At 37.8% G+C, this 57,671-nt stretch carries 55 protein-coding genes, 2 pseudogenes, 1 riboswitch and 1 other annotated feature (2 of these 59 only partly in view); of the genes and pseudogenes, 48 read left to right on the top strand and 9 right to left on the bottom strand.

Features of this window, described 5'->3' with window-relative positions; all coding sequences use genetic code 11:
• The 10 genes from QE429_RS21835 to QE429_RS21790 all read left to right on the top strand — a co-directional run.
• Window positions 1-321: the 3' portion of a PadR family transcriptional regulator gene (locus tag QE429_RS21835; protein ID WP_307290019.1), read on the top strand. 204 nt of this gene lie to the left of the window's left edge; 321 of the gene's 525 nt are visible here — the last part of the coding sequence; its start codon lies off the left edge, out of view; it ends in the stop codon at window positions 319-321.
• Between the two features lie 5 nt (window positions 322-326).
• A complete protein-coding gene (locus tag QE429_RS21830) occupies window positions 327-2,057 on the top strand; it encodes a DHA2 family efflux MFS transporter permease subunit (protein ID WP_307290017.1) in 1,731 nt (576 codons plus the stop codon).
• 149 nt (window positions 2,058-2,206) lie between these two features.
• Window positions 2,207-2,292, top strand: a riboswitch (cyclic di-GMP riboswitch).
• A 67-nt stretch (window positions 2,293-2,359) separates the two neighbouring features.
• Window positions 2,360-3,052 carry a hypothetical protein gene (locus QE429_RS21825; protein ID WP_307290015.1) on the top strand — a complete coding sequence of 231 codons (693 nt, stop codon included), beginning with the start codon at window positions 2,360-2,362 and terminating at the stop codon, window positions 3,050-3,052.
• 18 nt (window positions 3,053-3,070) lie between these two features.
• Window positions 3,071-4,003: an HD-GYP domain-containing protein gene (locus QE429_RS21820; RefSeq protein WP_307290013.1), complete on the top strand. Its 933-nt coding sequence runs from the start codon at window positions 3,071-3,073 to the stop codon at window positions 4,001-4,003.
• Window positions 4,004-4,042: 39 nt separating this feature from the next.
• On the top strand, window positions 4,043-4,381 hold the full coding sequence (locus QE429_RS21815; protein WP_307290012.1) for a YrdB family protein: 339 nt from the start codon (window positions 4,043-4,045) through the stop codon (window positions 4,379-4,381).
• Between the two features lie 176 nt (window positions 4,382-4,557).
• Window positions 4,558-5,547 (top strand): SIS domain-containing protein, encoded by a 990-nt coding sequence (locus QE429_RS21810; RefSeq protein WP_307290010.1) that lies wholly within the window; start codon window positions 4,558-4,560, stop codon window positions 5,545-5,547.
• 69 nt (window positions 5,548-5,616) lie between these two features.
• The gene (locus QE429_RS21805) at window positions 5,617-6,909 is read left to right on the top strand and encodes an ABC transporter substrate-binding protein (RefSeq protein ID WP_307290008.1); all 1,293 of its coding nucleotides are present in this window, start codon (window positions 5,617-5,619) and stop codon (window positions 6,907-6,909) included.
• 71 nt (window positions 6,910-6,980) lie between these two features.
• Window positions 6,981-7,862: a carbohydrate ABC transporter permease gene (locus QE429_RS21800; protein ID WP_307290007.1), complete on the top strand. Its 882-nt coding sequence runs from the start codon at window positions 6,981-6,983 to the stop codon at window positions 7,860-7,862.
• A 1-nt stretch (window position 7,863) separates the two neighbouring features.
• Window positions 7,864-8,748, top strand: a complete 885-nt coding sequence (locus QE429_RS21795) for a carbohydrate ABC transporter permease (protein ID WP_373463219.1) — start codon at window positions 7,864-7,866, stop codon at window positions 8,746-8,748.
• 16 nt (window positions 8,749-8,764) lie between these two features.
• Window positions 8,765-9,586: a PfkB family carbohydrate kinase gene (locus QE429_RS21790; RefSeq protein WP_307290917.1), complete on the top strand. Its 822-nt coding sequence runs from the start codon at window positions 8,765-8,767 to the stop codon at window positions 9,584-9,586.
• Between the two features lie 295 nt (window positions 9,587-9,881).
• Here the strand turns inward: QE429_RS21790 and QE429_RS21785 are convergent, their stop codons facing one another.
• Entirely contained in the window at window positions 9,882-10,610 is a 729-nt protein-coding gene (locus QE429_RS21785; RefSeq protein ID WP_307290006.1) for a GntR family transcriptional regulator, read from the bottom strand.
• Between the two features lie 211 nt (window positions 10,611-10,821).
• Between QE429_RS21785 and QE429_RS21780 the strand changes: the two genes are divergently transcribed.
• The 6 genes from QE429_RS21780 to QE429_RS21755 all read left to right on the top strand — a co-directional run bounded on the left by QE429_RS21780 (window position 10,822) and on the right by QE429_RS21755 (window position 17,479).
• Complete coding sequence (locus QE429_RS21780; protein ID WP_307290005.1) at window positions 10,822-11,583, top strand: threonine/serine exporter family protein; 762 nt, start codon at window positions 10,822-10,824, stop codon at window positions 11,581-11,583.
• 18 nt (window positions 11,584-11,601) lie between these two features.
• A complete protein-coding gene (locus QE429_RS21775; RefSeq protein WP_307290916.1) occupies window positions 11,602-12,042 on the top strand; it encodes a threonine/serine exporter family protein in 441 nt (146 codons plus the stop codon).
• A 199-nt stretch (window positions 12,043-12,241) separates the two neighbouring features.
• Window positions 12,242-13,066, top strand: coding sequence for a C39 family peptidase (locus QE429_RS21770; protein WP_307290004.1), 825 nt, complete (start codon window positions 12,242-12,244; stop codon window positions 13,064-13,066).
• A 245-nt stretch (window positions 13,067-13,311) separates the two neighbouring features.
• Complete coding sequence (locus tag QE429_RS21765; protein ID WP_307290003.1) at window positions 13,312-14,253, top strand: HD-GYP domain-containing protein; 942 nt, start codon at window positions 13,312-13,314, stop codon at window positions 14,251-14,253.
• A 655-nt stretch (window positions 14,254-14,908) separates the two neighbouring features.
• Window positions 14,909-16,423 carry an amidase family protein gene (locus QE429_RS21760; RefSeq protein WP_307290002.1) on the top strand — a complete coding sequence of 505 codons (1,515 nt, stop codon included), beginning with the start codon at window positions 14,909-14,911 and terminating at the stop codon, window positions 16,421-16,423.
• A 27-nt stretch (window positions 16,424-16,450) separates the two neighbouring features.
• Window positions 16,451-17,479 carry a potassium channel family protein gene (locus QE429_RS21755; RefSeq protein ID WP_307290001.1) on the top strand — a complete coding sequence of 343 codons (1,029 nt, stop codon included), beginning with the start codon at window positions 16,451-16,453 and terminating at the stop codon, window positions 17,477-17,479.
• 28 nt (window positions 17,480-17,507) lie between these two features.
• Here the strand turns inward: QE429_RS21755 and QE429_RS21750 are convergent, their stop codons facing one another.
• Genes QE429_RS21750 through QE429_RS21740 form a run of 3 tightly spaced genes read right to left on the bottom strand, consistent with a single transcriptional unit; the run spans window position 17,508 to window position 19,440 of the window.
• Window positions 17,508-17,894 (bottom strand): DUF350 domain-containing protein, encoded by a 387-nt coding sequence (locus tag QE429_RS21750; protein ID WP_307290000.1) that lies wholly within the window; start codon window positions 17,892-17,894, stop codon window positions 17,508-17,510.
• A 12-nt stretch (window positions 17,895-17,906) separates the two neighbouring features.
• A complete protein-coding gene (locus QE429_RS21745) occupies window positions 17,907-19,127 on the bottom strand; it encodes a glutathionylspermidine synthase family protein (protein WP_307289998.1) in 1,221 nt (406 codons plus the stop codon).
• Window position 19,128: 1 nt separating this feature from the next.
• Complete coding sequence (locus QE429_RS21740; protein ID WP_307289997.1) at window positions 19,129-19,440, bottom strand: hypothetical protein; 312 nt, start codon at window positions 19,438-19,440, stop codon at window positions 19,129-19,131.
• A 97-nt stretch (window positions 19,441-19,537) separates the two neighbouring features.
• Between QE429_RS21740 and QE429_RS21735 the strand changes: the two genes are divergently transcribed.
• From QE429_RS21735 to QE429_RS21635, 21 genes and pseudogenes are all read left to right on the top strand, one after another.
• Window positions 19,538-19,987 carry a hypothetical protein gene (locus tag QE429_RS21735; protein ID WP_307289996.1) on the top strand — a complete coding sequence of 150 codons (450 nt, stop codon included), beginning with the start codon at window positions 19,538-19,540 and terminating at the stop codon, window positions 19,985-19,987.
• Window positions 19,988-20,078: 91 nt separating this feature from the next.
• Entirely contained in the window at window positions 20,079-21,362 is a 1,284-nt protein-coding gene (locus QE429_RS21730; RefSeq protein WP_307289995.1) for an ATP-binding protein, read from the top strand.
• A gap of 81 nt (window positions 21,363-21,443) precedes the next feature.
• Window positions 21,444-23,219, top strand: a complete 1,776-nt coding sequence (locus QE429_RS21725; protein WP_307289994.1) for a sensor histidine kinase — start codon at window positions 21,444-21,446, stop codon at window positions 23,217-23,219.
• Window positions 23,197-23,937, top strand: a complete 741-nt coding sequence (locus tag QE429_RS21720) for a LytR/AlgR family response regulator transcription factor (protein WP_307290915.1) — start codon at window positions 23,197-23,199, stop codon at window positions 23,935-23,937. Before QE429_RS21725 ends, QE429_RS21720 begins: the two co-directional genes overlap by 23 nt.
• A gap of 119 nt (window positions 23,938-24,056) precedes the next feature.
• Entirely contained in the window at window positions 24,057-25,850 is a 1,794-nt protein-coding gene (gene cstA / locus QE429_RS21715) for a carbon starvation protein CstA (protein ID WP_307289993.1), read from the top strand.
• 907 nt (window positions 25,851-26,757) lie between these two features.
• Window positions 26,758-28,174 (top strand): annotated as a pseudogene (gene bcaP, locus QE429_RS21710) (branched-chain amino acid transporter BcaP).
• A 177-nt stretch (window positions 28,175-28,351) separates the two neighbouring features.
• Window positions 28,352-29,599: an ATP-binding protein gene (locus tag QE429_RS21705; RefSeq protein WP_307289992.1), complete on the top strand. Its 1,248-nt coding sequence runs from the start codon at window positions 28,352-28,354 to the stop codon at window positions 29,597-29,599.
• A gap of 182 nt (window positions 29,600-29,781) precedes the next feature.
• Window positions 29,782-31,014, top strand: coding sequence for an ATP-binding protein (locus tag QE429_RS21700; RefSeq protein ID WP_307289991.1), 1,233 nt, complete (start codon window positions 29,782-29,784; stop codon window positions 31,012-31,014).
• A gap of 208 nt (window positions 31,015-31,222) precedes the next feature.
• Window positions 31,223-32,425 carry an HD-GYP domain-containing protein gene (locus tag QE429_RS21695; protein ID WP_307289990.1) on the top strand — a complete coding sequence of 401 codons (1,203 nt, stop codon included), beginning with the start codon at window positions 31,223-31,225 and terminating at the stop codon, window positions 32,423-32,425.
• Between the two features lie 142 nt (window positions 32,426-32,567).
• Complete coding sequence (locus QE429_RS21690) at window positions 32,568-33,755, top strand: hypothetical protein (RefSeq protein ID WP_307289989.1); 1,188 nt, start codon at window positions 32,568-32,570, stop codon at window positions 33,753-33,755.
• A gap of 154 nt (window positions 33,756-33,909) precedes the next feature.
• On the top strand, window positions 33,910-34,992 hold the full coding sequence (locus QE429_RS21685) for a hypothetical protein (protein WP_307289988.1): 1,083 nt from the start codon (window positions 33,910-33,912) through the stop codon (window positions 34,990-34,992).
• A complete protein-coding gene (locus QE429_RS21680) occupies window positions 34,979-37,147 on the top strand; it encodes a molybdopterin oxidoreductase family protein (protein WP_307289986.1) in 2,169 nt (722 codons plus the stop codon). Before QE429_RS21685 ends, QE429_RS21680 begins: the two co-directional genes overlap by 14 nt.
• Window positions 37,148-37,708 carry a 4Fe-4S dicluster domain-containing protein gene (locus tag QE429_RS21675; RefSeq protein WP_007086371.1) on the top strand — a complete coding sequence of 187 codons (561 nt, stop codon included), beginning with the start codon at window positions 37,148-37,150 and terminating at the stop codon, window positions 37,706-37,708.
• Between the two features lie 11 nt (window positions 37,709-37,719).
• Window positions 37,720-38,244 carry a Rieske 2Fe-2S domain-containing protein gene (locus tag QE429_RS21670; RefSeq protein ID WP_307289985.1) on the top strand — a complete coding sequence of 175 codons (525 nt, stop codon included), beginning with the start codon at window positions 37,720-37,722 and terminating at the stop codon, window positions 38,242-38,244.
• Window positions 38,234-38,425 (top strand): hypothetical protein, encoded by a 192-nt coding sequence (locus QE429_RS21665; RefSeq protein WP_307289984.1) that lies wholly within the window; start codon window positions 38,234-38,236, stop codon window positions 38,423-38,425. The genes QE429_RS21670 and QE429_RS21665 overlap by 11 nt, the downstream gene beginning before the upstream one ends.
• Window positions 38,418-38,729: a hypothetical protein gene (locus tag QE429_RS21660; protein WP_307289983.1), complete on the top strand. Its 312-nt coding sequence runs from the start codon at window positions 38,418-38,420 to the stop codon at window positions 38,727-38,729. The genes QE429_RS21665 and QE429_RS21660 overlap by 8 nt, the downstream gene beginning before the upstream one ends.
• Entirely contained in the window at window positions 38,716-38,997 is a 282-nt protein-coding gene (locus QE429_RS21655) for a hypothetical protein (protein WP_307289982.1), read from the top strand. Before QE429_RS21660 ends, QE429_RS21655 begins: the two co-directional genes overlap by 14 nt.
• A gap of 234 nt (window positions 38,998-39,231) precedes the next feature.
• Window positions 39,232-39,900: a sensor histidine kinase gene (locus tag QE429_RS21650; protein WP_307289981.1), complete on the top strand. Its 669-nt coding sequence runs from the start codon at window positions 39,232-39,234 to the stop codon at window positions 39,898-39,900.
• Window positions 39,901-39,913: 13 nt separating this feature from the next.
• A complete protein-coding gene (locus QE429_RS21645) occupies window positions 39,914-40,567 on the top strand; it encodes a response regulator (RefSeq protein WP_307289980.1) in 654 nt (217 codons plus the stop codon).
• 15 nt (window positions 40,568-40,582) lie between these two features.
• Window positions 40,583-41,035, top strand: coding sequence for a GAF domain-containing protein (locus tag QE429_RS21640; protein ID WP_307289979.1), 453 nt, complete (start codon window positions 40,583-40,585; stop codon window positions 41,033-41,035).
• A 27-nt stretch (window positions 41,036-41,062) separates the two neighbouring features.
• A complete protein-coding gene (locus QE429_RS21635) occupies window positions 41,063-42,103 on the top strand; it encodes a PAS domain-containing sensor histidine kinase (RefSeq protein WP_373463277.1) in 1,041 nt (346 codons plus the stop codon).
• Window positions 42,104-42,400: 297 nt separating this feature from the next.
• Here QE429_RS21635 and QE429_RS21630 read toward each other — a convergent pair whose 3' ends face one another.
• Window positions 42,401-44,056 (bottom strand): glutamine--tRNA ligase/YqeY domain fusion protein, encoded by a 1,656-nt coding sequence (locus QE429_RS21630; protein ID WP_307289977.1) that lies wholly within the window; start codon window positions 44,054-44,056, stop codon window positions 42,401-42,403.
• Between the two features lie 192 nt (window positions 44,057-44,248).
• Between QE429_RS21630 and QE429_RS21625 the strand changes: the two genes are divergently transcribed.
• Window positions 44,249-45,235, top strand: coding sequence for a Gfo/Idh/MocA family protein (locus QE429_RS21625; RefSeq protein ID WP_307289976.1), 987 nt, complete (start codon window positions 44,249-44,251; stop codon window positions 45,233-45,235).
• Window positions 45,236-45,271: 36 nt separating this feature from the next.
• Here QE429_RS21625 and brnQ read toward each other — a convergent pair whose 3' ends face one another.
• On the bottom strand, window positions 45,272-46,612 hold the full coding sequence (gene brnQ, locus QE429_RS21620; RefSeq protein ID WP_307289975.1) for a branched-chain amino acid transport system II carrier protein: 1,341 nt from the start codon (window positions 46,610-46,612) through the stop codon (window positions 45,272-45,274).
• 215 nt (window positions 46,613-46,827) lie between these two features.
• Window positions 46,828-47,078: a binding site (T-box leader), on the bottom strand.
• Window positions 47,079-47,327: 249 nt separating this feature from the next.
• Between brnQ and QE429_RS21615 the strand changes: the two genes are divergently transcribed.
• The 4 genes from QE429_RS21615 to kynB all read left to right on the top strand — a co-directional run bounded on the left by QE429_RS21615 (window position 47,328) and on the right by kynB (window position 51,633).
• Window positions 47,328-48,344, top strand: coding sequence for a 4Fe-4S binding protein (locus tag QE429_RS21615; protein WP_307289974.1), 1,017 nt, complete (start codon window positions 47,328-47,330; stop codon window positions 48,342-48,344).
• A 146-nt stretch (window positions 48,345-48,490) separates the two neighbouring features.
• Window positions 48,491-48,856: an SCP2 sterol-binding domain-containing protein gene (locus tag QE429_RS21610; RefSeq protein WP_307289973.1), complete on the top strand. Its 366-nt coding sequence runs from the start codon at window positions 48,491-48,493 to the stop codon at window positions 48,854-48,856.
• 70 nt (window positions 48,857-48,926) lie between these two features.
• Window positions 48,927-50,885, top strand: coding sequence for a WG repeat-containing protein (locus QE429_RS21605; protein WP_307289972.1), 1,959 nt, complete (start codon window positions 48,927-48,929; stop codon window positions 50,883-50,885).
• 127 nt (window positions 50,886-51,012) lie between these two features.
• Window positions 51,013-51,633 carry an arylformamidase gene (gene kynB, locus QE429_RS21600; RefSeq protein ID WP_307289971.1) on the top strand — a complete coding sequence of 207 codons (621 nt, stop codon included), beginning with the start codon at window positions 51,013-51,015 and terminating at the stop codon, window positions 51,631-51,633.
• Window positions 51,634-51,856: 223 nt separating this feature from the next.
• Here the strand turns inward: kynB and QE429_RS21595 are convergent, their stop codons facing one another.
• A complete protein-coding gene (locus QE429_RS21595; protein WP_307289970.1) occupies window positions 51,857-52,951 on the bottom strand; it encodes a copper resistance D family protein in 1,095 nt (364 codons plus the stop codon).
• 1 nt (window position 52,952) lies between these two features.
• Window positions 52,953-53,561, bottom strand: a complete 609-nt coding sequence (locus tag QE429_RS21590) for a copper resistance CopC family protein (protein ID WP_307289968.1) — start codon at window positions 53,559-53,561, stop codon at window positions 52,953-52,955.
• 188 nt (window positions 53,562-53,749) lie between these two features.
• Between QE429_RS21590 and QE429_RS21585 the strand changes: the two genes are divergently transcribed.
• The gene (locus QE429_RS21585) at window positions 53,750-53,998 is read left to right on the top strand and encodes an amino acid decarboxylase (RefSeq protein WP_307289967.1); all 249 of its coding nucleotides are present in this window, start codon (window positions 53,750-53,752) and stop codon (window positions 53,996-53,998) included.
• On the opposite strand, the gene QE429_RS21580 is transcribed toward QE429_RS21585, so the two are convergent.
• Window positions 53,995-54,696 (bottom strand): Crp/Fnr family transcriptional regulator, encoded by a 702-nt coding sequence (locus tag QE429_RS21580; protein WP_307289966.1) that lies wholly within the window; start codon window positions 54,694-54,696, stop codon window positions 53,995-53,997. The two genes, QE429_RS21585 and QE429_RS21580, sit on opposite strands and share 4 nt — an antisense overlap.
• A 158-nt stretch (window positions 54,697-54,854) precedes the next feature.
• Here QE429_RS21580 and QE429_RS21575 point away from each other — a divergent pair, with 158 nt between their 5' ends.
• From QE429_RS21575 to QE429_RS21555, 5 genes and pseudogenes are all read left to right on the top strand, one after another.
• Window positions 54,855-55,313, top strand: a complete 459-nt coding sequence (locus tag QE429_RS21575; RefSeq protein WP_307289965.1) for a flavodoxin — start codon at window positions 54,855-54,857, stop codon at window positions 55,311-55,313.
• A 3-nt stretch (window positions 55,314-55,316) separates the two neighbouring features.
• The gene (locus QE429_RS21570) at window positions 55,317-55,526 is read left to right on the top strand and encodes a heavy-metal-associated domain-containing protein (RefSeq protein WP_307289964.1); all 210 of its coding nucleotides are present in this window, start codon (window positions 55,317-55,319) and stop codon (window positions 55,524-55,526) included.
• Window positions 55,527-55,658: 132 nt separating this feature from the next.
• Window positions 55,659-56,507, top strand: coding sequence for an MBL fold metallo-hydrolase (locus QE429_RS21565; protein WP_373463218.1), 849 nt, complete (start codon window positions 55,659-55,661; stop codon window positions 56,505-56,507).
• Between the two features lie 144 nt (window positions 56,508-56,651).
• Window positions 56,652-56,951, top strand: coding sequence for a DUF5658 family protein (locus tag QE429_RS21560; RefSeq protein ID WP_307289963.1), 300 nt, complete (start codon window positions 56,652-56,654; stop codon window positions 56,949-56,951).
• Window positions 56,952-57,055: 104 nt separating this feature from the next.
• Window positions 57,056-57,671 (top strand): annotated as a pseudogene (locus QE429_RS21555) (DEAD/DEAH box helicase); it runs 531 nt beyond the window's last position.

Raw genomic sequence — 57,671 nt, 5'->3', positions numbered from 1 at the left:
TTTGTGATTACGGAAAGTGGAAAGAAACAATTTCAAACGTATCTAAACAGCCCAATCAACCCCACTGTGACAAGATCCGATATCTTAATCCGAATCTTTTTCGGGCGGTTTACCACAAAAGAAAAGGTAATGGAATGGTTGTTGGAGGAAAGAGGAAAAAACCAAGCGATGTATGATAATTTGACTAGAATTGCTAATTTGCACCCAAACATGGAACCGAATAAAAGATTCACCTTAGAGTTTGGGATCCGTCAAGCAGAAATGATTCTAGGAATGATAGATGAGGAACTAAAAAAAATGAATGAAGCTAAAGGGGAGTAACCTTAATGAAGGGTACAGGTGGAATGAAGGTCGTTTTGCTGATGTGTTTGGGGATATTTGTTTGTATGCTGGATTCAACAATCATGAATATTACACTTCCTGCAATCCAGGATAATCTGCATACCTCGTTGGAAACAAGCTCGTGGATGTTAAATGTATACACTATGACAATAGCCGTCCTAGCTATTCCTATGGCAAGGTTCGCTGAAATGTTTGGTAGAAATAAGTTTTTTATTTTTGGGATATTTGTTTTTGGATTAGGTTCTGCGCTTTGCGGTCTAGCCACAACTGGAGATTCTTTAATCGCAGCACGGTTTATTCAAAGCTTTGGAGCGGCCATTTTAATCCCCTGTAGCATGGTTATCGGTATTGCGGCCATGCCGTTGGAAAAAAGAACGCTCCCATTAACCTTACTTGGTGCTACACAAGGGCTAGCCACCGCACTTGGGCCGACAGTTGGAGGCATTATCACCGAAAAGCTTAGCTGGCATTGGGTATTTTATGTGAATGTACCTATCTGTCTGCTGGCCATGATCAGTGCTTTTTTCATACTAACACTGAAAAATGAAAGTCGTGTAAAGTCAAAAATTGACTGGTTGGGCTTACTCTTTTCTATTGCTGCAATCTTTCCACTAAACCTAGTGCTAATTAAAGGAAATACATGGGGCTGGGATAGTATGCAAGCAATGGTTTGCTATATTATTACGATTATTTCTATTGTTCTTTTTATCATGGCAGAGAAAAAGTCTAAATCGCCCATGGTTAACCTAATTCTTTTTAAAGACCGGTTATTTACGGGATCGGTTGTAACAGTGACAGCAGGTTTTATTTTCCTCATCGGTGTAATGGTCCTACTACCTCAGTTTTTAACTAACTTCCAACATAAGACAGAGCTTCAAGCCGCATTACTAGTTACACCAGTATCTGCCGCCATCTTCGTATTTTCCAACTTTGCAGGTTTGTTAACGAAAAAAATAGGATTTACGATTCCAGTAATACTTGGGTTTGGGATCATGGGAATTGCTTACTACTTGCTACACAACTTAAGTATTCATAGTACTTCTAGTCAGGTTATTTTGTTGTGCAGTTTGCTTGGGTTCGGATTTAGCTTTGTTATTTCTTCAGCCACGATTGCAAGTACATCCTCATTTGAAGGGGAGATGCTAACAGCTTCCCAAAGTGTGTTTTCTATGCTTAGACAGGTTGGTGTCGTTTTAGCAGTAGCAATCTTTGTTGCAGGCTTGACCAATAATATTCAACATAAGAAACAGAATGTTGTTCATTTTGCGGCTCAAAGGCTTGAAAAATTAGATTTGCCACAATCAGCAAAAGAACAAATCTTTAGTGAAACAAAAAAATCAATTAAAAAAGAAAAGCAAAACCTTAAAGCAAATCAGGAAGAAATCTCTACTACAGAACGTCAACAGCTGATTGATGGGAATGTAGAAAAAGTGCTTTCCACATTGCCAGAAGATCAGAGAGTTTTAGCAAAAGAAATGGTGTATAAACAAGTGGAAAAACAGGTAGATGAGGAAATTACTCACAATAAGAAATTAATAAAGACATATGGAAGTCAGGTGAGTGCCTATGCTCATAAAACAATTGCATCCAGTTTTGCTGATCTTTATAAAACAAGTATCCCGTTTGTACTAATTTGTTGTTTAACAGGATTTATTTTTAGAGAAAAAAGGAGAAAGAATGTATTTTCCAATGTTCAATTCCAAGCAAACGAATAAGTTGGAAGTCCAAAACACCTGCGTTGTAGAAATGACGCAGGTTTTGTGTTTAAATGTCGAAATAAATGGAATAGTATTTTTTTTCAGTAAAATATGGTGTTTTTTGTGGTAATATATACCTCCAACAATTATAATGACTGTGAGTACATTTTCCTAAAAGGCAACCTATTTGAAAAGATAAGGACGCAAAGCTACAGGGGCTAAAGTTTGATTGCTATGCCAGCCAGCTGCATATGTTTTTTTTAGTCCTCTTCTATCTAACTCCATGACAGCCACTAGGAATAAAAAATGGAGGGAAAAACATGTTGAAAAAAGTATTTGCCATTTCTCTATCAGTCCTTTTAATGTCATCATTTGGGACAAGCGTATTTGCTGCAGAGCCTACTCCAGCAGATTATGAGAAGGTTATTGCTTCTATTGAAAAAACTAACCAAGATATTGAAGCTAAAATTGCAAAAGCAGTTCAAGATGCTGATGGGCTGGAGGCTCAGTACATAAGAGATATTCAAAAGTTAGAGGAAGGCGACACTGTTGTTAAATTAAAAGATCAAAAAAACAAATTACAACAGGACTTAGTAAAAACCAATGATATAAACAAAGTAGAAAAAATAAGAAGTGAGCTTTCTGATCTAAATAGTAAAATAGAGGAAGAAACAGCTAGAATTAATGAGAGGATGTCAGCTATAAAAGCAAAAGTTGATAGTTTAGTGCAGTCTTCTTTAGAAAAAGGATATGATAAGGAAAAACTTGATAAAAAAATAGAAAAGCTTAATGAACAAATAAATAGAAAATTAGAGAAACATAATGAAAGAACTGAGAAATTTTCAAATGATTTGGATAAATTAATTACAGATTTATATAATGTTACATTAAAAATGTCTACGGACGCAATCAATAAGGCAGCAGAAAAGGGCATCCAAGCAGAACCTTACTGGACACTTGTGGAGCTAGGAGGAAAGTGGGTTTGGATTGACCCGATTCGTGTTTGCCATTAAGAGTCTGGGGGTTTTAACATGAATGGTCTTCACCTTGGGGAGAACGGGAAATATTTAGAAAAAGTAATAGATTCAACATCTGAGTTTAGTTTAATAGCAAAAGGTGACGGCTCAGAAGTTATCTTACAAACAATAAAAGAAGGGAAAACCTTTTATGTTTTTCCAGGTGAAGAACCAGAAACAATGGAATTCTTCTTTATAGTTAATGGAGAATGTGTCTATGAAGAAATGGATACTAAAATTTATTTAAAATCTGGTGATTATTTTTATATACATCACCTTGAAGATGCTACTTATTTTAAAGCATTAACAGATATGAAGTTAATTTGGTTCACTACTCAGCCTGCTTTTCACTTTATAAGCGAGAGTATTAATGAGTTAACAAAAATTGTTAAGCAAGTAGAAGAAAAAGACCAATATACCTATCAACATAGTGCTAGGGTGCAGACATATTCTGTGAGAATTGCCAAACAGTTACAACTTTCGAAAGAAAAGCTAGAAAATCTTTATTTTGCATCCCTCTTTCATGATGTGGGAAAAATTCATGTTCCTGAAGAAATTTTGAATAAACCTGGAAAACTTTCTAATGAAGAATTTGAAATCCTAAAGAAACACTCTTGGGATGGGTGCGAGATGGTTAAATCAACCTATTATGGTCATATTGGAGATATTATTTTACAGCATCATGAGAGGTTAGATGGATCCGGATATCCATCAGGTCTTAGTGGTGAAGAAATTCTATTAGAAGCCCAAATCATAGGGGTAGCAGATACCTATGATGCAATGACTTCGGACCGTGTATATAGAAAAGGTCTGGATCCTAAAATAGCAATAGCTGAACTTAAAAGATTAGCGGGTTCTCATTATCGAAGTGAAATTGTGGAGGCATTTGAAAAAGTATTAATTATAGACGGAAAACTAAAGGTAGAAGACCTAAAACAAGTCCCTTAGTACCATGGGACTTGTTTTTATTTTAAAGGAGTGGTGAGGATGGAAGTTTTAAAAGCAATAAATCTAGGCATTAGATTTACATTGGAAATAGTAGTACTTATCATTCTTGGCTATTGGGGGTTCCATGTGAGCCAGAGTACAGTTATAAACATAGTATTAGGTATTGGAGCTCCAATGATAGCCGCTGTTATTTGGGGGATGTTTGGAGCCCCTAAAGCACCTTACACATTATCTAGCATGCCTTTTTTAATGTTGGAGATAGTCATATTTGGCCTTCCAGTCATTATTTTGTTCTTTTTAAATAAACACACACTAGGCTTTTGTTATGGACTCATAGCAGCATTTAATCTGTTATTCATGAAAATCTGGAATCAATAGTTTCTTGGTGCACCTGTCCTTAGATTAGCAGGTGTATTTTTTTTGTCGCAAATTGTCGTCTTATTTTTCTGAAAATTCAATTGACTAGGTGAAATAAATATAGTAATTTATATATAACAATATATAACGTTATATAAAGTTGTATGTTGTATATAGTGAACAGGGAGGCAATAAAAATGACGACAGAATTAGTAATTGATTTAAAAAATCAAGTGCAACAGGCTTTAGCAGAGGTTGAAAAAAGAAATATCTCGAATGTATACTTCGTAGCTTGTGGTGGTTCCTCGGCTCTTATGTATCCAAGCAAATATGTAATTGATCGTGAGGCAAAAACCCTTGATGCCCATCTGTTTAGTTCAAATGAATTTATCCATCGGAATCATTCTAAACTGGGAAGTAATTCTCTAGTTATTTTATGCTCACATTCTGGGACAACACCTGAAACCGTAGAAGCCGCAAAATTTGCAAGATCAAAAGGGGCATTAGCAGTTTCTTTAACAAACGTTGAAGGCTCGCCATTAGCACTAGCATCAGATGTAGTTTTAAAGTACCAATGGGGTGAAGGGGCTAATGCCTTCACAACTAATTATTCTGTGCTATATCAACTAGTATTTGGTGTGCTGAAAGTGGTTGAAAATAACGAAAAAGCTAGTATAGTAGAAGAAAGTCTTGAGAATTTACAAAATGTTTACGAAAAAGCAGCTGCACTCTATCAAAAGAATGCAGAAGATTTCGGCAAAGAGTATAAAGATGAAAAAATTATCTATACAATGGCAAGTGGAGCAAACTATGGTGTTGCTTACTCCTATGCCATTTGTATCCTTATGGAAATGCAATGGGTTCATTCACATGCTATCCACGCAGGCGAATACTTTCATGGGCCGTTTGAAATTATTGATGAAGAAACACCTTTTATTATTTTGCTTGGATTAGATGAGACAAGACCGTTAGAAGAAAGAGCACTCGCCTTCTCAAAACGATATGGTAAGAAATTAGTTGTCCTTGATGCAAAAGACTTTGATTTTACGGGTGTAGCAGAAGAAGTACAAGGATACATTGCTCCACTAGTCTTAAACTATGTTTTAAGAAAATATGCAGATCAGTTGGCAGAGGCTCGGAACCATCCATTATCAAAGAGAAGATATATGTGGACAGTTGAATACTAACCCAAATTAAATAGCTAATTTCCACTACTTTAATTATAGAAACTGATTCCTTTCTGGAGGGGAACCATAATGAAGAAGTTATTTATTTTAAGTATGATTGCTATTCTATTCCTATCCTTTTTTTCCGGATGCTCTAAGAGTTCAAGTTCATCGAATGGAAAAGAGATAGTAGAATTAAAATTCTTCCACCGCTGGCCTAATCAACCTAAGAAGCAATATTTTGAAAAAGCAGTTAAAGAGTTTGAAAAATCTCATCCAAATATAAAAATTAAAACTGAAGCGGTATTGAATGATTCATATAAAGAAAAGATTCGTGTTGTTCTAGGGTCCAGCACCCCTCCAGATGTATTTTTCTCGTGGAGTGGAGAATTTGCATATAACTTCGTACGTCAAGGACAAACACTGGATTTAACTAAGTATATTGAAGAAGATAAGGCTTGGTCTGATCAAATTATTGCCTCGCAATTCAATGCATTTACTTTAGATAACAAGACATATGGAATTCCATGGTCTACTGATGGGAAAGCTTTCTTTTACAATAAAAAGATATTTAAAGATTTAGGTATTGAGGTTCCGAAAAGTTGGTCAGAACTAATTGATGTTTCTAAAAAGATTAAGGCTGCTGGCATCACTCCAATTACATTTGGAAGCAAAGCGCCATGGACGATCTCTCATTATATTGGAACATTAAATCAATTGATGGTACCACAAGATGTGATTAACAAAGATTATGATTCTAATAATCCTGAAGGTGATTTCTCCCATCCAGGTTACGTAAAAGCATTGGAGAAATTCATGGAACTTGAGCCTTACTTTAATAAAGGAGTTAACTCTGTTGATCACGAATACTCTCGTGAACTATTTAATAGTGGAAAAGCGGCAATCGGTTTCTTCCAGCTAGCAGAAATTGGACTGATTGAACCATCTCTAAAAGAAGACCTTGGGGTGTTTAATGTACCCGGTATCGAGGGTGGAGAAGGGAATCCAAATTCGATTACTGCGGCACCTGAAGGCATCATGATCTCATCTAAAACCAAGCATCCAAAAGAAGCAATGGAATTTGTTAAATTCTTAACTTCGAAGGAAAAAGGGACAGAGCAATTAAAAGAAGTAAGTGAATACAGTGCGGTAAAGGGGACAACAACAGAGGCGAATGCATCTAAGCTTCAACAGGATGCTATTAATCTAATTGTTAACGCAGAGCAAACTTACTTATGGTTTGACACTGCTGTAGATATTAAAATTGTGGATGCCTATTTAAATGGAGCACAGCAAATGTTGGATGGAAAGAAGAGTCCAGAAGAGGTAATGAAAGATGTTCAAAAAGCAGCAAAAGAAGTGAAGGATTCTGCGAAAAAATAGGAAACCGAAAAGGTGGTTGCAACTTGACCACCTTTTTTCTAAAGATACGCCTTTAAAAAAGGGGAGTTCATATGCAAAATACAAACAAATGGTTACCATACCTATATATTGCACCTTGCTTAATCTTTTTAGCCCTTTTTGTTTATTATCCAATTGTTGAAAATCTATTTTATAGTTTCTATGAGTTTTCTGCCTTTTCAGCAGAAAAGACTTTTGTTGGTTTTGAAAATTTCCTTAATCTTTTCAAAGATGAAGTTTTTTATATAGCATTAAAAAATAATCTTTGGTATGCAGTGATCTCAATTATCTTTCAGGTGTTTGGCGGGCTCATTTTAGCCGCTATACTTGAGGATAAAATAACGAGATTCATCAGTGGCTTGTTCAGAACCGTATTCTTCCTCCCAGTTGTCATTTCAATGACTGTCATCGCGTTGCTGTTTACCTTTGTCTATAATCCGGATATCGGGATTCTAAACGGGCTATTAAAAATGCTAGGACTTGAGAATCTAGCAAGAGCCTGGTTAGGGGAATCTGAGACTGCTATTTTTGCTGTCATTGCTGTTTCTCAGTGGCAAAGTATCGGGTATATTATGATGTTATTTATTGTAGCTATTCAAAACATTCCTCAAGAATTATATGAAGCTGCAGAGATTGATGGTGCAGGTAGAATTCGGAAATTCTTTTCCATTACCGTCCCACAAGTAAAAGAAATGTTCTTTGTCACAACACTTATTACCTTAACAGGTGCATTCACTGTATTTAATGAACCGTACATTTTGACTGGTGGCGGTCCCGGGAATGCCAGTGAAGTTTTAGGGACATTACTTTACCATTCTGCTTTTGGAAAGGATCAAATGGGTTATGCTGCTGCAGTGGCAACGGTCATTTTAATCATTACCTTAATTGTTTCATTAGCCCAATTGAAAATATTTAAAACAGGAAAGGATGTTTAGGGTGGAGACAAGCAAAGTAATAGACTATCAACCATCGATTTCATTTAAATCGAAGTATAGGAAACAAAAAAAGACAGTTAAAAGCCTTCCTATTTTTACTGTACTTATTTTATATTTTGTCGTCATTGCCTATCCGCTTTTTTGGATGGTCATCAACTCGTTTAAGTCCACACCTGAAATATTCTCTAGCAGCTGGGCGATGCCAAAGAAATGGTTATTCTCCAACTATACGGAGGCATGGAATACTGGAATTTCTGGTTATTTTCTTAATAGTTTAGTAGTTACAGCAGCAACATGCTTTATCACAGTGCTAGTAAGTGCACTTGGGGCATTCAGCCTAGCCAGATTTGAATTTAAAGGGAAGAATCTGCTGTTGATTTTTTGTATGGGAGGAATGATGCTATCCCCACAAGTTAGCTTAGTTCCACTGTACAAGCTTATTCAATTATTAGGAATTCATGATACGTATTTTGCCATGATCTTTCCTTATGTTGCCTATCGCATTCCCATCACTATTCTTTTAATTAGGGCTGCTTTTCTTGAGGTACCGAAAGAATTAGAGGAATCTGCTTTTCTTGACGGGTGCAGTACGTGGACTATCTTTTTAAAAATTCTTGTTCCCTTAAATAAGCCCATTTTGCTGACTGCAGTAGTGTTGACGGCTTACTATACGTGGAATGAATTTATGTTTGCATTAATCTTTGTTGATTCTGATGCATTGAAAACAATACCTGCTGGTTTAATGCAGTTTCGGGATGCCCTGCAAACTAACTGGGGAGTCCTTATGGCTGGATTAATGATCTCTGCCTTACCGATTATTTTATTATTTATTTTTATGCAAAAGTATTTTATTCGAGGGTTATCATCCGGAAGTGTTAAAGGATAAGAAGGAGTGAGACATGATGAAAATCATTGGAATAGGAGATAGCGTGGTTGATATTTATCAAGATCGAAATGAAATGTTTCCTGGTGGAAATGCTCTAAATGTGGCGGTTTTAGCCAAACGAAACGGGGCAGAGGCTGCGGGCTTTATAGGGATTGTTGGAACCGATGTGGAAGGGGATCATATTCTTGATTCATTAAGTAAGAATGGGGTAGACAGCAGTTTAGTTAGAAGAGCAATTGGTGAAAGTGGAAAAGCCTATGTGGATCTAAATGAGGAAGGGGACAGGATCTTTATTAAATCGAATAAAGGTGGTGTTCAATCAAAGCTTAAACTGAACCTGGCAGTAGATGACTATGAATATATCAAGACATTTGATGTGGTACATACTAGTATCTATAGTCATTTAGATGATGAATTGCCGATTCTAAAACAGTACCTGCCTGTGTCATATGACTTTTCTAATCACTTTACAAATGAATTATTAGAAAAGACGTGTCCACATATTCAGTTTGCATTTATTTCGGGAAGTGATTTAACAGAGGCTGAACTAGGGGGGCTATTCAATAAAATTCATGGATTGGGAACCCCTTTTATTATTATTACAAGGGGATCCAAGGGTGTGGTTATGTCACATAATAATAAACGGTACATCCAGGGAATAGAAGAAGCAGATGTGGTGGATACATTAGGTGCCGGTGATTCATTTATAGCTGGATTCTTAACCCATCAATTTAAAGGGTTCACAATTGATGAATCGTTACAAGCAGCTGCAAAGATTGCAGCGAGAACATGCGAAGTAAATGGCGCATTTGGATTTGGAAAGCAATTAATTTGTTAAAATAAAGCCTGTGTTAAAGAACAGTGTTGATTTTTCCATCCTGTTGAATGGAGCGGAAGGCACGAAGATCCTCGAAAATGCTACCGCATTTCCTTCGTGCGGTGATAATTCGATGGAGCTTATTCAATGTCCTGTGGGAGTATGGTTCAGGGGAGACCCCGCAGGCGCTTGCGCCGAGGAGGCTCGCCGAAACACCCACGAACCGCTCGTGCCTGGAGCGGAAATCAACAGGCACGTTTAACAGAGCTAAAATAAAAAGGAATGAAGGTTGGTGTTCATCTTCATTCCTTTTTATTTAAGTTGTTATAGTTAGTGCAATTAACTGAGTTCTTGTTTTGAAGGTGGATATGTGAATGGGAATTCCAGCTTCATCATAAACCGTCTTATCGATATTAAATAAAGTTTCTCCTACTTCACAATCCAAGTATTCAGCTTCTGCTGTTGAAGCGGTTACAACTGTAATAATTTTCTTACTGGAACCTGATTTAATATTAATATGATAGATATTTTTTAAAACATCATATGTTGACTCATGTTCTGCAAAGTTTGCAAACAAATTAGGAAAGCGTTCCAGCGAATAATGAGCGATATCCAATACAAAAGGCTGTTGATCAATCGACATAATACGTACCAATTTTAAAACAGGTGAATCAACAGGTATGTGAAGTGCTTCAGCAATTGCTGGAGTAGCTTTTATTTCTTCACAGGCTAGTATCCTCTTTGATGGATTTTTGCCGAGCTGTTTACTAAAATCAGTGAATCCATCGACGGAAACCAATTCTCTGGCAATCTTAGTCCTCGTAACAAAGGTTCCTTTTCCTTGTTTTCGCTCTAAAAAACCTTCATCGGACAATTCCTGAATGGCTCTTCTTACAGTAATACGGCTAACACCATATAATTCACACAGCTCTGTTTCATTGGGTAAACGATCCCCGGCATTATAAATCCCTTGATCAATGGATTCTTTAAGGATTTGTTTTAACTGGTCATACAATGGAGTGGAACTTGAGTTATTTAATTTCATTAGTAAATCCCCTTCAGTACACAAGTCATTATATAATATTATATAACAAATTTGCTGTTAGTGTATAGAAGTAAGCGGTAAATACTTTCATATTTTTGCAATAATGGTTATTTAATCCTATATTTTATTCATTATTTAAATCATCTTTGTATAAAGTCTTGTTTTGATTTAAACTAAGTAACAAATGTAAAGATAATGTGGTGAGAATTGAATGGAGAAACAAGTTGAACAAACCTATGATATTATGGAGGTCTGCTTGCTGGCAGGAAAAATCATGCTCCAAAGCGGCGGAGAAACGTATCGAGTGGAAGATACAATGATGCGCATTGCTGCCGCCTTAGGTATTCAATCAACTCATAGCTATGTCACTCCAACTGGTATCATTTTTTCAGCTGAAGGGGCAGAACCGACCAAAACCAAGCTGATTCGGATTTCAGAGCGGTCCACTGATTTAAAAAAGGTAGCTATGGTGAATAGCATTTCAAGAAGTATCAGCAGCGGTGAAATCAATTTACAAGAAGCCTTAGCGCAATTAAAAGAAATTGATTCCCTTAATGTGACTTTCCCTTTTAAATATCAGGTAGCAGCGGCCTCATTAGCAAGCGGCTGCTTTATGATTATGTTTAATGGGGGATGGAGTGATTTTATCCCTTCCATGGTGTCAGGAGGTTTGGGCTATCTTAGCTTTGTCTACTTCCATCGCTTTGTTCCTATTAAATTTTTCTCGGAGTTCTTAGCCTCGTTTGTTATTGGTTTACTTTCTGTATTACTTGTCAGCATTGGTATTGGGGAGCAATTAGATAAAATTATCATTGGCTCCGTTATGTCATTAGTTCCTGGGCTATTAGTCACCAATGCAATCAGAGATTTAATGGCAGGACATTTAGTTTCTGGTTTATCCAAGGGAGCAGAAGCATTTCTAACAGCATTTGCCATTGGAGCAGGAATTGCTGTTGTGTTATCGTTTTTATAAAGGTGAGTGGGAATGAATATGGAAATCCTTGGTCAATTAATAACAAGTTTTATTGCCACAGGAGCTTTTGGTATCCTTTTTAATGCACCAAAAGAAACATTAATAAAATGTGGATTGATCGGAATGGGAGGTTGGCTTATTTATTATCTTCTCGAGAGATATTCAAATGATGCCATATCTGCTACATTGGCAGCCACTATTTTTATAGCCGTTCTAAGTCAGGAATTAGCTAAGTTTTACAAAACGCCAGTCATTATCTTTAGTGTTGCCGGGATCATTCCTCTAGTTCCAGGGGGATTAGCCTATGATGCCATGAGACATTTTGTAGAAAATGACTATAATGCAGCATTAGGGTCAGCGGCAAAGGTATTGATGCTTGCTGGAGCCATTGCCTTCGGATTAGTTTTTTCTGAGGTAATTAATCAAGTCATTCGAAAAATTAATCAAAGAAGGATTTGAAATAAGGTATATCTGAGGCTGACCCCGTGCTTTTGGTGCAGCCTCATTTTTCTTAAGGAGAACTTAAGGTTTATGAATTAAGATGAGTTGGAAAAGTTTTTCCTTTATCCACTTTGGATTATTTGGTATGTTTATAGTAGTATTTTACTAATCTACTAGTACCTGTCAAAGTCTAACGCAAGGAATGGTATATTCGTCTATGAAAAAATTTTTATTCATCCTTATTGTTTTAATCATATCTTTTATTGGTGCAAATACTATTTTTGCAGGGAAATTTGATTGGCCGGCTATTGTTCGATTAAAAGAAGTGGTACAAACGAAGACAACGGATGCGGAGTCTCAAAAAGAAACGAATTCACAACCAGTAAACAAAGAAGTACTAAAAGAAGATCCAGAACCAGTTAACGAAGTAAAAATAACAAATACTGAGCCAAGTACTCCAGATCATATATTACTGGATGTACCATTGCTAAACCAAATGGATGCTCCTAAGCTTTATAATGGATGTGAAGTAACCAGTCTAGCAATGATTTTAAACTATCATGGTGTAAAGGTGACAAAAAATGAATTAGCGGAAAATATTAAAACCGTTCCGTTAACCTATAACAATGGACAAAAGGGAAATCCTAATGCCGGATTTGTGGGAAATATGGCAAAGGGTCCAGGGCTCGGTGTTTACAATGGACCTGTATTAGAATTGGCGCAAAAATATGTTGGCGATCGCGCTGTGAATCTAACCAACCATTCATTTGATGAGGTCTTAGAGAAAGTGGGCCAAGGGCTCCCGGTATGGATTATTACCACCTCAACCTTTGCGCCTGTCTCTGTCTTCCAAAAGTGGGACACACCGCAAGGGAAAATTGATATTACGTTTAGTGAACACAGTGTCGCAATCACAGGTTACGATGAAACCCATATATATATCAATGACCCCTATGGAGTCAAAAATAGAAAACTTAACCGTGAAAGCTTTATAAAAGCTTGGGAACAAATGGGAAAGCAAGCGATTGTGATTGTGAAGTAGTTATATACAAAACCTCAGTCTTTGTACTGTGGTTTTTTTGTTTGTCAAAATGCTAGTTGTAATTGGGGGAAAATGGTTGTGAGAATCTTTAAAAAAATCCCTTTTACACTCTTTACCAAATTGAAAAAACCAATTATAGTAAAATAAGTAATTAAAAAATAAGTAGATTTTTGTAGTTTTTTGAATTTTATTCTTTCGTTTTTTTTACATAAATTGACCTGTTATAAAAAAGGGGAGCTTATAACATGGATTTAAGAAGAGGAATGGTATTAAAAGAGGATATCTACTCTTTAACTGGTGTTTTACTTTTAAAAAAAGGTACGGTACTAAGGGATAATCATATTAACTTGTTGAATCGACATAAGGTTCAGACAAGGGATCAATTAGACTCGAGAAGTATTATTGATAAAAAATTAGGTGAATTTAGTGAAATTGTTTATAAAAATGTTTATACATCAATCCAAGACCTTCAAACAACAATAAGTCAAAAGTCAAAACTTGATGATGACGAAATTCAGGAAATGATAGATACATTCGGGGCATTACACCAAGAGTTTGCTATAAATGAACTTGGGATAATAGAAATTATGGAAAGATTCTCTGAGGATGAATACTTACTAAAACATTCTATTAATGTGGGTTTGGTAGCAAGTAAAATAGGTGGAATACTGAACCTATCTGAAGATGATCAACATTTTTTAGCTAGTATGGGGTTATTTCATGATGTTGGAAAATTTAAAATTGACCCTGGGATTCTAAATAAACCCAGTAGGTTAACTGAGGAAGAATTTAACTTAGTAAAACAACACCCAAAGCTTGGTTATGACTTGTTATCTTCAACTTCTTTAAATCCCCTAATCTTAGAAGGTGTTCTAAAACACCATGAGCGATTAAATGGATCGGGTTACCCTTTTCAATTAAAAGAAGAAAATATTCCTTTTTTTATTCGAATCCTTTCTGTTGCAGATACATTTGATGCTATCTGTTCAAATAGAGTTTATAAAAGCTCAATGTCTATTTTCTATGCAATTGACGAACTAATAAAAGACGTAAAATTAAACCGCCTTGATGGTTCAATTGTTTTACCTTTCACCAACTTTCTGATGGAAATGATAAGAGGAAAAAGTATTACGTTGCGTAATGGAAAAGTTGGAGAGATTCTTGAATTAAATCTTGAGATATCCTAATCAACCTATAATAAAAATAGATGGTTTTAAGCCACTAGACCTATTTAAAGAAAACCTAACACTAAATCAAATTGCAAATTATTAACCTATAAATTGGACGAAGGCAGAGGAAATTAAATTCCTCTGCCTTCTTTATAGTTGATTCATGATGAATCATTATTGTAACTTGTGAATGCTAGTCTTATTCAGACAGTATTACTGTCTAGCTATCATGCGCTTTCAAGCGCTGAACTGTTCTGTTCGCAAGTAAAAACTTATATATAATCCATTGTTTTTTAAACAAATTTGCCGCGGTTATTCTTCCACCTGATGGTTTTGTACCTAAACGACGTAAGCCCTACCTCTCTTACATCCTAACGGCTCCGAAGCCGATCCAGTGTGAATAAGTCTTTATATTAAAACATAAGCAGAATGCCAGAAATAAATTCTTACATTGCGTTATCTTATAATTCCAAGTTACTCTAGTGCCTAAGCACAATTATTTATTTTACAGTAATTTACTTCTCTTGTCAAATATATTTAGGAGTTAGCTTTTTAGCCATTAAAGAAAAAGAGCCTTTTCTAAAAAAAGTAATTAAAACTATGTGGAAAAGGAATAGAGCATTTGTTAGTAGAAGTAATATATTAATAAATCGTTTGAATGGGAGTGAATTGGATGGAGGGCTTTAATTATAAAAATTATGATGGGTTAGGCATAGCTGAATTGATAAAAAACAAAGAAATACAGCCAAAGGAAGTGCTTAATGAAGCCATTCACACGATAGAAAAATTTAATCCACAGTTAAATGCTGTCATCAACAGATTTTATGATAGGGCTGAAAATGCGTTGGAGAACGTAAATCTAAATAGTAGGTTTTCTGGAGTACCGATGCTCTTGAAAGATATTACACAAGAGGTGGAAGGGGAAAAAATCACCTCAGGTTCTAGGGCTTTGCAAACCTACCGTGCAAAGGTCGATTCTGAATATGTGAAACAATTAAGGAAAACAGGTGTAATATTTGTAGGGCAAACAAATGTACCGGAGTTTGCATTAATGGGAATTACAGAGCCTCAATATTACGGACCTACTCGGAATCCGTGGAACCTTAACCATACACCAGGCGGGTCAAGTGGAGGATCGGCTGCAGCGGTGGCAAGCGGTATGGTTCCAATAGCAGGGGCAAATGATGGTGGCGGTTCTATTCGGATACCCGGGGCCTATTGTGGACTATTTGGCATCAAGCCCACTCGCGGCAGGACACCTGTTGGGCCCCATTATGCTAGACATTGGCAAGGGGCTTCAGTAGACCACATTCTTTCAAGGACGGTTAGGGATAGTGCGGCTATGCTTGATGAGATAAGCATCCATGAAAAATATGCGGCCTTTTATGCTCCCTCATTTGAAGGAAAGTATCTGCAATTATTACATGAACCGTTTGAGAGAAAATGGACAATCGGATTCACGGTAAAGTCCCCACTTGGAAATTTGGTTGAACAAGATTGTAAAGAGGCAGTCTTAAAGACAGCTAAGCTGTTAGAGTCCATGGGTCATCACGTGGTTGAAGTAGATGTACCCGTTGATGGAAGAAAAATCGCAAAAAGTTATCTAACTATGTATTTTGGTGAAGTAGCTGCAGGTTTGTCTTCCCTTGAAACTGTTCTAGGGAGAAAGCCAAGAATGAGTGATGTGGAACCGACAACATGGATGCTCGGCTTAGTGGGAAAAGCCACCTCAGCTGAAGAGTTTGTATTAAGTATTAGAGAGTGGGATAAAGCTGCCATTCAGATGGAACAGTTCCATGAACAATATGATTTGCTTCTTACTCCAACAACAGCGGCTATACCTGCGAAAATTGGTGAACTAGAGCCAAGTAAATCTGAAAAAGCAGCATTGCAGTTTGCCGGAAAGCTTTCCTTGGGAGGCTTAATGAAAAAAGCAGGGATTGTTGAACAAGTGGCAGAAAAAAATTTAGAAAGAACTCCTTTTACACAGTTAGCTAATTTAACCGGTCAGCCAGCCATGACCGTGCCTATCCATCTTACTTCCGATGGACTCCCGGTTGGTGTACAATTCATGGCAGCGAGAGGAAGAGAGGACTTCCTTTTCTCACTCGCAGGTCAGCTAGAACAAACGGAAGAATGGGTGCCTGTGCAAAGGAATTCTTTTTATATGAGAAAAGAAAACAAATAATCACCACAGTAAGAGTGGGGGAGCACCATGCTATTTTTTAGAAAGCTGTTTATAAAGGCGACTAAATACCGATATCGAACGTTACTATTGGTTACTACTTTTTTTATTTTGATTAACGCAGAAATTATGAGAATACTAGAACCGCAAACATTTGAGAATACCTTTCATGCAGTTTGGTGGATTCTCACGACTATGACAACTGTAGGGTACGGAGATGTTTCACCAACAACACAGCTAGGAAGAATTTGGGCGATGCTGATTGTTTATACAGTAGGTATCGGTCTTTTTGGTTTAGTGATTGGAGTCATTGTTGATGCTGTTTCGCAGTACAAGCGAATGAAGGAGGAAGGAAGAATGACGTTCAGAGGAGCAGGCCATTATGTCATTATTGGCTGGACCAATAAGAGTAAAACCACGATTAATGAGCTTTTTCTCGGAGACTCTAAAACAGAAATTGTTCTAATTGATGAGTTAGAGAAAACCCCCTATGAACATGAAAGATTTCTGTATATCCAAGGTAGTCCCACGGATGAGGATACGCTAAGAAGAGCAGGAATTGAAAAAGCCAAAGCCGTTCTATTATTTGCTCCTGATGGCATCAATAATGCTGACTTAGCTGATGGTAAAACGCTCTTAGTTGCTTCCTCCATAGAGCGATATGATGAAGGAACTGAAAATAACATATATACCATTGCTGAAATACTAAATGAGAAGCATGTAGGTAATTTTAAACATGTAAAGATTGATGAGTTTATTCTTTCCCATGAATCTGTATCGAATCTTATGGCGAAATCAGCGCAAACAAAAGGAACAAGCCATCTCTTTACCCAGCTATTAAGTCGGAAGGATGGGGACGGGGGAAGTGATTTATGGGAAGTGAGAGTTAAACCTGAATGGACGACTTATGGAATGGCCCATGATTTTCTTAAAGAGAAAGGTGCCCAGCTCATTGCTGACCGTAGTGACTTAAATATCCTAAAGAAATGGAATGAAGCGATTCCTAGTGAGGCTCGGCTGTTTGTTATCTGCGATAAAGAAACTTATAAGAAATTGTAATAAAAAGCGCATCCAGGGGATGCGTTTTTTAATACGTTAAACAGCCAGCAATGACGACTCCGATGGAAACGGATAAAAACATGAGGAATAAACCAACTGCCTGATTATCTTCTTCAATGCTCTGCATAACATTGAACCGTGGAGTGAGCCATTCCGCTAGGTAAAACACGATAATTTGCGCTACAATCCCAATTGCTCCCCAAATAGCCATATCTGTTAAAGAGATGGAATTAGCGGCAGTAGAATACAAAACGATGGCCAAACCGAGTAATCTTCCGCCTAGTACGTAGCTTGCTGCTTTGTTTCCTTTTGCCATTAAGGAAAATTCTTTTACCTTTGTAGTTACTTCCATTAGGAAGAGTCCTACTAATAAAAGACCAAGTGTAACGGCTAAGTATAATAAAAAATTCGCCATGTGCATCCTCCTTTATTTTTTAATACCAACTGGTAAAAAGTATGATTCGTTACCGGTGATTTTTCCTCCAGCTCTGACCCCAATACTACTTGCTTTCCCAGCAATAAGGAAGGAGCCAATTACGTAGGATAATTCCTCCATTCCTTTTTCCGTTTCCAAGGACACGGTAGGTAGGGAGGTATACGCTTGGTAAACAGGTAGTTCTTCCTGATAGGTTTGATATGCGTTCTGGGCAGTAATGTTGGATTGATCATCCCAAATTGTTACGGTGTCACCTTCTCTGCCTAGTGAAGGCTTTTTTACAAAAGATTGTTTACCTGTAAAAACATCTGCTTCAAGATATGTAGGAAGCATGTATTCTTTTATCCACTTCTGTTCTTCCTCCGTATAAAAAGCACCATTTTCAGCCAATCCCCAAATCAAGCACTGAATTGATTTGGGTTGAAGCAGGAAGGCAGAAACGGGATTGATTAGAGAGAGCTTCCCTTTATTTACAAGCTGTAATAACTCAATTCCAACTAAATCACCTGTAATCGGATCCCTGTCTTCTAGCAAATGTTCGAGAGGATAGGTTTGACGGTATAAAACATCAATAGGCTTACCGTCAGAGTCAAGAACAGCATGATCTGTGATCTGAAGAGCTGATAAGGGAACTACTTTATTTTTCACCTGACATAAATCACTTAAATAAATGGTGGTATTCCAATCCTCCAAATAGTCATCATGGGCTGTAAAGACAATATTAGGAGAGTGCTTTCCATGTGACGCATCGATCACTGCTTTAGTAATCCCAGAGGAAAGGAGACGTTCAGCGTTTTCATTCGGATTGATAAGTCCGAATTCACGGCATATCTTACCGTTTACATGAAAACATTCCACGATAAAGGTAGGAGTATCGCTGTTGAATTCGAGCAATTTGATACTGTCTTTTGTAACGGCAAAATCGAAGCGGGCGATTACTGATTCTGGAAAAAGATGCTTTGCCCTGATAAACCCTAGGCTTGATTTAGGGTAACCTAGTTCAAGTAGCTGTTCGTCTGAAAGACTGCGCAGCAGGCGGGCAGTCTTGAAAAAAACGGCACCCATACGTTCAGTTGCTTCCCTTATGAGACAGGCCTGTTGTTCAGGTACGGTCAAGACATGAAACAGACTATATTCACTCCCATAAAGATCAGCCCAGAAAGATGGGAATTGAGAATAAAAGGCTTTCCGTTTGACTGAATATGAAGACATGTTATCCTCCGAACCCACCTTTGGAACCACTGCCAAATCCACCTTTAAAACTTGAAGAAGATCGATAGGATTTATAGGATGATGATTTTAAAAGAGAAGATTTGCTACTGAAAAAACTTCCCCCGTGATAATAATGGTGATAATGACTGGAATGAGTATCGTCACATTGCCATACACCTTGATCATCATCCCATTCCCAATCCTGGCAGCTGGGGTCATCAGGTTGTGGTGGAAGATCATCTGAACAGCCAGACAAGGTTCCAGCAATAAGTGAGGAGAGAACACCAGTAATTAACCATTGAGTTTTCTTCACCTTCTCACACTCCTTAATTTGTATATAATATTATTATAGAAGGTAACGCCAGGAAAACAATGCAAAAAATAGGAGAATTAAGAAGGGGGCATGAAAGATGAGATTAGAGTACCGGCTAGACGACAAACATCGTCAATACCCTGCTCTATGGAATTATCTTCACATTTCCACAGCAGAAGCAGTCGCAAGAATGTCATGTGAATTTTTTGTTAAGGAAGGGGAAACGTATGAGGTTACAGCAACCGCTACGGACCCTGACGGTACACTAGTGTTATATGTTCAAAAGGAACAGTTCCCCAAGGATTCAATGGAAGCAATATATTCTCACATTGGCCTCGAAATTAGAGAAATTGCTTTGGCTGGTACATCCTTAATCGAAAAAAGAGAGATTTGGGAGCATGAAGAGGTGTTAACGATTCTGCATTCTGATGTCATTTATGTTGAAAGGAACGGCAAGTTTATGGAATTTGCCTTAGATTCAAGAGAAATTGATGAAGATCGAAAATGCTATGTATACTATGGAAAGTTTACAGGTGACCATAGGTAATTTATTTTAAAAATTTTTATAGAAAAAAGGAAAATTGGCGGTTTTTGTCGTATGTTAACTATATTAGATAGGTATCCATGGGGGAATAACAATGCTGGCAGAAAAGCTACTTTTGAATGTTTTGATCACTATAGCACCAGTCCTACTATCCAGTACTCTTATGGATAATAAACAGAAAAATAAATCTCCCTATTTATGCGGATTCTTACATAGTATTGCCGCTATAACCTGTATGCTTTTCTCCTATGCAAACTATGGATTTCATTGGGATCTTCGCTATGTCCCCCTTGTGTTAGCGATTCTTTATGGAGGACCTGTAGCAGGTGGTATTGTATTATCCTCCATAATTGGAACCCGCGTGATATTGGGGGGAGGTACCATGATTTTTGGACTCTCAAACTCAGTCTTAACCGCTCTCATTCCATTTCTCTTACTCAAAATCTTTTGGAGGTACTCTCCTAAACAAAGAGTTGTCCTAACCATGTTCGCGGGTGTTTGGTCTCTAACTCTCTGTTTTCTTTCGCTAAGTATCTTTCGTTATTTAGAGGGTAACTTCTTTAAACTTGATTTTAATATCCCCGATCTTATCCTTGTCGGTGCCATTCAAACATTAGCGTTGGGACTGGCTGCAAAGTTAAATGAAGGCATAATTGAAAGAAACCAAATGCAGAAGGAAATTCAACGGGCAGAAAAATTAAATACCCTCGGGGAGCTTGCTGCATCGTTTGCCCACGAGGTTCGAAATCCACTAACGGTTGTGAAGGGTTTTTTACAATTGATGCAGCGGGAAGAATCGGGGAAAAACTATCAATATCTTTCTCTCGTATTAAATGAATTAGCACGGGCTGAGTTGATTATTAATGATTATTTAAATTTCGCTAAGCCACAATTCGAAAAAGTTGAAGAGTTTTCATTGAGAGAAGTTCTAGCAGAAGTAGTGATTTTGATGGAACCACTCGCATCTAAACAAGGAGTACAGCTTGAAAGCGAATTGGAATCGAACTGCTTTTCTCTTGTTACCGATCGGAATCAATTTAAGCAGGCGTTGGTTAATTTGATAAAAAATGGAATCGAAGCAACTCCAGAGGGTGGAAAAGTCACTGTTCATTCCAATTCAAATAATTATCATGCAACGGTTAAGATTGCTGACACGGGTAAAGGAATGACGGAAGAACAAATAGCTCGGATAGGGACTTTGTTTTATACAACAAAGGATAAGGGGACGGGGCTTGGTACCTCAGTATCCTTAAAAATCATCCAAACGATGAATGGGAAAATTTCCTATCACAGTGTGCCTGGAGTCGGAACTGAAGTCACGTTGGTGCTCCCTGAAGGAAAAAAAGAACAGATGGTAATGAATGTAAATGCTAGCTAGTCTTAAAGACAGCTAGCTTATTTTTTTGATATAATAATGGTAATGGTTTTTTACTTAAAGCAGAGGATAAGGGGAAATCCTATGGTTGAATTATTACCTCTAATGCTTGAACGTGTAGGCATTTTAATCATTGTTGCTTTCGTCCTTTCGAGGATGAAGTCATTTCGTCAAATTATTCATAATGAACATGATCTTTCTGCAAAGGTAGTCATGATTATTATATTTGGAATTTTCGGTGTCATCAGCAATTATACTGGTGTCAGAATTGGACATGGGTCGATTACTTCCCAAGAGTGGCTGACAAATATGGATAGTGAAAGTGCGATTGCCAATACAAGAATCATGGGAGTTACGATGGGGGGATTATTAGGAGGACCTATTGTCGGTATTGGAGTCGGATTAATTGCAGGCTTACATCGATTAACGTTGGGTGGGTTTACGGATACAGCCTGTGCCATTTCTACCATTTCAGCCGGGGTTGTTACTGGGTTTTTAAGTAAACGCTTTAAAATTAAAGAAGGACTATCACCATGGAAAGCAGTCATTATTGGAATTACGATGGAATTTGCTCAAATGGGGGTCATTCTTTTACTAGCAAAGCCCTATGAAGAAGCATTCCATTTAGTGGAGGTCATTGCTTTGCCGATGATTGTTATTAATGGTTTTGGAACGCTTCTTTTTGTACTGATTATTCAGGAAATCCTTCAAGAACAAGAACGTACGCGTGCACTTCAAACCCACAAGGCATTATATATTGCTAATCAGACACTTCCTTTTTTCCGTCAGGGGCTGAATGTGGATTCGTGTACAAAAGCGGCAGAGATTATTTTAAAATGGACAAACGCTGATGCAATTTCAATTACAGACCAGAGTCAGGTGTTGGCACATGTTGGCGCTGCATCTGATCATCATATTCCATCAGGAAACATGGCAACGGAATTAACGAAAAAGGTTCTTGAACAAGGAAACATTACGATTGCAAGATCTGCAATGGAAATTCAATGTTTTGATACGAATTGCCCTTTAGAGGCTGCAATTGTCTTGCCACTTCAGGTTCATGAGAAAATTGTTGGTACTTTAAAGCTATATTTCACTGATTCGAGAAAGCTTGACCGCGTTGAGCAAGAGCTTGCTGAGGGTCTAGGGAAACTTTTCTCTGTTCAATTAGAAATGGCAGAGTTAGAACTTCAAACAAGATTATTAAAGGATGCTGAGATTAAAGCACTACAAGCCCAAGTGCATCCACATTTTCTTTTTAATGCAATCAATACAATTTCAAGCCTTATTCGAACGGATACAGATAAAGCTAGAAGTTTATTAATCAATCTAAGTACTTTTTTCCGCAGTAATCTTCAAGGCGCTCGGCAAATGTTAATACCACTTGAAAAAGAACTTGAGCACGTGGAGGCCTATTTAAGGATTGAACAAGCTCGGTTCCCTGATCGCTACAAAGTCGAGCTAGAAATTGATGAAGCGTTAAAAAAAATCCTTGTTCCTCCATTTACCTTACAGCCGCTTGTTGAAAACGCCATTCGTTACGCGTTTCCAAAAGCCAAACACGGGACAGTGAAGGTCAGGGCGTTTCGAGAGAAGGACGGAATGGTTCTTTTAACGGAAGACGACGGGAAGGGGATCCAGCCAGAACTACTAGAAAGACTAGGAAATCAAACGATAGATTCAGCTAAAGGTACGGGAACTGCTCTGTGGAATATAAAAAAAAGAATAGAAGAAATTTATGGACTTACGGCTTCTTTTCAAATTGAAAGTAAACTAGAATGCGGGACAAAAGTATGGATTAAACTGCCATTAACGCAGCAGAAGTGGGGTGAGGATGTTGTTAAGAGCATTTATCGTTGACGATGAGCCATTGGCTAGAGACGAGCTGGGCTATCTATTAAAACGGAGTAAGCAGGTTGAATTAGCTGGTGAAGCTGGCGGTGTGGATGAAGCGTTAGATAAAATGGATAACCTTGATATAGATGTTGTTTTTCTAGATATTCAGCTTGCAGATGAAAGTGGAATGGAAATTGCCAGTCGAATCAATAAGCTTGAATATCCTCCTCTAATTGTGTTCGCCACTGCTTATGATGAGTACGCTTTAAAGGCATTTGAATTAAATGCAGCTGATTATATCCTAAAACCGTTCGATGAAAAAAGAGTTCACCAAACGATTGAAAAACTGTTGAAGCTCTTAGGAAGCAAGGAGCCTAATATTCCAATGCCATCAAAGACGGGCTTATTATCTAATACGGAAAAACTGGCTGTAACAGTTGATGAAAAAATAATATTAGTTAATGTTAACGATATTCTTTATATCAGCACCAATGAAGGCAAAACGATTATTGTAACTGAGAAGCAAAAGTATGTGGTAAATGAGCCTTTAGTTACTTTTGAAAGAAAACTACAAAACTCTCAAATGATTCGTGTCCATCGATCCTATTTAGTCAACCTTAATTCGATTATTGAGATAGAGCCCTGGTTTAATTCGACCTATAATCTAATTATGGTAGATGGGGAGAAGGTTCCGGTTAGTAGAACTTATACAAAAGAGTTAAAACAGCTGCTTGGTTTTTAAGCGGCTGTTTTTGCATTTCAAGTCTATATTTCTACCTTTCATCTTGAAAACCCTATGTTAGCGTTTTCTTAAAGTATGATAATACCAGATGAAAGGAAATGAGATTGGAGGCTGAAATAATGAATGCGGTTTCAATTGTAATCGGTTCTATTTGTATTTTAATGATTGCTTATCGCTTATATGGTACATTCATGGCAGCTAAGGTTTTAAAGTTAGATGACTCAAAACCTACACCTGCACATGAATTAAATGATGGTAAGGACTATGTTCCTACAAATAAATGGGTAACATTTGGTCACCACTTCGCGGCGATCGCAGCTGCTGGACCTCTTGTAGGGCCTATTCTCGCTGCACAATTTGGTTATTTGCCAGGGTTACTTTGGCTATTAATCGGTGCAGTTATTGGTGGAGCGGTCCATGATGCAGTTGTTCTTTTTGCATCCATGCAGAAAAAAGGAAAATCTCTATCAGAGGTAGCAAAAGAAGAGCTCGGACCTGTGGCCGGTTTTTGTACGGGATTAGCGATGCTGTTTATTATCACAATTACTATGGCAGGGCTATCAATGGTTGTCCTGCATGCTCTTGAAAATAACCCATGGGGTACGTTCTCTGTAGGAATCACGATTCCAATTGCGATGTTTGTTGGGATTGCTTATAAGAAAACTGGTAATTTGAAATTAACTTCAACAATCGGTTTTATACTTGTCATGGTGGGCGTTTTTGTTGGTCCATCCATCCAGCATACTGTTTTAGGAGATTGGCTGACTTTAGATACGAAAACATTAGCTATTATTCTACCAATCTATGCATTCTTTGCAGCAGCACTGCCTGTTTGGTTATTGCTTGCACCTCGTGACTATTTAAGTAGTTTTATGAAAATTGGTGTATTTATTGCTTTAATCATCGGTGTTTTCATTATCAATCCAAGTATTGAAATGCCTGCATTTACAAAATTTACTTCAGGCGGCGGACCAGTTCTAGGTGGACCCGTTTGGCCATTTATTTCTATTACCATTGCTTGCGGAGCGATTTCCGGATTCCACGCATTTGTTGGTTCGGGTACCACTCCGAAAATGCTTGATCGTTGGTCAGATATTAAGGTTGTAGGTTTTGGAGCAATGTTGGTAGAGTGTGTGGTAGGGATTATGGCGCTTATTGCTGCAACTGCACTACAGCCTGCAGATTATTTCGCAATTAACTCAACTCCAGAAGTGTTTAAAACACTGGGAATGCAAGTGGTAGAATTACCAAAGCTTGCTGATGAAATTGGAATTAACTTAGAAGGAAGAACGGGCGGAGCGGTTACGCTAGCTGTCGGAATGACTTATGTCTTCACAGGTATTCCATGGTTTGCTAAGTTATCATCTTACTTCTTCCAATTTGTTATTATGTTTGAAGCAGTATTTATCTTGACTGCAATTGACTCAGGTACACGTGTAGCTCGTTATTTAATTCAGGACTTCTTTGGTGAATTCTTTAAGCCGTTGAAGAAAACAGATTGGCTTCCTGGATCCATATTTGCAAGTGCATTAGCATGTTTCATGTGGGGGTACTTACTATTCTCAGGTGATATCGGATCTGTTTGGGCACTCTTCGGAGTTTCTAACCAGTTAATGGCATCGATTGGTTTAATTGTTGGTGCAACAGTTATTCTAAGAATGGCAGATAAGCGACGTTATATGCTTACATGCTTAGTGCCACTATCTTACTTGTTTGTTACAGTAAACTATGCTGGATATTGGATGGTTAAGAATGTATATCTCAATTCAGCATCAGCGGGCTATAGCGTATTGAATGGAGTTCTATCCATCATTATGCTGGCACTCGGAGTAATTATTATGGTTACAGCTATTAAGAAATGGATTAATATGTGGAATTCTCCACGGGTTCAGTTGGAAACAAAAGTGGCCTAATATATTAGCACAAAAGGATGATAGTAAGGGTAAATCCCTTGTTGTCATCCTTTTTTATTTGCTTCTTTGTGAAATTTAGGACAGGTTGAGTGGATTTTTTAATTTTATTTTTTCAAGACCTAAAACAGGTTCGGACAAAGTAGGAGAAAAAAGCATCAACATTGTCAGAAGGTAAGGGAACTTCTGACAGAGTAAGAGAAAAGTGCAGCAACATTGTCAGAAGGTAAGGGAACTTCTGACAGAGTAGGAGAAAAGTGCAGCAACATTGTCAGAAGGTAAGGGAACTTCTGACAGAGTAGGAGAAAAGTGCAGCAACATTGTCAGAAGGTAAGGGAACTTCTGACAGAGTAGCAGGAAAAAGTAGCAACATTGTCAGAAGGTAAGGGAACTTCTGACAGAGTAAGAGAAAAAGGTAGCAACATTGTCAGAAGGTAAGGGAACTTCTGACAGAGTAAGAGAAAAAAGCAGCAACATTGTCATAAGGCAAGGGAACTTCTGACAGAGTAGGAGAAAAAGGTATCATCTTTGTCAGAAGGTAAAGCAACTTCTGACAGAGAAGGAGAAAAGTGCAGCAACATTGTCAGAAGGCAAAAAAACTTCTGACAGAGTAGAAGGAAAAAGCAGCAACATTGTCAGAAGGCAAGGCAACATCTAAAGTTAGAGATTCTACTAGAAAACATAAGGGTGAATAACGATAATATTCATTTGAAAAGCATTTTATTTACTAAAATAATAATTTTTATTGTTAATAGAGTTTAATGTAAGTAATTTACAAGGCATTATTTTCAAATTATTTTATTTTTCAAAATATATTGCTTTTTATGTAAAATGATTATATTATTTCGATATAGATTTTTTAGTTTATTTTTTCAGAACATTTAGTCAGTTATTTCCAGGAGGAATTCCTATGAATTTATTTAGAAAGAAGTCTATTTCAGATCTTATCCAAGAAGCAGGTCAAAAAGATGTGACCTTAAAAAAGGAGTTAGGAGCTTTTGATTTATCTATGCTCGGTATCGGAGCGATTATCGGAACGGGGATTTTTGTTCTAACAGGTGTCGCTGCTGCTGAACATGCTGGACCTGCATTAATCCTATCCTTTATTTTATCTGGGTTAGCGTGTGTGTTTGCAGCACTTTGCTATGCAGAATTTGCATCAGCTGTACCTGTATCAGGAAGTGCTTATACGTATAGCTATGCTACATTCGGAGAGTTAATCGCCTGGATTTTAGGTTGGGATTTAATTCTCGAATATGGACTTGCTTCATCAGCAGTTGCCAGCGGTTGGTCCGGTTATTTTCAGGGTCTGCTGGCCGGATTCGGAATCCATTTCCCTAAAGCCTTAACAAGTGCTTACGATCCGGCTAATGGGACGTTTGTAGATGTCCCAGCTATCATCATTGTTTTTGTGATTACCTTACTTTTAACGCAAGGTGTAAAAAAATCGGCACGTTTTAATACAATCATGGTCATTATTAAGTTGGCCGTAGTTCTTTTATTTATTGGTGTTGGCGCATGGTACGTTAAACCTAGTAACTGGACTCCATTTATGCCATTTGGTTTTTCTGGTGTAACAACTGGTGCGGCAACAGTATTCTTTGCCTACATCGGTTTTGATGCCGTATCAACTGCTGCGGAGGAAGTGAAAAATCCACAGAAAAACATGCCAATTGGAATTATTGCTTCTTTGATTGTATGTACTGTTCTTTATATCATTGTTTCTGCGATTTTAACGGGAATTGTTCCTTATCAACAGCTAGACGTAAAAAATCCTGTTTCCTTTGCACTTAACTATATTCATCAAGATTGGGTTGCCGGCTTTATTTCTCTTGGTGCCATTGCTGGGATCACTACTGTATTACTAGTTATGCTATATGGACAATCTCGTTTTATTTTATGCCATCAGCCGTGACGGACTATTGCCAAAGGTTTTTTCAAAGGTAGATAAGAAGAAGCAAACACCAACGGTTAATTCATGGATTACTTGTTTACTAGTTGCTTTCTTTGCTGGGTTTGTCCCACTAGGAAGACTGGCAGAATTGGTTAATATGGGTACATTATTTGCCTTTATGACGGTATCTATTGGGATTTTATATCTTCGTAAAAATAACCAAGCACCAAAAACAGGGTTCCGCGTACCATTTGTTCCATATATTCCGATTCTAGCATTCGTATTCTGTGGGTATCTAGCACTTCAGCTGCCAGCCGTATCTTGGATTAGTTTTGGCGTTTGGCTTGTTATCGGATTGATCGTCTACTTTGTATACGGACATAGAAATTCGACTTTGAACACTTCTAGCAATCGGTTGAGAAAAGTAAGTTAAACATCTTAGAACGTAAAGGACCTGCAAATGTTTGCAGGTCCTCTTTTACTAGTTAAAATCGAAAATTGTCGAAAATTAGCGCTGCGCTGTTTAAATTCAGTGTCAAATTATTGAATATAATATAATATGAAAGTGTCATTATGATTGAATAAAAATTTCAGTTGAGGGAGTTGTAAAATGAATCAGAACATCAAGAGCCCCCAATTAATTTTGGAAGAAAAGAAAGCATTAAGGCTATTCTTATGGTTATTTTATATAGTTTATTTTTCATTTGATATTTTCACCTATTACATATTGCCAAACTCTTTAAAGAGTAATAAGGTTGGAACCCCTGAAGAGGGATTAGGTTATTGGATTTATATATTTTTAATTGCTATCCTGCCAATTGCCATTTGGATTATGAAAAAGGGAAATCTTTATTTAGTAAAATATATTTATATTTACTGTTATATTGGGATAGATTTTATTAATTCTCTATTAATCTATATTGGAAGTCCAAAACCATATGCCAGTGGACATATAGTGGAAGTATTATTTATTCTATTTTGTCCAATTTTTATTAATAAACGGTTTTTTTGGACTGTCTCTCTAGGGATGATTGGAAAGTATCTATTAATAGGAGTGATTTTACAAGATCTACAAGTTATTATTCCTTCTGTTATTTATATAATGTTAACAGGAATTGCATACGTTATTTTGGCGCGTTTTTACTCTTATATCGGGTCTCTTACTAGTGTTCACGAAGAACTCCGAAATAAAGAGAGGTTAGCTGTAATCGGTCAAATGGCTACAACTATCGGGCATGAAATACGTAATCCTCTATCGTCACTAAAGGGGTTTACACAGCTTCAGCAGGAACAATATCCAAATACAAATGATTACTATCCTATTATGATACAGGAAATTGACCGCATTAATTCTATTGTTAATGATTTAATGTACATAGGGAAACCAAGAACAATCCATTTTGAAAAAGCCAGTATTGAGGAAATTACTGCTTATATAATTTCAATTACTCAACCTGAGGCTGAAAGACAAGGGATTACAATTGAGACCATTATAGAGGGGTCTTTGCCACTGATTGATTGTGATAGTAAACAGCTAAAACAAGTATTCTTAAATTTGATTAAAAATGCGATAGAATCCATGCCTGGAGGAGGATGTATAACTATTGAAGTAAAGGTTGTTGAAAAACATAACATTCATATTTGCATCCAGGATGAAGGGCTCGGAATTAAGGATGAGAACATTCTTAACCTATGTGAACCGTTTTTTACAACCAAAGAGAACGGCACAGGCTTAGGGTTAGTGGTGACCAACCAAATAATAAAGGAACATTCAGGAGAATTGAACATTCAAAGTGAAATAAAAAAAGGTACAAAGGTGACTGTTGTCTTACCAATTCACCAGAGAAAACCAATTTAATAAGAACTGTCGTAAATTTTGAGAAGGATCTGCAAAATAAATGCAGGTCCTTTTGTTACATTCGATCGAAGATTGTCGAAATTTAGGGTGATTCTTTGAATTTATTGTCAAATAATTGGAGGAAAGATGATAAAATAGAATTAAGTATAATTGAACTATATCTATTCTCGAGGAGTAAACAAATGAAAGAAAGCATCAAGAATCCCCAATTAATATTGGAAGAAAGGAAAGCAATTAAACTATTTTTATGGTTATTTTATATTGTATATTTTGCTTTTGATATTCTAGCGTTTTACGTTCTTCCTAATACTACTGATAAGATGGGTAGTCCTGATGAAGGTTTAGGTTATTGGATTTATATATTAATCCTATTTCTTTTACCGATTGGTATACGGATGACTAATAGTGGAAATCTCTATTTAGTAAAATATTTTTATATTTATAGCTATTTAATAATAGATTTTATAAATACATTAATAATCTATTCTAATAATTCTAAACAGTATATGGGTGGACATATTGTAGAAGTATTATTTGTATTATTTTCCCCCATTTTTGTTAGTAAAAGATACTTTTGGACAGTTTCTATAAGTCTAATTGGAAAGTATATCATACTAGGAATAATTCTACATGATATACAGGTCTTCGTTTCAGTAGTAATCTTCTTAGTTTTATCTGCAATTGCATTCGTCATGTTAGTTCGTTTTTACTCTTACATTCAATCCTTAACTAGTGTTCACGATGAACTTCGCCAAAAAGAAAAGTTAGCCTTAATTGGCCAAATGGCTGCAGCTATTGGTCATGAGATACGAAATCCCCTTTCATCACTAAAGGGATTCACACAACTTCAGCAAGAAAGATATCCAAATACAAATGATTTCTATCCAATCATGATTCAAGAAATTGACCGAATTAATTCTATTGTTAACGATTTAATGTACATTGGTAAACCTAGAGTTATGCAGTTTGAAAAAGCTAGTATTGAGGAAATTATCGCTTACACTCTATCAATCACGCAGCAACAAGCCGAAAGACAAGGAATTATGGTTGAAACTATAATGGAGGGACCGTTACCTCCAATTGATTGCGATAGTAACCAACTAAAACAAGTATTTTTAAACTTGATTAAAAACGCAATTGAAGCAATGCCTGATGGGGGTCGTATAAAAATTAAAGTAAAAGTTGTTGAGAAACAAAAAATGTACATTTCTATTCAGGATGAGGGCTGTGGAATTAAAGATGAGAACATCCTTTCTTTAGGAGAACCGTTTTTTACCACAAAGGAAGACGGAACTGGATTAGGGCTAATGGTGACAAACCAAATAATTAATGAACATTTTGGAGATTTAAACTTCCAAAGTGAGCTTAATAACGGGACTACCGTGGAAGTGATTTTACCCATTATCCATAGATAAGAGATTATAAGAATTAAAATGGTAATATTATACAATGTTTGATAAAATATTTCTATTTTATACATAAATCTTGTTAAATTACTGGTATTTAAATAATTACAAATGTTTTATAATGTAGGAAAGTGTCAAAAAATTAGCTACATTACACTGTTCTTATGTTAGTTATCTAGCTACCTACTAAATTATTCGATTTACGAGAGGTTAACAAATGAAAAAACAAATGATAGATCCTCATATTATGAGTGAAGAAGCCCAAACCTTAAAATGGTTCTTAATTTTCTTTTATATAATATCAATCTCTTTCGATATTATTTTTAATTTTATAACTATATATTTTCCGCAATTAAGTGATCAGAAGTCAAATAGCCTAACATATTTATTATATTTAATCATGTTTGCATTAATACCAGTTGCGTTATATCTTGTTAAAAAGCAAAAACTTTACTATATCAAATACATTTATTTTATCAGTTATACATTAATTACCCTCGTTGCAGACCTTATTGATTTTATAGGGGATGGTAGTAACTATAAAGGAGGCAATGCAGGAGAAATTTTTTGGCTTTTACTGGCGCCAGTATTTGTAAGTAAAAGGTTTATGATAGTAGTTTCTGTAGGATTAATTTTGAAATATGTTATTCTTGGACTAGCGATTAAAGCGCCAATTGTGTTTATTGGAATTTTATTGGTAACTACTCTATCTATATTGGCTTTTGTTTTGTTATCTCGATTTCAGGCTTATGTAAATGCAATTAAAACTTCATATGATCAGCAGTTAACAGGGATTGTGAAGGGAGTAATTGCTACACTTGAGCTAAAAGACCCATATACAAGAGGACATAGTGAAAGAGTAGCTAGTTATGCTCTTGAATTAGCAAAAACAACTGGGAAATATACAGAAGAAGAGCTAAAGTCTTTTGAATTTGCTTGCTTACTCCATGATATAGGAAAAATTCATATTCCAGACCAAATTTTGATGAAGCCCACTAAGCTTACTACAGAAGAATATGAAATTATTAAGTCCCATACTAATGTGGGAGCAGAAGCTGTTTCTAAAGTAATTCAATTAAATAGTAGTATCGAAGTTATTCGCTCACACCATGAACGTTGGGATGGAAAGGGCTACCCTGATCAATTGAAAGGGGATGATATTCCGTTCCTAGCCCGAATTGCAGCAGTTGCTGATGCTTTTGATGCAATGACATCCAATCGATCATATAGAAACGCTTTGTCTGTCGATGAAGCTTACAAACGGATAATAGAGGGAAAAGGTACTCAGTTTGATCCTGAATTAGTTGATTTATTTCAGCAGACATATCCAATTTGGAAAAAACTCCATGATAAAACTGTTAATGAGTTAAATGGTGAAATTAGTCATAGTAAAATACCTGCTATTAATTTAAGGAGGTGACCCCCTTGAAAATTCGCAAACTAAAAAAAGTAAAGATTACGAGTTGCTGGATTTGTTGGTGGGTATAAGCAAAAACAGGATGCTAGAAAATATCTAAGCATCCTGTTTTTATTATAGAAAAAATGTTAGGAACGGTGTTTAAATGGAGATAACACTTAGTTCAATTCTTATATTAGTACCTATTAATATAAGGGAAGAAAAAAAGCATTTTATTGTGGAAGATGGTAGCTCCGGTGAGTTTTACGAAATGCCGAAGATTTGTATTGATGCCATTACGCTGATTAATCATGGCAAGACATTGGGTGAGATTGAGCAGCAGCTTAAAGATCAATATCCTAACGAGGAAGTCAATCTGGTCGATTTTGCTGAGCAACTGCTACAGCTTCATCTCGTTGCTGAAATTGATGGAGTAAAAGTAACCGTCCCAGATAGGAAAAAAGAACATTTGGGTTTTCAATGGGTATCACCTAAACTGGGAAAATTCTTCTTTAATAAGCCGTCTCAGTTTTTTTACATTGGTTTACTTTTCCTAAACTTATTCTTATTACTATCCCATCCCACTCTTTTTCCACACTATAAGGACCTGTTCATTTTTGATTACATGGCATTAAATATCATAACGTGGCTTGGACTGACTTTTTGTACTGTACTAATACATGAATTTGGTCATGTTTTGGCAATGAGAGCCTATAATCTTCCTACTAAATTAGATGTTGGCCACAGATTGATACTGGTCGTCCTTGAGACAGATATGTCAACTGTTTGGAAACTCCCAGCTAAAGATCGAAATCTTTTATATTTGGCTGGGCTTTGTTTTGATATGATTATTTTGTCCCTTGCCTTAGTTAGTCAGGTGATATTTATTAATGGGTCAGGAATTTTCCTGAGTATCATGTCCTTGATAGTATTAGATACGTTTATTCGTCTTATTTACCAATGTTGTATTTACATGAAAACTGATTTATATTACGTGTTTGAAAATGTATCTGGCTGCTATAACTTGATGGAAAATTCCCAAGAGAAGATAAAAAAATGGGTACCTTTTCTTAAATTCCAAGGAGAAGAAGTTGTTTTTGCTGGGGAAAGAAAAGTGATCTTCACCTATTCCATCTTCTATTTCATTGGAGTCTTTCTCACGCTCAGCTTATACATTGTTTTTTATATCCCGCAATTATTATTTGCTGTGAAAAGGATCATTCCAGGTTACTTGGAAGGGCCGACCTCTCTTCCATTTTGGGATGCAACTTTATTCACGTTGCAAATGGTAATTGGTTTGCTACTCCTTCTATATTCATGGATAAAAAAGTACGTCGGTAAAAATAGTATCTAAAATTAAATGTGTCAGGAATTTGTCTAAAATAATTTTTTTAGGGGTTTTTCCCCCCCATGATAGGGGGATTCCCCTATATAGATAACACTGCTGTTTTTCTTACAATTAGGTTAAGAAAACGGAAGTGTTATTTTTTTTATAGGAGGAACTCCAAATGCAAGCGAATATCTCTACGACTAAAAATCAAGGACGTTCGGTCAATGATGCTTTTGCATCGCACTTTGCAAAATCAATGTTTTTAACAGTTGTCGGACTTGTGATTTTAACCTTTATCGGTACAAGAATGTTTACTCATGTCGACTTAAATCTTTATGGATATATGGTTGGAACGATCGTATTTATCGGCGGTTTCTTTTATCGCTTTATTGCTTGGGGCGAAAGACCACCAACCAAAATTTTTATCAAAAAAGGTCTAAAGCTGATTTTTAGAAAAAGCACACCTAAAACAGCTGTTAGCCATTTAGCGATATATGATTTCATTCGCAATCGGGGCATTTACCGATGGGTGCAACATATATTAATAGGCTGGGGCTGCGTGCTTGCCTGCTTAGTTACTTTCCCACTCGTGTTTAGCTGGATGTACTTCACAATGGAAGACAATGGCTACTATACAATTGTGTTATTCGGAATGAACATCATGCAGGTAAAGGCAGATGGAATCATCGCCTGGCTCTCTTATAATGCATTAAATATTGCAGCGATTATGGTAACGGCTGGTGTTTGTATGGCGCTTTATCGCCGAATGAGAAACATGCAAGCAAGAGCTGAACAAAAGTTTATGTACGATTTCTTACCACTTTATCTATTACTGTTTATTTCTATTACAGGACTTTTATTAACTGTCCAAAACGTATTTTTACATGGCTGGATGCAACCACAAATGTCACTTATTCATCAATTCTCAGTCATTGTTACTTTAATCTACTTGCCATTCGGAAAGTTGGCACATATTCCTTTCCGTCCAATGAGCGTGTTTGCAAGAAACTACCGTGAACATTATGGAGAACAACATATGAAAGAATGTAAGGTATGCGGAGAAAAATTCGTATCAGTTGAACAATCAAACGATGTGATTCAAGTATTAGGAGTTAATGAGATGGAATTTAATATGCAGGATGGTTTCAACCTCGCTGAATTATGTCTTCCATGTCGTAGAAAATACCGTATCGCAAGATTCTCAGGATTCGCAACGCACCAAGTGAAGGTCAAGGAGGCCAACCAAAATGCAAAGGGATAAGTTTTTTAAAGAAATAGAAAATGTACGTCATCCAAATGAAACGCTCGTAAAAACACATTGCAGCTACTGTGGGATGCAATGTGGAATGAATTTACGTGTAAATACAAAAACAAACAAGATTATTGGAGTAGAGCCTCGTTATGATTGGCCTGTCACTGTTGGGAAAATGTGTCCTAAAGGGGTAACGGCGTACCAACAAACAAACCATGATGATCGAATTTTAAAACCTTTGATTAGAGACGATGCTTCCTTAAAAGGAACAAAAAAGGGCTTCAGGGAAGCGAGTTGGGATGAAGCATATGATCTGATCGCTAAAAAGTTCGGTGAGCTTCAAGAGAAATACGGTAAAGATACCTTATCTGTTTTCAGTGGCGTATCCATGACGAATGAAAAATGTTATTTAACTGGAAAATTCGCTCGTGTTGCCATGCAAACACGCTATATCGACTATAACGGACGTTTCTGTATGTCTAGTGCGGCTGGTGGATTCCTCCGTTCCTTTGGAGTTGACCGTGGTTCAACACTACCGTGGACAGATATTCACGAAACAGATTGCTTGTTTATTGCTGGTAGTAACACGGCTGAATGCCATCCGACTTCCATGTTCCGTGTCTGGAACGTACAAGAGAGAGGCGGTTACCTTATTGTAGCTGATCCCCGAGAAACACCAATTGCAAGAAGAGCAGATGTTCACTTGGACTTACGACCAGGTACAGACCTAGCCCTTGCGAATGGAATCTTAAATTTATTAATACAAAATGGTTATGCAGATGAAGAATTTGTTAATAACCACACAAACGGTTTTGAAGAAACAAAAGAATTAGTGAAAGAGTTCACGCCAGAATATACAAGTCAGATTACAGGTGTTGCTCCAGAGAAGATTATCCGTGCTGCTGATATTTACGGAAAAGCACCAAATGCTGTTGTCATGTTTGCCCGTGGAATTGAACAGCAGCATAAAGGTGTGGATAATGTTTCGGCTTACACAAACATGGCGCTGGTAACAGGAAAAATTGGCCGTCCAAAATCAGGTGTAGCAACCTTTACAGGTCAAGGAAATGGTCAAGGTGGACGTGAGCATGGTCAAAAATCAGATTTGCTCCCAGGCTACCGTAAACTTACCAATCCAAAACATGTAGAAGAAGTATGCCAGGTTTGGGGAATTACTCCAGATGAAATGCCAAAACCAGGTGTTTCTGCTTATGAAATGTTTGAATTAATGGAAGAAAAAACAATCCGCGGCCTTTACTTACTTTGCTCAAATCCAGCCGTGTCTGCACCAAATCAAAACTTTGTCCGCAAAGCACTAAAAGGATTAGACTTTATGGTTTGTGCAGATTTCTATCTTTCTGAGTCTGCAGAATTCGCAGATGTGATCCTTCCAAGTGTGACTTGGTCAGAGGATGAAGGAACGGTAACAAATATTGAAGGTCGGATCATTAAGATCAATAAAGCGCAGGAGCCGATTGGTGAATCAAAGCCAGACTGGCAGATGCAAGTTGAACTTGCGGAGCGCCTTGGAAGAGGAAAGTATTTCTCTCATTTAAAAACAGCAAGAGATGTAGCTGATGAGTTCCGACTAGCATCAAAAGGTGGCTATGCAGATTATTACGGTGCCACATGGGATAAGATCGAAAAGCAAGATGGTGTATTCTGGCCATGTAAAGATGAAAATGACAAAGGAACACCGCATATGTTCTTAGATAAGAAATTTTATCATCCAGACGGAAAGGCGAAGATTTGCGCTCTACCTTATCGTCCGCCTGCAGAAGAGCCATGTGAAGAGTATCCGCTCCGCTTAACTACAGGCCGTGTAGTGTTTCACTACTTATCTGGAAACCAAACACGCCGGATTCAATTCTTACGGGATATGTGCCCAGAGCCATATGTAGAAGTACATCCAGAAACAGCAGCTAAATACAATATTGAGCACGAAGAAAATGTTCGCCTATTTACTCGCAGGGGCGAAGCTGAATATAAAGTAAAAATTACGGAAGCCATAAGAAAAGATACCGTATTTGTTCCATATCACTTTGGTCACGACAAATCTATTAATCTTTTAACGATTGCAGCACTTGATCCAATGTCACGGATGCCGGAGTTCAAGGCGTGTGCAGCACAGATTGAAAAACTAGAAATGAAGAAGGTGCAGTAAATGAAAAAGAGGCTTTATTTAGAACTTGAAAACTGTATAGGATGTCGCTCTTGTTTAGCGGCTTGTACACAGTGCGGAGGGCATGAGGAACGCAACCGTAACTACGTTTATGATGTGAATCCGCTTGTTAACCGTCAAACGATGCCTCTTATGTGCCTTCACTGTGTGAATCCAGCCTGCGCAAGAAGCTGTCCGGCACAAGCCATCCAAATTCACGAAACAGGCGCTGTTCTCTCTGCGCTAGTGGAAAAGTGTATTGGCTGTCAAAACTGTACAATTGCCTGCCCTTACGGTATACCGAAGTTTGATACCGAGCAGAATTTAATGTATAAGTGCGATCTATGTATTGACCGTACGAAGGATGGCATCCCTCCAATGTGTGCGAGTGTATGTCCATCTAATACGCTTCAATGGTTAACAGATGAAGAAATTGAAGCAAAACAGAAGCAATTTAATTTAGATAATGGCAAGTGGGTAACAAGCATGCCTTACTTAGAAGGCGAAACAAATGTAAAAGTGAATCTTCCTGGTATTTTACAGGGCGTCACTAAATTGTTTTAGGAGGGATTAACATGACAGATAAAAATAATAAAATCCCGTTCGATGAAGATAACTATACACATAATATAAACCGCAATAATGAAAGAAAATTAGACCGTCGCGGATTTATGAAGACACTTGTTGGAGCGGCCGGAGTATTCGCCGTTTCCTCTCTTCCATGGGGAGTGTTAGCCGCAAAAGAATTGAATGGGCTTGGGGACAAAAAATACCCGAAGCAGAAAATTGTGGATGTGAAGGCATTATCAATTGGAGATGCAGTCGACTTTGCGTTTCCTGGTGAACATGACAGTGCGATTTTAATCAGACTGTCTGAAAATAAATATGTTGCCTATCAAAATGCATGTACACATCTTCGTTGTCCTGTATTTTGGAAAAAGGATGAAGGTGAAATGCTATGCCCATGCCACCATGGGAAATTCGATGTAGAAACGGGTGCACCCATTGCCGGACCTCCTAGACGTCCATTACCTGAAATTTATGTGAAAGTAGAAAACGGTGCAGTCTATGCCGTGGGGGTGAAGCGTTATGAAGCGTAGTTATCTCCCTGTTGGTTTGCTACTTGCTGTATTGATGCTCAATATTATTTTTACACAATATATGGTTCATCAATATTTCTATGAAAATTATACAAATACGATTATTGCTGCTGTCATAAATGTAGTCTTATTTCCAGTTGCAATTCTCATTTATAAAAAAGGTGTGAAGGTCAATGACTAGTGAAACATATATAGATTTTTGTTTCGTGCGTCCGGAAGCAGGCGATTTTAGTACAGAAATTGAAGAGTTATTGAAGGTTACCTTTGCAAAAAAACGCTTGAATTGGTTTCTAGAAGAAAAAAAGATTGATGGAGCGGAAATGGTTGTGGCTGAAATTAAAGGGATGAGCAATTGGTCATCCGAGGAGGAAACCATTCAATATATCGAGGAGAATGCCGGAGAAAAGTTTTGGGAGTATCTTCAAGGGTATAAGATGTTTATTTATCCGGTATTGAGAGGATGTAATAGCTGTGGAACTCATTAAGCTAGAGGATGTAGAACAGTTTGTTGGTCAGCCGGTAGAAATAGCGATTCACGATGCAGAGGGAGGGGACCAGGCCCCAGCTGTAAAGAAAACAGTGAAAAAAGTGCAAAACTGCCCGGATGGAACCCATATTCGTTTTTATTTTGATGAATTCTATTTTCTAGCAGTGCCATTAACAAGTGAGGTAAATCAATCAGAGAATCAATGGTCTGCTTTTGATCAGGAAAGCGGCTTAACATATACAGTAAAAAAGGTTCAGGTCTTATAATAAGAACCTGCCTTTTTTTATTAGAAGGCTGTCTTAATGCATAATGTTGATTTTTAAACCATGTTGATTGGAGCGGAAGACGCGAAGACTCCTGTGGGAGTATGGTTCAGGAGAGACCCCGCAGGCGCGTTTCTCCGAGGAGGCTCGCCGAAACACCCACGAACCGCTCGCGTCTGGAGCGGAAATCAACAGACAAGTTTAACAAAGCCTATAAGGAAGAGTAGGAGGTGCAAAATGGCTCACTTAAGATCAAAACAGCAGCAGATCAGCTCATATATTATTCACTCACAAGAAGAAGAAATTAAACGAATTGCCTTAGAACTGCACGAGGGAGTTGGACAAAATCTGTATAGTATTTTAACAGGATTACAATTCATTGAATCAAGTGCAAATGAACCATTCATGAAGAATTATGTCCATGAAATGTCTCAGTTGATAGAGAAAACCATTCAGGAAATAAGGCTGCTGTCTGTGGAATTGCATCCGCCTACCCTAACCACTCTTGGTTTACTTTCAGCTATGAAGAGCTATATTAAGTTATATACTTCTACCTTTGGTATCCTTGTAGACTTAGAATCCACTGGTAAAGAACAGCAGATTCCAGAAAAAACAAGTATTACAGTATTTCGCGTATGTCAGGAGGCACTTGCGAATATTGCTAAGTATGCGGATACCTGTAATGTGAAAATGAATTTCATTTGGTCAGAAGATCTGTTAACGATTACAATTTATGATTTTGGCAAAGGATTTCGACCAGATGAGCATGATGAAACTCATCCATCATCAGGGCTAGCCGCAATGAAAGAAAGAATGCTTCTGACTGGCGGTCAGTGTAACATTTCCTCTAAAATAGGAGAAGGAACATGCATAGAACTATCTCTTCCGTTGATAAATAGGGATTAAAGGGGAGTTAAAAGTGATAAAAATCCTGCTGGTTGATGACCATGCCGTGGTTAGAATGGGCTTAAAAATGCTGCTGAACACGAATCCTGAAATGGAAGTGATTGGCGAAGCGTCGGAGGGCAACGAAGGAATCAAAAAAGCGGTAAAACTGAATCCAGATGTAGTGGTCATGGATTTAAGTATGCCACATGGTAAAGATGGGCTTTCGGCAACGACAGAGTTAAAAAAGCTAAGACCTGATATCAACATATTAATTCTAACGATGCACGATGATGAAGAATACTTATTTCGTGCGATTCAAGGGGGAGCCTCAGGCTGTATTCTAAAAAGTGCTCCACATGATGAATTGATGTCAGCGATCGAATCGGTAGCTAAGGGTGATGCGTATCTACATCCATCTGCAACGAAGCGCTTAATGGAAGAATACCTAAGCAGTATGAAACAGGATGGCAGTGATTCCTACAATCTCTTATCTGACAGAGAAAAAGAAGTCTTAACTTTGACCGCAAAAGGCTATTCCAATAAGGAAATCGCAGAACAGCTAGTCATCAGTGTGAAAACAGTCGAGACTCATAAAGGTAAATTAATGGAAAAACTACAGATGAAAACTAGACCAGAGCTAGTAGAATATGCAGTTAGAAAAGGCTTATTAGGTTATGGTATTTAAGGAGAATCACTTGAGATGAAAGAGATAATAGAAATTCCCGCGGTAATCGATGTGTGCAACCGGCTAATGGCTGCTGTTAACTGCGATTTTGTTGCTCTGGCCCTTCAAAATGAGGTAGGCCCAGATGTTAGATGGCATTATGCCTCGGGGAATCTCAATGAAAAATATAAAAGGATTACTGTTCGTTTCGGAAAGGGGATAGCCGGAAAAATTATCTCAAGTGGAAGTCCGATGATGTTGACTGAATTTCCAAATGGAATCCTTGGAAAAGTGACAGATCATCCCATTATGCTTGCAGAAAAACTAGTATCCTCCTACGCGGTCCCTTTATTTTTTAATTCTGTTCCAAAAGGGGTATTGCTTATTGGTAATAGAAGATCCTTTGTGTTCACTGAAGCCAATCAACAAGAAGTAATTGATTCTGCAAGAACCTTGGAACAGGTATTAAAGGATGAGATCCTATTATAGATGCAGGAGGCAGCTATGGAAAAGAAGATGGACCAGCCTGCAAACAAGCTAGCAGATCTTGAGTTGGAATTAAAAAAATCAATGCAGGAATTGGTAGATATAAAATTTGCTCTTGATGAATCTTCAATCGTTGCGATTACAGATTCTCGAGGGACTATTACATATGTAAATGATAAATTCTGTCATATCTCAAAATACTCTAGAGAAGAGTTATTGGGCAATGACCATCGAATTCTAAATTCTGGGTACCATTCTAAGGAATTTTTCAGAGAGATGTGGAGGACCATCGGGAGCGGAAACGTCTGGAAGGGTGAAATCTATAATAAGGCGAAAAGTGGAGATTATTATTGGGTAGATACCACCATTGTTCCTTTTTTAAATGAAAAAGGTAAGCCTTATCAATATTTAGCCATTCGGTATGAAGTAACGGCAAGGAAGCGGGTAGAACAAGAGCTTCAAAAGATGATGACAACGATTATTGATGTGCAGGAGGAGGAGAGAAAGCGGCTCTCGAGAAACTTGCATGATGGCATAGGACAAAACCTTTACAGTCATTTAATCACGATCAATCGTCTAATGGCAGAAGTCGACCATCCCTTGCTTCAACAAATGCAAAAAGAAGCTACTCAATTAATTGAAGAAATCCGCGAAATCTCTTGGGAGCTACGGCCATCCGTCCTTGATGATCTTGGATTAGTTCCTGCGATCCGTTCATTCCTATCCAGGTTTTCGGACCACTACAATATCGATGTGTATTTTGATTGTGTCTTAAATCGCCGCCTTAACATTAATATAGAGCTGACGATTTATCGAATTATCCAGGAGGCACTAACCAATATCAGAAAGTATGCTGAGGTCTCAGAGGCAATGGTAACGATTAGAGAACTGGATGATCACATCAGAGTAATGATTGAAGATCAGGGTGTAGGTTTTGATATGAGTAACAGTTCCTCAGGTGTTGGGCACTTTAGTATGGATGAGAGGGCCCGGTCAGTCAACGGTGACCTAACCATTATCTCGGCTCCTGGTAAGGGAACAAAGATAATATTAGAAGCTCCCATTCAATAAGAAATGAAGCGTGACAATCGTAAAAATTTTTAATAGTGAAGGGTAGGATAAAACGCTAGTAGGTTTTATCCTTTTTTTGGACAAAAGTTTCTGTTGTAGCGTTTAGTGCCCCTGAAGGAAGAAAAGCAAGGCGAATGGTAAGGTGACTAAGTCCCGTGAAGGAAGAAAAGAGGATCAAACGGTAACTAGTCAAGGAGACTAGTGCCCGTGAAGGAAGAAAAGCAGGTCAAACGGTAACTAGTCGCACCATACAGAATCCAAAGAAAAAGAGATTGGGCTACCCCAATCTCTTTACCATTATATTTTAAAAGAACTCTTCAACGATACAATTCGGTTAAATACAAGTTTATCAACCGTTGTATGTTTCGGATCCACGTTAAAGTACCCATGTCTGAAGAATTGAAACTTATCCTGTGGTCTGCTTTCCTTCATGTTTGGCTCAACGAAGCCTTGTAACACTTCAAGTGAATTTGGATTTACGAAATCAAGGAAGGTTTTACCTTCTTCGCTCTCCTCTTTATCTTCATCCAAAATGAGCGGCTCGTATAGTCGGAACTCGGAAGGAACAGCATGTGTCGACTCTACCCAGTGAATGGTTCCTTTTACTTTGCGGCCAGTAAATCCTGTGCCACTCTTTGTTTCAGGATCATACGTGCATCGAAGCTCGACTACTTCACCATTCTCATCTTTAATCACTTCCTGGCAGGTAATAAAGTATGCATTCTTGAGGCGAACTTCATTACCAGGGAAGAGACGGAAATATTTCTTTGGAGGATCCTCCATAAAATCGTCTTTTTCAATGTAAATTTCACGAGAGAATGGGATCTTTCTCATACCCATTTCAGGATTTTCAGGGTTAATTTCCGCATCTAACAATTCAATTTGACCTTCTGGATAGTTGGTGATAACCACTTTTAATGGATTAATAACACCCATTGTACGCGGCGCTTTTAATTTTAGGTCCTCACGAACGAAGTGCTCGAGCATTTGTGAATCAACCGCACCTGATCCTTTATGCACACCTGTTTCACGAACAAACGCACGAATGGATTCTGGAGTGAAACCTTTTCTTCTCATGCCAGAAATGGTTGGCATACGTGGATCATCCCAGCCATCAACAAAGCCTTCTTCAACTAGTTGCTTCAGCTTACGCTTACTCATAACGGTATTCGTTACATTCAAGCGGCCGAACTCGATTTGCTGCGGCGTACTTTCCATTTCGCACTTTTCAACCACCCAGTTATAAAGCGGGCGTTGATCTTCAAATTCAATCGTACAAATGGAGTGTGTAACCCCTTCAATCGCATCCTCAAGTGGGTGAGCAAATGCATACATTGGATAAATGCACCACTTATCACCTGTGTTATGGTGGGTAGCGTGAGCAATACGATAGATGACTGGATCACGTAAGTTGATATTCGGTGATGACATATCAATCTTCGCACGAAGAACCTTTTGTCCATTGTCAAATTCACCTGCGCGCATTTTTTCAAATAACTCCAGGTTCTCTTCAATAGAACGAGTACGGTAAGGACTGTCTTTTCCTGGCTCTGTCAACGTACCACGGTACTCACGAATTTCATCTGCGGATAAGTCATCCACATAGGCTAGACCTTTTTTAATCAATAGAACAGCCCTATTGTACATCTCTTCGAAATAATCGGAAGCGAAGTATAAGTTATCCCATTCAAAGCCAAGCCATTTGACATCTTCCTTGATCGAATTCACATACTCGATATCTTCTTTTAACGGATTGGTATCGTCAAAGCGTAAATTCGTAAAACCGTTAAATTCATCGGCTAAACTAAAGTTGATGAAAATAGATTTAGCATGTCCAATATGTAAATAACCGTTCGGCTCTGGTGGGAAACGAGTAACGATTTTTTGATGCTTACCGGATTCTAAATCTTTAATCATAATATCCTTTATAAAATTTGATGTGTGATTGTCCACCCTATTCAACCTCTTTCATCTTATCTATTATCTATAAATACCATAAATACTGATATTTTTCCATTCTTCCCATCAAATCTTACATAAAACAGGATTGCCTGAGAAAAATTATGGTCCATAAAATTAGTAAGCTTGGCTTTCATACGTTAAAATGGTTAGGTGATAAAGTACATAAGTGAAAGAGGTAATAAGATGATTAACTTTGCAACAGTTGGTACAGGATGGATCTCAGACTCGTTTATCCAAGCAGCACAGCTAAGTGGGAAGTTTCATTTAGTAGGTGTTCATTCGCGTACAGAAGAGAAAGCGAAGCAGATGGCCGATAAGTATCAAGCTGCAAATTATTTCACAAACCTTGAGGAAATGGCCAAAAGTGAAGAGTTTCAAGCTGTCTATATTGCGTCCCCTAATTCTCTCCACTTTGAACAAGCCTTAATCTTTTTGAAAAATAAAAAGCATGTCATCTGTGAAAAACCTATTTTTTCAAATACGGCCGAATTAGAAATGGCTTTCCGTACAGCTGAAGAAAATGGCGTGTACTTAGTGGAAGCCATCCGAAATATTCATACACCTAATTTTCATATCTTAAAAGAAAAATTAGGAATGGCTGGTGACCTTCGAAGTGCCATGTTGCCATATGTTCAATATTCATCGCGTTATGATTTATTTTTACAAGGAGAAGAACCAAACATATTCTCCGCTGTCTATTCAGGTGGAGCGCTTGTCGACTTAGGGGTCTACCCGCTTTATTTAGCCGTCTGCTTATTTGGTGAGCCACGGAAGGTCACGTATCATCCAGTACTGCTTAGAAGTGGAGTGGATGGAAGCGGGACACTGGTATTAGAATATGAAGGTTTTATTTGCACCATTCTATGTTCGAAAATTTCCCATTCGGAGCTACCTTGCGAAATTCACGGGGAAAAGGGAAGCTTCGTTCTTGAAGATGCGGCACCGATTTCGGAAATCAAATTTATCGATAGCCATTCGAAAGATAGTCAAATCTTGAGTGTAGACCAAGAAGAACAAAACATGGTCTATGAATGTGAAGCATTTGCGAATATGATTGAATTAAAGAATGATGAAGAATATACTCGTTTGAAAAATTGGAGTAAGATCATTCTTCGAATCACAGAAGAGGCACGTAAACAAAATAATATTATTTTTACTGTCGAAAAATAAAAAATGCGAGTGGATTGATTAATCCACTCGCATTTTTTATGCAGTTTTTCTTAAATCATGTGCTTCGGTTTGTGATGAAGTTCCATGTGCCTTTTCCCAAACGAATCCTGCCAAGGCGCCGACAAGTGCAGGCACAACCCAACTCAAGCCGACAGAAGCAAATGGAAGGCTGTTCATAAAAGATTCTAAGAAACTAAGCTTTACTCCAAACATTTTTAAGCCATCATACAAACTTACTAATCCTGTAAGAAGCATAGATAAAGCATACACTTTTTGCGAACCAGCGAAGAAACGATGGAAAAACGCAAGTGAAACTAACACAATTGTTAATGGATAAGCCATGACTAAGAATGGAACAGAAATTGTAATGATCTGGTTTAAACCAAGATTTGCAATTAAAAAGCTTGCCACTGTAACTAAAGTAACGACTAGGCGATAACTAAGTTTTGGGGCGATTTTTGAAAAATACTGACCACATGCAATGGTTAAGCCAACACAGGTTGTGAAGCAAGCAAGTGTAAAAATAACTCCAAGAAGGACCTTCCCGCCAGTACCTAAAAGAATAGTGGAAGCAGAGGATAAAATCGCCGTTCCATTATCAAACGAACCGTAGGCAGCCATTTTTGCTCCCAGAAAACCAATAGCAACATAAACAAGTGCAAGAGCAGCACCTGCAACCAAACCGGCCTTTATCGTATAGGCGGTTAGCTCCTTTTTTCCGGTTACCCCTTTTTGTTTAAGTGTTGTCAAAACAACAATCCCAAAGGCAAGGGCAGCTAAAGCGTCCATTGTTGAATACCCATCGATAAAGCCCTTAAAGAGTGAAGCAGATTGATAATTTTCTCCCGGTGCTTGTAAGGGTTTATTTAATTTTAGAAATCCAGTGACACACAAGACAACGATGGATAATAACAAAGTTGGTGTAATAAACCGGCCCATGTAATCAACAACTTTGGACGGGTTTAAACTTAATAAATATACTAGCAAGAAGAAAAGTGCAGTAAATCCTAGTAGTAGCGTGGATTGACTAGCTGATACTTGCCCAAGAAAAGGCTTGAATCCCATTTCGAATGCAACATTTGCATTTCTTGGTACTCCAAAGAATGGCCCGATCGATAAATAAACGACGACGGTAAAAATAGGACCGAACCAAGGGTGTACCCGGCTGCCTAATGTGTTAACCCCGTCTTTCACTCGTGCAATAGCGGTGAGGACCAGCAATGGAAGGCCTACAGCAGTAATAATAAAACCAATGATGGCCGTCCAAAAAGAGGTCCCAGATCCCATTCCTAAAAAGGGTGGGAAAATTAAATTCCCGGCTCCAAAAAACATTGAAAATAGCATCAAACCAACAAATAACGTATCCTTCTTCTTCATCTTTCTCTCTCCTTTTCCTTGCGGCTTTCTTGCTTAGAGAACTATCTAGCTCCAGCTCCCAACGACTAGTGGCCATCCCAATCCTCCTTCCGATAAGTCAACATCGAATCGCTAATGCTCTTCGTGTTTCCTTTATCTCAGTCGAATCGGGCCCCTGTCCATACGTCGCTAAACGGTCGCTTCCGCTTTCAATATAAAAAGCCCGCCCCTATATGGATAGGGACGAGCTAGCTCGCGTTACCACCCTACTTCCGCAAAAAATAAATGCATCTGCGGCTCTCGATCAACGTACCATCATACGTGTCCCATGTTAACGGCGGGCAGGTCGGCAAAGGCTTACTATCATTTTAATTCAGCCTTGCATCTCGGAGATGATTTTCACTTATGTCTTGACACCGGCTTTCACCAACCGCCGGCTCTCTGAAGTACAAGAATGATAAGCTACTCTTCTCGTCATAGATTTTAATAAGTTTTAAAAATTCTAACTAATATGAATAAAGCAATTATATTATTTTTAGATAATTTTGCAACCCCTTTTTTTATAAAAATTATCAGTAACCGTTTACATGGTTGATGTACCAGTGAAAAATTTTTTGACAAAATTAAGTTGCTAATGTGACATCTTTATGAAATGAATTCATCCCATGATTAATATCACATACCTCCTTTTTTACGTTCTTTATATTAAAAGTAATGGAAGAATGGAGGAAATGGGATGAAATCAAAAACGTGGTATAAAAAACAGTTGAAGCGTAAGCCAATTACAGTCACAAGATACGTTGTGCAGGCTGTTTTTTTATTGTTTTTACTATATGTAGGCATACAGTTTTATCGATTCTATTTGCATTTTGAAACACTCGGACAAACACCTTTCGTGGAAAGACCCTCTGCAGTAGAAGGGTTTTTACCGATTAGTGCACTGGTCGCACTAAAGGTATGGATAAATAATGGGGAGTTTGATCAGATTCATCCTGCTGGGCTTGTTTTATTTACCTTTTTTGTAGGTGCAGGAATCATCTTCCGTAAATCCTTTTGCAGCTGGTTCTGTCCGGTTGGAACGGTTAGTGAGTGGACAGCAAGACTTGGCAAAAAAATATTTAAAAGGAATTTTGAGATTCCTACTTGGCTGGCATGGCTTTTATCACCAATAAAATATCTACTTCTCTTGTTCTTCTTAAGCATGGTTATTCAAATGTCTACTTATAGTGCAAAGGCTTTTCTAGAGTTGGATTATAATAAAGTTTCAGACGTAAAGATGCTGCAATTCTTTTTAAATATTGGCGGAACGGGTTTAATGGTTATAGCAGTGATTTTTATCCTGTCGTTATTCTTTAAAAACTTCTGGTGTCGGTTCCTTTGCCCATATGGGGCCTTAATTGGATTAGGCTCCATTTTTAGAATATCTAAGATTCGTAGAAATGAAGAGACGTGCACGAATTGTGAAATGTGTACAAAGGTATGTCCGCAAAGACTGAAAGTCCATAAGGTTGAAGCAGTCAATTCACTCAATTGTACAGCATGTATGTCATGTGTAGAAGCTTGTCCAGTTAAGGATACGCTGAATATGACTGTTGTAAACAAAAAGGTGAATAAATGGTTTATTCCAGTCGCCTTCCTTGTGATGTTTCTTGTAGTCGTAGGAATGGCAAAACTAACCGGCCACTGGGATACCATCATTTCTTATGAAGAATGGAAGCAATTGATCCCAGATGCTAATTATGTTGGACATTAATCTTTGAGCAAAAGGCAACCTGAGAGTAGGGTTGCTTTTTTAATGGTTATGAATCTGAAAATTCTAAAATTTCGGTTGCGGAATGGAAGCAACTACCATTATCATGTAACTATAATTGAAAATCGAGGGAGGGGCTTAAACAAGCTATGGCTAAAACAATTGAAGGATATTCCTTATCTGAATTAATGAACCTGATTGAGACTGTGTTAAATGAAAATCCGACTCCGATTGAAGGTTTTTCAGCAAGTTATCAGTTTAATATTGAAGGAGAAGAAGAGGGAGTTTATCAGTTGCAATTCGACTCTGGAAAGGCACTTGTTAACGAGCAGAATGAACCCCCGGCTGATTGTTCATTATCCATGTCATTAGCCGATTTTCATAAATTTTTATTAGGAAAATTAAATGGTACGATGGCGTTCATGACGGGAAAATTAAAAATTAAAGGGGATCTTGGTAAGGCACTCAAAATTGAAAGCCTTCTCCGACAATATAACCTAAAAGAGCATTTATAAGTGTCTCCTAGATAAACACCCAGTTTACTTTTTTCATATACATATAAAAAAGTAAACTGGGTGATTTGTTATGTTTGAGAGTAATCGTCTTCTAGTGAATTGGATTCGTTCCTGCCTTCCCATAGGATCAGAATTACAAGATGTCCTTCGATATGCTGATTTGGATGGGGATGGAATCAATGAAGTGTGTGGAATGTACCGTTACAATCGTCAGCTCTATTTATTTGTGTTGAAAAACTATGGTGGACAATATTGGTTTTATTATCCGTATTCACCGAAAATAGTGTACAGAGCATTTCAAGCAATATCAAAGCATACAGAGGATAGGGCCGTTTATCTCTTCACTGCCTCGCTCAAACAAGTGGGTGGAACTAAATGGGGCTATATTGATGCAAAAGGAAAATTTGTCCTTCCTCCCATTTATGATGAGGCTAGAGATTTTCAAGAGAATGGTCTCGCCATCATTAGACTAGGGGATCAATCAGGTGTCATTGATTCAAAGGGATATTTTATCGTAAAACCAAAGTATGATACGATTCAGCCGTTTTCAGAAGGCCGAGCCATCGTTAATGATAGTCAAGGGCATAAGGTAATTGATGAAAGCGGCAAGGAAATCACCGATAAAGCCTATTCCGTTATTAGTCCTGAATATAAGGAGGGGCGTGTCTCAGCAGCCTTAGAGGATGAACACGGACAGTATCTATATGGGTACTTAAATAAAAGAGGTAAGGAGGTTATTCCTCTAATCTATGTTTCTACGAGTGAATTTAAAGATGGAAAAGCCATTGTAAAAACGAAGGAAGGGACTTTTCAGCTAATTGATTTAACTGGAAAGGTTCTAAAATCCTTTCCATATGCATTTGTGGGTAATTATGGCCAAGGTTTACTAGCGTTCAAGAAAACGCAAGATGGAAACTTTGGATATATCGATGAAGAAGGAAGAATCGTCATTGAACCTCGTTTTACTGATGCAGAACCATTTATAGGAGGGCGAGCCATTGTTGCTTTGTCTGAAGGTAATGAAGCACGCTACGGGTTAATAGACCAAAAAGGACATTTTATCATTAAACCGAACTACAATAATCTTATCAATCTAGGGGGAAATCGGTTTGCCATTGGTAAGGAAAGAAAGCCAGAACAGCCGTGTGTTCGATCTATTTATGCATTGGGGGATGCAGAAGGACACATTCTAACCGGTTTTATTTTTAATGAAATCACGTCTTTTGAAGAGGGGATGGCATCTGTATCTGATGACAAACATACATTCTTTATTGATAAAAGTGGAAGGCGAGTGAACCACCTGCCATTGGTTAACGGGAGTGGAACATTGCAAATAGAGAAGACAATGATTAAGAGTGAAGTCGATATGCGATTACAATATTTTAGTCTTAACGGTGATTTAATATGGAAGCAAAACACTATAATCCCCCTAGCCAAGCAATACTTCGTTTTAGAACAAAAATACAGGCCCAATAAAGATTATTTAGTTTACTATCCACAATTAAGAGGGATTCCCAACCAAGCAACCGTTAATGCAGACCTAGCAAAGCTTGCTGGTGTAAAGCCAGTACCGTCCCATATTCAATTGGAATCTACCTATGATGGTGATTTTGAGATCACTTTTTTTCAAAAAGATTTACTAGTAATTGAAATTACCGGGTATGATTATGTATCTTGTGCTGCGCATGGAATGCCTATTTCTAAATATGCTCATATTAACCTTAAAACTGGGATAATGTATCAGTTAAAAGATTTGTTTAAGCAAGGAAGCTCTTATGTAAAAATTATCAGTGAATTGATTAGAGAGCAGATAAAAACCAAGGAACAATATTCATACCTTTTCCCAGATGAGTACCATGGAATTAAGGAAGACCAACCCTTTTTTATTAATGACAAGGGGTTGAATATTTACTTTAACCCTTATGAAATTGCGGCTTTTGCAGCCGGTTTTCCTACATTTACAATTCCTTTTGAGGTATTGAAGAGCATTATTAATCATAATGGAGGCTTTTGGAAGTCATTTCATTAATGGTAGGGCGGGAGGATATTCCTGCCTTTTTTGCTTTCAGAAAATTAAAAAATAACAATAGAAAAAGGTAAGGGGAATATGAAATAATGTGATTAACTACTAAATGAATATAGAAGGAGTGAATTTTATGAGGATTTACGATGTTTCTAGAAAGTTGGTAAATGGAATGCCGGTATGGCCTGGGGATACCCCTTTTCAATATGAAGTTTCGTGGCCGATGGAGGAAAGCGGCTCAGTAAATGTAGGTAGACTTGAATTGAGCATACATACAGGTACACATGTGGATGCCCCATTTCATTTTGATAACCATGGAAAAAGAATCATAGAGTTAGACCTATCATTATACATAGGACCTGCAAGAGTAGTTGATATGGTCGGAAAATCTAGTATCGGGCTATCAGATGTAAAAGATCTCGATCTCGCTGGTGTTACGAGAGTCCTATTCAAAACACTTGCTTGGAACAATCCGGACGTATTTCCTGAGAAGATTCCCCATATTGAGGCAGAGTTAGCTCCATTTTTAGCAGAGAAGGGAATTAGACTGATTGGTTTGGATGTTCCATCTGTTGACCCCATCGACAGTAAGGAGCTTCTAGCTCATCACAGCTTGAATCAAAATGGAATTCACATCTTAGAATCACTCCTCCTGGATGAAATTGAACCGGGAGATTATGAACTGATTGCATTACCTTTGCCTTTAGTGGAAGGAGACGGAAGTCCCGTCCGTGCGGTACTCCGGTCCATATAATAGGCTGTGTTAAAGAACAGTGTTGAATTTTACACCCTGTTGATTGGAGCGGAAGGTGCGAAGACTCCTGTGGGAGTATGGTTCAGGGGAGACCCCGCAGGCGCGTTTCTCCGAGGAGGCTCGCCGAAACACCCACGAACCGCTCGCACCTGGAGCAGAAATCAACAGGCAAGGTTAACAGATCCAAATAATATAAAAAGAAGAAGCATCGTGCTTCTTCTTTTTATTGAATACTAAACATGAGGGCAACATATGCTGTGAAAATAAATAGAACGCTCATAAAAAGTGACATACCTTTTGAAGCCTTTTTGACAAAAATGAAAATGATGAATAAAAGAAAAATGAGAGCTGCGAGTGACAAGCCGATAGAGCCCACTCCAACCGTTAGATGCAATGGAAAACTGAATTCACCGGAATGAAAAAAGCCATATAGCTTGGAGACTCCTTCTGTTTTGATTGTACGAAGGATGTCATGCGGTGGCGACTGTTGCCCCATTGCTCCTGTAACAGCAAATATAAGCAACACAACGACACTCTCTAGCTTCACCCAGGATAAAGGGTTAAAGGTGGAATCAGCGGCCAGCTTTTTCCGAACAAGAATGCTGTTAATAAACGCAAAAACAAGTAAGGGGATAATCGTTAAGTGTTTAATCAACAATGCCTGCCCATAGGATAATGGCCAAGTATTAGCATAGTCTTTTACATTCATCACAAAGGTCATCAAGGCAATTCCGGAAATAACAGTGATAAGGAAACAGGTTACAGCAAGCGGGGTATACCACTTTAAAAACTTCAACCAATTATCATAGTTTTTCGAGAACCAGCCTACCATAAATAAAATCCCAATCCATGTACTAACAGCTAAAAAATGAATGGAATGAGTAAAAAATCCTGGCCATTTGGATAGTGCACTCGCATGACTGGACATACCGAGTGCTGCGATCAAAGCCAGTGTCAGAATTAACCCGGTAATAGAAAGGAGCGGCTTTCGTTCCATTTTGATGGGTAGTAAAAATATAAACAAAATAATGGAGAGAACCCCAGTTTTAATCCACGATTTCCCTACTTCGAACTTGGTTAACACAGATTGCAGTGTGAGGCCTAACTCCAAACCGCCTTTTGATAAGTATAAAATGATTCTTAGAACAGGTACAAAGGAAAAAAGGGCAATTCCAAGAACTGCCCCCAAGAGAATCCCTTTCGAGATATTAATCTCAGGACGGTAATTTTCAGGTACAAGATTGATAATAAAATGTCCGAGCAGTATAGAAAAACATAAATATAGTAATGCTTCACTTAGTACATTTACGATTAACATGTTAAGTATGCTTCCTTCTAAAAATTAACCAGTAGCTCCCCAATCCAACGAAGATAATGAGGGCAACAGAAGCTGGGATGACATAATCCTTGAATGATGGTTCAGCAGTCGTAGCTGTCGTTGTGACGGCGGCTGTTTCTTTGTCTTCCGTTGACTTAGATGATGAGTCTGAATTTTTAAGTCCTGTATCTGCTGTCTGTTCTTTTTGAGTTGAGGAATCCGTACTTTCCGTTTGGGCTGTTGTGCTACTTTCTTCAGGTAATTTTACTGTAAAAGAAAGGTCGCCCTCAAGTGGATGTCCATCTGTCCCGATAATCTTCCAGTGAATAGAATAAGCACCATTTGCAAGATCTTTCTGCAAAACACCTACTAACTGATTGCCTTTTATTTCAACTGGAAGGGTAACAGCTGTACCGTTCGCATCTGCTAACGTAAACGTACTAGTGGGTTCAAGGTTTGTTTCAAATGTTAGTTTGATTTCTTTCAGTGATTCAGTTAGCACTGCACCATCTTTAGGAGATGAATCTTCTAAATGGGAATGGGCGAACACATTCGTTCCTAATAGAAAAAGCAACAGAGCAGTGATTAGGGATATTTTATTAAACATCATTTTCAACTCCGTTATATTGTTATCTAGCTGTTGTCATTCTATCACCATTTTCATCTTCTTATATGATTTTCCGCTAAAGTTCACAAACCTTTCGAAATTAGAGGCTGTTTTCATTGATTTAAATCAATTCTTCCAAAAACAAGAGGTGATACACTTATCCTAGCTTTTAATAAAGGGAGTGAAGTATTATGTTTCAAATCGTAGATAAAAAAGCAATATTGGATGTCCGTGAACGAATTGCAAAGGGAGAGCACCCACGACGTGAAATCCTAAATTTTATTAAAGCAGCTCCTATTGGAACAATCTTTGAAATTCATTTGCCGCACAGAGGTGAACCGCTAATTGCGACAATCCAATCGCTGGGAATGAATGTGATCGTTAATGAAATAGAACCGATGCACTTCCGTCTGATGGCGGTCAAATTATCTGAACTTTAGTCGATTCCAGCTACCTGTTTAATACGATCCAACTCTAGAATCTGTATCTGTCTTTGTCCATCCATATGGATCCACTTCTTTGACATAAACGCTAAAAGTTTTCTGCTTACCGATTCTGGAGTTGTCCCAATATAACTCGCTAAATCTTTTTTCGAAATAGGAAGGGTAAATTTTTCTTGACCGGCATTCATTTTTTCCTGAAAAAGAATCAGTGCCCTAGCGAGCCGCTGCTCTACCTCCATCAAGCTTAAATATCCTACTGATTCATCCGCTTCATATAACCGGTCATTTAATGCTAATAAGAAGCGATAAGTTAAATCCGCATTTGTCTCCATGGTTTGTAGAAAATCCTTCTTCTCGATCAAGCATATGACCGTTTTCCCAATTGTTTCAGCATTTACATAATGTTTATCATTTCTAAGTAAAGAGGGTAAACCAAAGAAGTCCCCTGGAAACATCAATCGGACAATTTGTTCCTTTCCTTCTGGAGACATTTTGGTCAACTTAATAATTCCCTCATTCACAACAAAAAGCGCACCAGAACTTTCACCTTCACGAAAAATAAATTCTCCTTTTTCAAATTGCCGGCTCCTGGTTACCTTTTGTAGTAACTTCAATTCGTCTTCTTTCAATTTCTTAAAGACAGGTACAGATGTGATGCATGATGAAGCATGTGAGCAGCATGGTTCACAGCACATCTTATTTCAACTCCTCAATGACATATTGGCTTCTATAAGTTCATCATATCGTTATTTTAAAAATGGTGTAGTGATTTACATCAACTTTCTTGATGTAGGTCAAGGTTATTGAGAATTATTATCACTATAATAAAAGAAAAACAAGAGGTGAGTAAATCGTGCAAGCCTGTTTGATTGTTTACGCGAGTATGACTGGGAACACTGAAGAATTAGCCCGCTTTATTGCAGAAGGTATTCGAAAGTCCGGTGGCTCGGTGGTTATTAAGGATATTTTAGAAGTAGATGTGAGTGAGCTTCAGCAATATGACGGCATTCTTTTGGGAGCTTATACATGGGGAGATGGGGAGTTACCTGATGAGTTTCTCGACTTTTATGATGAAATGTCTCAAATTAATTTATTAGGGAAAAAAGCAGCAGCCTTCGGCTCGTGCGACTCTTCATATGAAAATCGAGGTGGGGCAGTGGATTTTTTAACCGCAAAACTAAAGGAATCGGGAGCAGAAGTCGTTCAAGAAGGATTGAAAATTGACTTAGCTCCAAACGATGTAGAAAAAGAACAATGCATTTATTTTGGAGTATCGTTTATGGCGCATTTTTCACAAAGGAAAGGAGCATAGAACATGAGTATAATTGAATTTGCACTAAATGATCTTGCGTGTACCGGTTGTATAGGTAAAATTAAAAGAGGAATCGAAAGAACGAGTGGGGTTGAAAAGGTAAAAATCTTAAGCGGAACAGGTAAAGTAAGAATTGTGTTTGATGAAGACTTTATCCATGAACAGGATATAAGCCAGAGCATTCATAAACTAGTTTTACGTTCCTTTGATTAAAGAAGCTGTTCTTTGCTGAATAGTTTCTTTTTGTTTTGTATTTCTCAGAGAACATTATGTTCTTTATAATGTATAATAGAGTAGTCATAATTTTTTCCCCCTGGTTAATAATAGAAAAAAGGGGGGATTAGTTTGGAAACTGAAAAGGACAATAAATTTGAGGAATCGTTTCTACCGATGTCCTCCATAGGTAATGGAGTTGGGATTGCTGTTCTTCCGGATGTTTTTTGTTATACGGACCAAATCGTCAATCTAATACTGGTGGGAAACCCAAATGAGACTCATGAGTTTGTTTTGATTGATACCGGTATGCCAAAGTCAGCGGGAGAAATTAAAGATTTGATCCATGAAAGATTCGGTGACAATGCTAGTCCAAAGGCGATCATTTTAACTCACGGTCATTTTGACCATGTGGGATCAATCGCTGAATTATTGGAAGACTGGAAGGTCCCTGCTTATGCCCATCAGGAGGAACTTCCCTATTTAACGGGAAAGAAGGATTACCCTAAGGGAGATCCGAATGTGGACAGCGGCTTAGTTGCTAAGCTTTCGCCAATGTTCCCTAACCATGGGATAGATATCAGCACATATATTCAGGCACTTCCTTCGGATGGTTCTGTGCCTTTTATGCCAAATTGGCAATGGATACATACGCCGGGACATACACCCGGTCATGTGTCTTTTTTCCGCGAACAAGATCGTACCTTAATTGCAGGGGACGCATTTGTTACTGTGAAACAGGAGTCACTTTTTAAAGTCATGACGCAAACTAAGGAAATTAGCGGACCTCCAAAATATTATACGACTGATTGGAATGCCGCCTATGAATCCGTTCGAAAGTTGGAGGCATTAAAACCACAGGTTGCGATAACTGGACACGGTTTGCCTATGAGCGGAAAAGAGCTTGAAGAGAACCTTCACTATTTGCTGGAACATTTCAATGAAATTGGAAGACCTGAAAGTGGACGTTATGTAAATTAAATTTGTAGTTAGAATGGGTTGCTATGGATGCAGCCCTTTAATTGGTGTTGATGTTCGTTAATAAGAACATTAAGAATTGGGTACGTATTAGCATCCGTATAAGTAGATAAACTGGTTAGTAACTATATTTTCAAGGGGGAACTAATGAGACTTTGTGTATTCCTGCTGTTCGCAGGGTTGCTGGATGCAGCGTTAACTCATTTTGGCATTGTTTCTGGATTTGTTACCGAAGGAAATCCAGTGATGAAGTTTGTCATTAATAAAAGCTGGTCCTATTTTTATTTGATAAAAATTTCACTTCCGCTTCTTTTGCTTGGCTTGTTTTATTTACGACCATTAAAGGGGTGGATGAAAACTCTCTTGCTTTCCACCTGTGTTCTTTACTTATCTGTCCTTGTATATCACGCAGCATGGGTTATCCTCTATTTTAATACTTCATTTTAATCTACTTCTTTGAATCTAGACACTCCACGGTAATTACGATAGTATCAATACGATATACAAATACTAATAATAAGAAAAATGATTTTTTTATAAAGGAGTACAATATGTTAAATACGTTAAAGCCATTTTTACAGGAAGCATGGGAGAAAGCTGGATTTCAAGCGCCGACTTCCATCCAAGAATCGGCAATCCCAAAGATTTTAGAAGGTAAAGATTTAATTGCGGAGTCACCTACAGGGACAGGGAAAACTCTTGCTTACTTATTACCACTATTACATAAAATCGATCCTGAGGTGCAATCTCTTCAAGCTGTTGTTTTAGCATCATCACAGGAACTAGTCATGCAGGTGTATCAGGAATTCCAAAAATGGTCAGAAGGAAGCGGGATCAGAGGCACATCCATTATTGGCGGTGCAAATGTAAAACGCCAGCTGGAAAAATTAAAAAAGCGTCCCCAAGTCATTTTTGCCACACCTGGCCGTTTGCTAGAGCTAATTAAGCAGAAAAAAGTAAAAATGCACGAAGTAAATATGGTAGTACTTGATGAAGGGGATCAGCTACTCATCCCTGAGCATTTAAACACAGTCCAAAACATTGTTAAATCAACGATGAATGACCGACAAGTAGTATTATTTTCTGCGACCATGAAAGCAGCAATAGAGAAATTGGCTAAGGATTTAACGAAGGAACCAGAGGTTATACGAATTGAAAAGGATGAAA

The organism is Bacillus sp. SORGH_AS_0510 (assembly GCF_030818775.1).
Lineage (GTDB): Bacteria > Bacillota > Bacilli > Bacillales > Cytobacillaceae > Neobacillus.
The sequence above is the reverse complement of the archived record's forward strand: the minus strand, read 5'-3'. Positions and strand labels throughout refer to the sequence as shown.

What these genes read in the sequence shown, in the direction of transcription:
- QE429_RS21830 (WP_307290017.1), top strand. Translation starts at nt 327, where the DNA reads ATGAAGGGTACAGGTGGAATGAAGGTCGTTTTGCTGATGTGTTTGGGG.
- QE429_RS21825 (WP_307290015.1), top strand. Translation starts at nt 2,360, where the DNA reads ATGTTGAAAAAAGTATTTGCCATTTCTCTATCAGTCCTTTTAATGTCA.
- QE429_RS21820 (WP_307290013.1), top strand. Translation starts at nt 3,071, where the DNA reads ATGAATGGTCTTCACCTTGGGGAGAACGGGAAATATTTAGAAAAAGTA.
- QE429_RS21815 (WP_307290012.1), top strand. Translation starts at nt 4,043, where the DNA reads ATGGAAGTTTTAAAAGCAATAAATCTAGGCATTAGATTTACATTGGAA.
- QE429_RS21810 (WP_307290010.1), top strand. Translation starts at nt 4,558, where the DNA reads ATGACGACAGAATTAGTAATTGATTTAAAAAATCAAGTGCAACAGGCT.
- QE429_RS21805 (WP_307290008.1), top strand. Translation starts at nt 5,617, where the DNA reads ATGAAGAAGTTATTTATTTTAAGTATGATTGCTATTCTATTCCTATCC.
- QE429_RS21800 (WP_307290007.1), top strand. Translation starts at nt 6,981, where the DNA reads ATGCAAAATACAAACAAATGGTTACCATACCTATATATTGCACCTTGC.
- QE429_RS21790 (WP_307290917.1), top strand. Translation starts at nt 8,765, where the DNA reads ATGAAAATCATTGGAATAGGAGATAGCGTGGTTGATATTTATCAAGAT.
- QE429_RS21785 (WP_307290006.1), bottom strand. Translation starts at nt 10,610, where the DNA reads ATGAAATTAAATAACTCAAGTTCCACTCCATTGTATGACCAGTTAAAA.
- QE429_RS21780 (WP_307290005.1), top strand. Translation starts at nt 10,822, where the DNA reads ATGGAGAAACAAGTTGAACAAACCTATGATATTATGGAGGTCTGCTTG.
- QE429_RS21775 (WP_307290916.1), top strand. Translation starts at nt 11,602, where the DNA reads ATGGAAATCCTTGGTCAATTAATAACAAGTTTTATTGCCACAGGAGCT.
- QE429_RS21770 (WP_307290004.1), top strand. Translation starts at nt 12,242, where the DNA reads ATGAAAAAATTTTTATTCATCCTTATTGTTTTAATCATATCTTTTATT.
- QE429_RS21765 (WP_307290003.1), top strand. Translation starts at nt 13,312, where the DNA reads ATGGATTTAAGAAGAGGAATGGTATTAAAAGAGGATATCTACTCTTTA.
- QE429_RS21760 (WP_307290002.1), top strand. Translation starts at nt 14,909, where the DNA reads ATGGAGGGCTTTAATTATAAAAATTATGATGGGTTAGGCATAGCTGAA.
- QE429_RS21755 (WP_307290001.1), top strand. Translation starts at nt 16,451, where the DNA reads ATGCTATTTTTTAGAAAGCTGTTTATAAAGGCGACTAAATACCGATAT.
- QE429_RS21750 (WP_307290000.1), bottom strand. Translation starts at nt 17,894, where the DNA reads ATGGCGAATTTTTTATTATACTTAGCCGTTACACTTGGTCTTTTATTA.
- QE429_RS21745 (WP_307289998.1), bottom strand. Translation starts at nt 19,127, where the DNA reads ATGTCTTCATATTCAGTCAAACGGAAAGCCTTTTATTCTCAATTCCCA.
- QE429_RS21735 (WP_307289996.1), top strand. Translation starts at nt 19,538, where the DNA reads ATGAGATTAGAGTACCGGCTAGACGACAAACATCGTCAATACCCTGCT.
- QE429_RS21730 (WP_307289995.1), top strand. Translation starts at nt 20,079, where the DNA reads ATGCTGGCAGAAAAGCTACTTTTGAATGTTTTGATCACTATAGCACCA.
- QE429_RS21725 (WP_307289994.1), top strand. Translation starts at nt 21,444, where the DNA reads ATGGTTGAATTATTACCTCTAATGCTTGAACGTGTAGGCATTTTAATC.
- cstA (WP_307289993.1), top strand. Translation starts at nt 24,057, where the DNA reads ATGAATGCGGTTTCAATTGTAATCGGTTCTATTTGTATTTTAATGATT.
- QE429_RS21705 (WP_307289992.1), top strand. Translation starts at nt 28,352, where the DNA reads ATGAATCAGAACATCAAGAGCCCCCAATTAATTTTGGAAGAAAAGAAA.
- QE429_RS21700 (WP_307289991.1), top strand. Translation starts at nt 29,782, where the DNA reads ATGAAAGAAAGCATCAAGAATCCCCAATTAATATTGGAAGAAAGGAAA.
- QE429_RS21695 (WP_307289990.1), top strand. Translation starts at nt 31,223, where the DNA reads ATGAAAAAACAAATGATAGATCCTCATATTATGAGTGAAGAAGCCCAA.
- QE429_RS21690 (WP_307289989.1), top strand. Translation starts at nt 32,568, where the DNA reads ATGGAGATAACACTTAGTTCAATTCTTATATTAGTACCTATTAATATA.
- QE429_RS21685 (WP_307289988.1), top strand. Translation starts at nt 33,910, where the DNA reads ATGCAAGCGAATATCTCTACGACTAAAAATCAAGGACGTTCGGTCAAT.
- QE429_RS21680 (WP_307289986.1), top strand. Translation starts at nt 34,979, where the DNA reads ATGCAAAGGGATAAGTTTTTTAAAGAAATAGAAAATGTACGTCATCCA.
- QE429_RS21675 (WP_007086371.1), top strand. Translation starts at nt 37,148, where the DNA reads ATGAAAAAGAGGCTTTATTTAGAACTTGAAAACTGTATAGGATGTCGC.
- QE429_RS21670 (WP_307289985.1), top strand. Translation starts at nt 37,720, where the DNA reads ATGACAGATAAAAATAATAAAATCCCGTTCGATGAAGATAACTATACA.
- QE429_RS21665 (WP_307289984.1), top strand. Translation starts at nt 38,234, where the DNA reads ATGAAGCGTAGTTATCTCCCTGTTGGTTTGCTACTTGCTGTATTGATG.
- QE429_RS21660 (WP_307289983.1), top strand. Translation starts at nt 38,418, where the DNA reads ATGACTAGTGAAACATATATAGATTTTTGTTTCGTGCGTCCGGAAGCA.
- QE429_RS21650 (WP_307289981.1), top strand. Translation starts at nt 39,232, where the DNA reads ATGGCTCACTTAAGATCAAAACAGCAGCAGATCAGCTCATATATTATT.
- QE429_RS21640 (WP_307289979.1), top strand. Translation starts at nt 40,583, where the DNA reads ATGAAAGAGATAATAGAAATTCCCGCGGTAATCGATGTGTGCAACCGG.
- QE429_RS21635 (WP_373463277.1), top strand. Translation starts at nt 41,063, where the DNA reads ATGGACCAGCCTGCAAACAAGCTAGCAGATCTTGAGTTGGAATTAAAA.
- QE429_RS21625 (WP_307289976.1), top strand. Translation starts at nt 44,249, where the DNA reads ATGATTAACTTTGCAACAGTTGGTACAGGATGGATCTCAGACTCGTTT.
- brnQ (WP_307289975.1), bottom strand. Translation starts at nt 46,612, where the DNA reads ATGAAGAAGAAGGATACGTTATTTGTTGGTTTGATGCTATTTTCAATG.
- QE429_RS21615 (WP_307289974.1), top strand. Translation starts at nt 47,328, where the DNA reads ATGAAATCAAAAACGTGGTATAAAAAACAGTTGAAGCGTAAGCCAATT.
- QE429_RS21610 (WP_307289973.1), top strand. Translation starts at nt 48,491, where the DNA reads ATGGCTAAAACAATTGAAGGATATTCCTTATCTGAATTAATGAACCTG.
- QE429_RS21605 (WP_307289972.1), top strand. Translation starts at nt 48,927, where the DNA reads ATGTTTGAGAGTAATCGTCTTCTAGTGAATTGGATTCGTTCCTGCCTT.
- kynB (WP_307289971.1), top strand. Translation starts at nt 51,013, where the DNA reads ATGAGGATTTACGATGTTTCTAGAAAGTTGGTAAATGGAATGCCGGTA.
- QE429_RS21595 (WP_307289970.1), bottom strand. Translation starts at nt 52,951, where the DNA reads ATGTTAATCGTAAATGTACTAAGTGAAGCATTACTATATTTATGTTTT.
- QE429_RS21590 (WP_307289968.1), bottom strand. Translation starts at nt 53,561, where the DNA reads ATGATGTTTAATAAAATATCCCTAATCACTGCTCTGTTGCTTTTTCTA.
- QE429_RS21585 (WP_307289967.1), top strand. Translation starts at nt 53,750, where the DNA reads ATGTTTCAAATCGTAGATAAAAAAGCAATATTGGATGTCCGTGAACGA.
- QE429_RS21580 (WP_307289966.1), bottom strand. Translation starts at nt 54,696, where the DNA reads ATGTGCTGTGAACCATGCTGCTCACATGCTTCATCATGCATCACATCT.
- QE429_RS21570 (WP_307289964.1), top strand. Translation starts at nt 55,317, where the DNA reads ATGAGTATAATTGAATTTGCACTAAATGATCTTGCGTGTACCGGTTGT.
- QE429_RS21560 (WP_307289963.1), top strand. Translation starts at nt 56,652, where the DNA reads ATGAGACTTTGTGTATTCCTGCTGTTCGCAGGGTTGCTGGATGCAGCG.